35 protein-coding genes and 1 rRNA gene (1 of these 36 only partly in view) are annotated in these 50700 nt (G+C 42.8%); 15 read left to right on the top strand and 21 right to left on the bottom strand.

Translation table 11 applies throughout. The features are described 5' to 3' along the window. Positions 1–172 precede the first annotated feature (172 nt). Positions 173–284: ribosomal RNA gene (gene rrf, locus NXR94_RS14250) — 5S ribosomal RNA — on the top strand. A gap of 609 nt (positions 285–893) precedes the next feature. On the opposite strand, the gene argJ is transcribed toward rrf, so the two are convergent. From argJ to NXR94_RS14205, 9 genes are all read right to left on the bottom strand, one after another. Further along, a complete protein-coding gene (gene argJ, locus NXR94_RS14245; RefSeq protein WP_258105330.1) occupies positions 894–2111 on the bottom strand; it encodes a bifunctional glutamate N-acetyltransferase/amino-acid acetyltransferase ArgJ in 1218 nt (405 codons plus the stop codon). Positions 2112–2198: 87 nt separating this feature from the next. Continuing rightward, a complete protein-coding gene (gene argC, locus NXR94_RS14240) occupies positions 2199–3236 on the bottom strand; it encodes an N-acetyl-gamma-glutamyl-phosphate reductase (protein WP_258105329.1) in 1038 nt (345 codons plus the stop codon). 65 nt (positions 3237–3301) lie between these two features. After that, positions 3302–4492: an acetylornithine transaminase gene (locus tag NXR94_RS14235; protein ID WP_258105328.1), complete on the bottom strand. Its 1191-nt coding sequence runs from the start codon at positions 4490–4492 to the stop codon at positions 3302–3304. A gap of 64 nt (positions 4493–4556) precedes the next feature. After that, the gene (gene argB / locus NXR94_RS14230; RefSeq protein WP_258105327.1) at positions 4557–5348 is read right to left on the bottom strand and encodes an acetylglutamate kinase; all 792 of its coding nucleotides are present in this window, start codon (positions 5346–5348) and stop codon (positions 4557–4559) included. Positions 5349–5382: 34 nt separating this feature from the next. Beyond that, a complete protein-coding gene (locus NXR94_RS14225) occupies positions 5383–6474 on the bottom strand; it encodes an alanine/ornithine racemase family PLP-dependent enzyme (protein ID WP_258105326.1) in 1092 nt (363 codons plus the stop codon). A 6-nt stretch (positions 6475–6480) separates the two neighbouring features. Continuing rightward, positions 6481–7626: an alanine racemase gene (gene alr / locus NXR94_RS14220; protein WP_308706272.1), complete on the bottom strand. Its 1146-nt coding sequence runs from the start codon at positions 7624–7626 to the stop codon at positions 6481–6483. Then, entirely contained in the window at positions 7623–8759 is a 1137-nt protein-coding gene (locus tag NXR94_RS14215; RefSeq protein WP_258105325.1) for an amidohydrolase, read from the bottom strand. The genes alr and NXR94_RS14215 overlap by 4 nt, the downstream gene beginning before the upstream one ends. Beyond that, positions 8741–9190: a GNAT family N-acetyltransferase gene (locus NXR94_RS14210; protein WP_258105324.1), complete on the bottom strand. Its 450-nt coding sequence runs from the start codon at positions 9188–9190 to the stop codon at positions 8741–8743. The genes NXR94_RS14215 and NXR94_RS14210 overlap by 19 nt, the downstream gene beginning before the upstream one ends. Beyond that, positions 9187–10623: a sodium:solute symporter gene (locus tag NXR94_RS14205; protein WP_258105323.1), complete on the bottom strand. Its 1437-nt coding sequence runs from the start codon at positions 10621–10623 to the stop codon at positions 9187–9189. The genes NXR94_RS14210 and NXR94_RS14205 overlap by 4 nt, the downstream gene beginning before the upstream one ends. A 134-nt stretch (positions 10624–10757) precedes the next feature. Between NXR94_RS14205 and NXR94_RS14200 the strand changes: the two genes are divergently transcribed. Next, on the top strand, positions 10758–11276 hold the full coding sequence (locus NXR94_RS14200; RefSeq protein WP_258105322.1) for a helix-turn-helix transcriptional regulator: 519 nt from the start codon (positions 10758–10760) through the stop codon (positions 11274–11276). A 9-nt stretch (positions 11277–11285) separates the two neighbouring features. Here the strand turns inward: NXR94_RS14200 and NXR94_RS14195 are convergent, their stop codons facing one another. The 3 genes from NXR94_RS14195 to NXR94_RS14185 all read right to left on the bottom strand — a co-directional run bounded on the left by NXR94_RS14195 (position 11286) and on the right by NXR94_RS14185 (position 15390). Then, the gene (locus NXR94_RS14195; protein ID WP_258105321.1) at positions 11286–13934 is read right to left on the bottom strand and encodes a hypothetical protein; all 2649 of its coding nucleotides are present in this window, start codon (positions 13932–13934) and stop codon (positions 11286–11288) included. 154 nt (positions 13935–14088) lie between these two features. Then, entirely contained in the window at positions 14089–14955 is an 867-nt protein-coding gene (gene ttcA / locus NXR94_RS14190; protein WP_258105320.1) for a tRNA 2-thiocytidine(32) synthetase TtcA, read from the bottom strand. Between the two features lie 96 nt (positions 14956–15051). After that, complete coding sequence (locus NXR94_RS14185) at positions 15052–15390, bottom strand: single-stranded DNA-binding protein (RefSeq protein WP_258105319.1); 339 nt, start codon at positions 15388–15390, stop codon at positions 15052–15054. Positions 15391–15865: 475 nt separating this feature from the next. Between NXR94_RS14185 and NXR94_RS14180 the strand changes: the two genes are divergently transcribed. Both NXR94_RS14180 and NXR94_RS14175 read left to right on the top strand, forming a co-directional pair. Continuing rightward, positions 15866–16225, top strand: a complete 360-nt coding sequence (locus NXR94_RS14180; RefSeq protein WP_258105318.1) for a hypothetical protein — start codon at positions 15866–15868, stop codon at positions 16223–16225. A 202-nt stretch (positions 16226–16427) separates the two neighbouring features. Then, positions 16428–18188 (top strand): tetratricopeptide repeat-containing sensor histidine kinase, encoded by a 1761-nt coding sequence (locus NXR94_RS14175; protein ID WP_258105317.1) that lies wholly within the window; start codon positions 16428–16430, stop codon positions 18186–18188. Here the strand turns inward: NXR94_RS14175 and NXR94_RS14170 are convergent. Next, positions 18185–19315: a class I SAM-dependent RNA methyltransferase gene (locus NXR94_RS14170; protein ID WP_258105316.1), complete on the bottom strand. Its 1131-nt coding sequence runs from the start codon at positions 19313–19315 to the stop codon at positions 18185–18187. The genes NXR94_RS14175 and NXR94_RS14170 overlap by 4 nt on opposite strands. Before the next feature lie 171 nt (positions 19316–19486). Between NXR94_RS14170 and NXR94_RS14165 the strand changes: the two genes are divergently transcribed. The 4 genes from NXR94_RS14165 (at position 19487) to NXR94_RS14150 (ending at position 30479) form a co-directional block, all read left to right on the top strand. Further along, positions 19487–19999, top strand: a complete 513-nt coding sequence (locus NXR94_RS14165) for a porin family protein (protein ID WP_258105315.1) — start codon at positions 19487–19489, stop codon at positions 19997–19999. Between the two features lie 139 nt (positions 20000–20138). Beyond that, a complete protein-coding gene (locus NXR94_RS14160) occupies positions 20139–21314 on the top strand; it encodes a thioredoxin family protein (protein ID WP_258105314.1) in 1176 nt (391 codons plus the stop codon). Between the two features lie 287 nt (positions 21315–21601). Beyond that, on the top strand, positions 21602–24571 hold the full coding sequence (locus NXR94_RS14155) for a two-component regulator propeller domain-containing protein (protein WP_258105313.1): 2970 nt from the start codon (positions 21602–21604) through the stop codon (positions 24569–24571). 331 nt (positions 24572–24902) lie between these two features. Next, positions 24903–30479, top strand: a complete 5577-nt coding sequence (locus NXR94_RS14150) for a PA14 domain-containing protein (protein ID WP_258105312.1) — start codon at positions 24903–24905, stop codon at positions 30477–30479. Between the two features lie 156 nt (positions 30480–30635). Here NXR94_RS14150 and NXR94_RS14145 read toward each other — a convergent pair whose 3' ends face one another. Further along, complete coding sequence (locus NXR94_RS14145; RefSeq protein ID WP_258105311.1) at positions 30636–31742, bottom strand: damage-control phosphatase ARMT1 family protein; 1107 nt, start codon at positions 31740–31742, stop codon at positions 30636–30638. A gap of 79 nt (positions 31743–31821) precedes the next feature. Beyond that, the gene (locus NXR94_RS14140) at positions 31822–32577 is read right to left on the bottom strand and encodes an NYN domain-containing protein (protein WP_258105310.1); all 756 of its coding nucleotides are present in this window, start codon (positions 32575–32577) and stop codon (positions 31822–31824) included. A gap of 442 nt (positions 32578–33019) precedes the next feature. Between NXR94_RS14140 and NXR94_RS14135 the strand changes: the two genes are divergently transcribed. Next, positions 33020–33514 carry a Panacea domain-containing protein gene (locus tag NXR94_RS14135; protein ID WP_258105309.1) on the top strand — a complete coding sequence of 165 codons (495 nt, stop codon included), beginning with the start codon at positions 33020–33022 and terminating at the stop codon, positions 33512–33514. An 11-nt stretch (positions 33515–33525) separates the two neighbouring features. Here NXR94_RS14135 and NXR94_RS14130 read toward each other — a convergent pair whose 3' ends face one another. Next, positions 33526–34083, bottom strand: coding sequence for a DUF1572 domain-containing protein (locus tag NXR94_RS14130; RefSeq protein ID WP_258105308.1), 558 nt, complete (start codon positions 34081–34083; stop codon positions 33526–33528). Between the two features lie 103 nt (positions 34084–34186). Between NXR94_RS14130 and NXR94_RS14125 the strand changes: the two genes are divergently transcribed. After that, on the top strand, positions 34187–34705 hold the full coding sequence (locus NXR94_RS14125) for a hypothetical protein (protein ID WP_258105307.1): 519 nt from the start codon (positions 34187–34189) through the stop codon (positions 34703–34705). Positions 34706–35186: 481 nt separating this feature from the next. On the opposite strand, the gene NXR94_RS14120 is transcribed toward NXR94_RS14125, so the two are convergent. After that, on the bottom strand, positions 35187–36467 hold the full coding sequence (locus NXR94_RS14120) for a hypothetical protein (protein ID WP_258105306.1): 1281 nt from the start codon (positions 36465–36467) through the stop codon (positions 35187–35189). 37 nt (positions 36468–36504) lie between these two features. Beyond that, on the bottom strand, positions 36505–37059 hold the full coding sequence (locus tag NXR94_RS14115) for a YceI family protein (RefSeq protein WP_258105305.1): 555 nt from the start codon (positions 37057–37059) through the stop codon (positions 36505–36507). A 266-nt stretch (positions 37060–37325) separates the two neighbouring features. Between NXR94_RS14115 and fabF the strand changes: the two genes are divergently transcribed. After that, positions 37326–38573, top strand: coding sequence for a beta-ketoacyl-ACP synthase II (fabF, locus tag NXR94_RS14110; RefSeq protein WP_258105304.1), 1248 nt, complete (start codon positions 37326–37328; stop codon positions 38571–38573). On the opposite strand, the gene NXR94_RS14105 is transcribed toward fabF, so the two are convergent. From NXR94_RS14105 to NXR94_RS14095, 3 genes are read right to left on the bottom strand one after another with little or no spacing between them, the layout of a single operon-like run. Continuing rightward, positions 38570–40840, bottom strand: coding sequence for a TonB-dependent receptor (locus NXR94_RS14105; protein ID WP_258105303.1), 2271 nt, complete (start codon positions 40838–40840; stop codon positions 38570–38572). The two genes, fabF and NXR94_RS14105, sit on opposite strands and share 4 nt — an antisense overlap. Before the next feature lie 51 nt (positions 40841–40891). Continuing rightward, positions 40892–41284 (bottom strand): DUF1987 domain-containing protein, encoded by a 393-nt coding sequence (locus NXR94_RS14100; protein ID WP_258105302.1) that lies wholly within the window; start codon positions 41282–41284, stop codon positions 40892–40894. Positions 41285–41307: 23 nt separating this feature from the next. Further along, a complete protein-coding gene (locus NXR94_RS14095) occupies positions 41308–43284 on the bottom strand; it encodes a T9SS type A sorting domain-containing protein (RefSeq protein WP_258105301.1) in 1977 nt (658 codons plus the stop codon). 449 nt (positions 43285–43733) lie between these two features. On the opposite strand from NXR94_RS14095, the gene NXR94_RS14090 reads away from it, so the two are divergent. From NXR94_RS14090 to NXR94_RS14075, 4 genes are all read left to right on the top strand, one after another. Next, the gene (locus tag NXR94_RS14090) at positions 43734–44369 is read left to right on the top strand and encodes an RNA polymerase sigma factor (RefSeq protein ID WP_258105300.1); all 636 of its coding nucleotides are present in this window, start codon (positions 43734–43736) and stop codon (positions 44367–44369) included. A gap of 202 nt (positions 44370–44571) precedes the next feature. Beyond that, positions 44572–45564, top strand: coding sequence for a FecR family protein (locus NXR94_RS14085; RefSeq protein ID WP_258105299.1), 993 nt, complete (start codon positions 44572–44574; stop codon positions 45562–45564). A 100-nt stretch (positions 45565–45664) separates the two neighbouring features. Then, positions 45665–49207, top strand: a complete 3543-nt coding sequence (locus tag NXR94_RS14080) for a TonB-dependent receptor (RefSeq protein ID WP_258105298.1) — start codon at positions 45665–45667, stop codon at positions 49205–49207. 18 nt (positions 49208–49225) lie between these two features. Beyond that, on the top strand, positions 49226–50700 hold the 5' portion of the coding sequence (locus tag NXR94_RS14075) for a RagB/SusD family nutrient uptake outer membrane protein (RefSeq protein ID WP_258105297.1). It continues 313 nt past the right edge of the window; 1475 of the gene's 1788 nt are visible here — the first part of the coding sequence; its start codon is at positions 49226–49228; its stop codon lies beyond the right edge, outside the window.

The raw sequence follows: 50700 nt of genomic DNA, 5'->3' as shown, positions 1-50700 counted from the left end.
GGTGGTGGGGTTCCCCGCCGCAAGACAAAGCAGGCAGATACACCAGGTGGTTAAACGAAACCATCAAAGAGTTTATGGTGATTATTGCCGGGCCGCGTAGGTGGTGGGGTTCCCCGCCGCAAGACAAAGCAGGCAGATACACCAGGTGGTTAAACGAAACCATCAAAGAGTTTATGGTGATTATTGCGGCGGGGTCCACCTCTTCCCATTCCGAACAGAGAAGTTAAGCCCGCCAGCGCTGATGGTACTGCCGTAACAGGTGGGAGAGTAAGTCGTTGCCAGTTTATTATTAAGGGATGTTGTTAGTTCAACATCCCTTTTTTTATGTCCATTCCAGATAAGGAAGCCCAATATGCCACGACAGTGAATCGCTCAGTCCATTAGTATGCTTATTGATTCAGATAAAAGATAGCCCTCCGACGGTGAAAATAATGATATGCGTAGTCCGGGACGCGTAGTCCGGGACGCGTAGTCCGGGACGCGTAGTCTGCCGGCTATGCGCCCCGGTTTATTATTAGCCTTCGTGGCTCGGCCTCTTAGAGCAATCTAAGAGGCTTTTTTATGCCCAATTTAGCCGTAAAAGAAAATCTTCATGGCAGGATTAAGAGACAGGCCATTACAAACAGAGAAGTTGACCTGATAGTAATTGTGGGGCCAGCGCATATGGTTCCGCGCTGAGGTCTTGGTGTCTCCATCGCCTGCCTATCGGTCCGGTATATTTTAACTCTTTTTTTTCGAGCAAAACCGTTTAAAAATGAACTCAGGGCTAGATTTTTGGCCTACCTTTTCATCGATGGAAAAGGTAGGATTGAAGATTCTCCTTCGATTATTATGTTCAGCCTTCAGCAGAATGATTAAGCCTTCAAACTGAAATGGATTTCAAGAGTTGGTTATCAGGTTGTATAAACGGAATTGAACATCACATAGTCAGTGGTAAGATCTGTACCCCAACCCACGGCTTCTTCTTTGCCATTGTTCAGTTTAATATGCACATTGATATCCGCAGACTTGAGAATGCGCTTCATTACATAGACTTCTTGTTCTACGGGTGTCCCCTGATCCAGTAGCTTTACCATATTTTTTCCGGTGCCAAGGTAAAGATCTACTTTGTCTGGATTGAATTTCACACCTGCCCGCCCCATAGCGGCCAGGATCCGTCCCCAGTTAGGGTCTCGCCCAAACATGGCGGTTTTCACTAGCGAAGAATCAGATACTACCCGGATCAGCTGACGTGCTTCTTTTTCACTTTTAGCATCAGTGACCTTATACTCGATGAATTTGCTGGCCCCTTCACCGTCTGATACAATTAGCTTTGCGAGATGGATCATGAGTTCTTTGAGCTTATCACGAAAGAGTGCGTAGTTCTTATCTTTTTCGTCCTCGATCAATTTATTTTCAGCCAGTCCATTGGCCATCACCGAGGCCATATCATTCGTAGAAGTGTCACCATCTACAGTAATCATATTAAATGAATCATCCACTGCTTCTTTAAATGCCTTGTCGAGTAGCTTCTGGCTGATGTTCACATCAGTAAATGCAAATGACAGCATCGTCGCCATATTCGGGTGAATCATACCTGACCCCTTGGCAATACCTCCAATATGGATCGTCTTTCCATCAATTTCAAACTCCACAAACCCTTCCTTAGGGAAAGTATCAGTAGTGAGAATCGCATTTGCCGCAAAGCTTCCCGCACGACTATTGTCAGTCACCTTCTTCATGTTCTCTTTGATTCCATCCACAATTGCTTCAGTGGGAAATTCCTGACCAATAATGCCCGTAGAGGCAACCAGTATCTGATTCTCTGGCACATCCAGTTCCTCTGCGGCAGCCCGGACCATTGCCTCAGCACCTTCTCTGCCTTGCTGACCGGTGACTGCATTGGCATTTCCGGCATTGACTACGAGTGCTTTAGCCAGATGCTTACCCTCCTTCAGATTCTTTTTGGATACCTTGATTGGCTCGGCGACCACAAGATTTTGGGTAAACGTAGCCGATACCTTGGCCGGTACTTCTGAAACAAAGATGGCGAGGTCACGTCGCATGGATTTTACTCCGGTGTGTGCTCCCCAGCACTTGATCCCTCGTACGTTTGTTATATTTTGTATCATGACTTTTCAATGTTTGGTATTTGGTAGTGTGATATAGAACACTAGAATTCTAATGTCTAAAATCCATTAGCTAATAGTCTGTATCGTTTATGGCTGTAAAGGTACTTGTCTCAGTCCTGTCGTTTCGTTAAGTCCCATGATAATGTTCATGTTTTGTATGGCCTGTCCGGCAGCTCCCTTCACCAGGTTGTCAATCACACCCATAGTAATAATCGTGTTTGTTCTTTCATCATATTGAGCAAAGACATCACAAAAATTAGTGCCACGTACTTGCTTTAGATGGGGTACGACTTTGCGATAACGCACAAATGGCTCCGCTCCGTAGTGATCCGCAAATACCTTGTCGATTAACTCCTGATCAACTTTCTTCCTGGGCTTAAGGTACGCAGACGAAATGATACCCCGATCTACCGGTAGCAGGTGAGGAGTAAAGAGCACAGTCACTGCTGCCGAGGTGCATTCGCCCACTTTTTCCTGGATCTCAATCGTATGACGGTGGTTGCTCACGCCATAAGCTTTGAAATTGTCGTTGGTATTTGGGAAATGCGTTACTTCCTTGGCTTTCACTCCGGCACCGGTCACACCTGTTTTGGCATCAATCACAATATGATCTGTTTCCACAAGTCCTTCCATCACAAGCGGGGCGATGGGTAGGATAGAGGCGGTAGGGAAACATCCCGGATTGGCTACCAGTTCACTGTCCTTTATTCGGTCCCTGAAAAGTTCAGGTAGGCCATAAACAGCATCTTCTATTCCTTTCGGGAAATGATGATCCATTTTATACCAATGCTCATAATCTGATTTGGATTTCAAACGGAAGTCACCGGAAAGATCGATGATCTTGAATTTTTGATGGTGATTTTTGGCTACAAAATCCATAGACACACCATGCGGTAAAGCAAGGAAGACAATATCCAGATCATAATTGCTGATCTCATTAATGCTTTTCAATTCGTCATCACAGATATTCAAAAACTGCGGATGGACATCACTGAACTTTTCTCCTGCCCGACTTTCAGAAGTTATGATTTTTATTTCTGCATTGGGGTGGTCGGTCAGCAGTCTTACCAACTCCGAACCAGTGTACCCTGTGGCTCCTATTATTCCTATTTTGATGTTCTTCATGTGATTTATGATTTGCTCTGAATTTCAGCAGAGTCACTGTCCCGGACTCCAACTGGTAGCAGGTTTTATTTTCTGTTTTCTTTGATCGACTCGATAAATATTTCCAGCGCTTCTTCCAGGCTTTCCCGGTCAATATTTAGCGGAGGTACCAGGCGGACGATATTCCCTGCGGTGGCGTTAGCAAGTACTCCTTTTTTGAGCATAGTTCCCACAATCGCTTTTGGGTCCATAGATACCTGGATGCCCAGCATGAGCCCGGCACCGCGGATCAATTCAATTTCAGGCAGCTCACTTCGTAGTGCATTGATTTTGCCTTTCAGCCAGGCACCTGACTCGGTCGCTTTCTGAAGTAGGTTTTCTGACTCGATCACTTCCAATACAGCCAGTGCAGCGGCGCAAGCCAGTGGATTTCCGCCGAATGTAGTACCATGATCGCCCCAGTCAATGGCCTGAGCGACTTTCTCCCTTGCCAGAACCGCTCCCACCGGGACACCTCCTCCGAGGCCCTTAGCCAATGTCATGATATCTGGTTTGATGCCGTAGTGTTCGAAAGCAAACATGGTTCCGGTGCGCCCGATACCACACTGGATCTCATCGAATATGAGAGCAATGTTCTTTTTGTCGCATATTGCCCGAACCTGTCTTAGATAATCTGAGTCAGCAGGGTTGATACCTCCTTCGCCCTGGATCGGTTCCAGCATAATTCCACCTACATCATCGGTGATGGCTTCTTTCAGTGCCTCAATGTCATTAAAAGGGACATGTTTAAATCCGCTGGGTATTGGATCAAAACCATTCATCATAGCCTCCTTTCCAGTGGCAGCTACAGTGGCAAGTGTCCGACCATGAAAGGCATTCTTCATCGCGATGATGGTGCCTCCACGCCCGGCCTTGTGACCATATTTTCGTGCGATCTTGATGGCGCCTTCAGCTGCTTCGGCTCCACTGTTGGCCATAAAGGCACGCTCCAGGCCGGAAAGTTGTGCCAGCTTTTCTACAAGCTTCATTTGCGGCTCACTCACATAAAAGTTGGATATGTGGATCAATTTGGCAGCTTGCTCTTCAATAGCATTCACCAGGGTAGGATGCGCATGCCCGATGTTGCTCACCGCTATGCCAGCAAGAAGGTCAATGTATTCTTTGCCTTCTACGTCCCATACCCTACTGCCTTTACCATGATCCAGAGCAATAGGATATCGCTTGAAAGTAGGTAAGTAGTGCTTTTGATCTATTTCGTGTAGTGCTTGATTTGTCATTTTGTACTAAGGTTCCTTTTGTAATAGTGCTTTTGTTCGCTGGTTTTCTTCCCAACCCTTCTGGTCAGGCAGTTATGCTTGTCCCGATGTTTTCTCCATCGAGCACCACTCTTTTAAGCGTGCCCGGTTTCGTTCCATTGATGATCCGGACCTCTTTGGTACCACTTTCTATGGCGACTTCACAGGACTCAATTTTAGGGATCATACCCCCGGCAATCACCGTTCCTTTTAGTTCAGGGATGGTGTCCAGTTTCAGGTGCGAAATCAAGGTTTCCGGAGCGTCCTTATCCATGCAGAGACCATCCACATCGGTCATGACGATATACTGATCGGCCTTAACCGCACCCGCGATGTTGCCTGCGAACATGTCGCCATTGATGTTATAGGCCTGACCGTCTTCGCCACTAGCCATACACGTGAGCACAGTGAAAAAGCCCGCGTCCATCAACTTATTCAATACCTCAGGATTGACATGGTTGACCTTTCCAACCCATCCGATATCTTGCTTTTGACCTTTATCCTCGTGATACATTTTTTCAGCGATGACCAAACCGCCATCTTTTCCGGATAGTCCCACAGCATTTACGCCGCGCTGCTGAAGGGAGCGTACAAGATCTGGATTGACTTCGCCAGTCAAGGCCATTTCAATGTACTTGATGGCCTCATCGGTGGTTTTGCGGTGTCCGCCTACAAATTCTGATTCAATTTTCAATTGGTGAAGGAGGTTATTGATAAACGGACCCCCTCCGTGTACCAACACAGCCCGGTGACCAGCCTGATGGATAGCTGCGATTTCATCCAGTATGGCCTTTTTGATATTGCCGTCTTTCATAGCGTTTCCGCCATACTTGATCACGATTGTTTTTTTGTTTTCGATAATTGAAAGGTTTTTAATGAACGTTTCCTTTTTCGTCTATAATGTGTTTGGTGATGTAGTTTGAGTTGAGCAAGCCCAGAGCCCCCATATACTTAAGCTTGAAGCCAACAAGATCGCCAACCTTATACTTTTTACTGTTTTCGCCCAGGTCAATGACCAGCATATCGGAGCTGGCACCGGACATATCCAGGGTTTCATCTTCAGGGATCAGAAACTCCTCTGACACGTCCAGTCTTCCTATGTCGAGGATAGCTCGGTAGGCTGTTTTGCCGTAATCCTCTTCATCCAATTCATAACTCTCTCCTGAGGGGTTCGAATCTATTTCACCAATGGGCATGACTGGCTTTTTGGTAATTTCTATGATCTGAGCGTAGAGCTTGAAAATGTCTTCTTTCATATCCGGAATTCTTTCCCCGGTGAACAGATTATTTCCGAAGTAAAGAGATTCACCCACACGAAAGTGATTGATTCCTTTTGGGATTTGCTTTTTTGGGATTAATGGGATCACCACACTTGTTCCACCTGTCACCCACGGGATCTTCCGACCAAATTTGGCTTCGATCAACTGCTTATAAAGAGAAAGCTGGATGAGCTTGTCCGTTGATGGCATCACACCGTACAGGCAATTTAGGTTCGCTCCAATGCCTGTTACCTTGATATTAGGCAGACGAAAGACAGATTCGTAAAAATCCATCAGGTGATCTCCCATGATTCCTTCACGAAGGTCTCCCAGCTCGATCATGATGATTACCTTGTGGGTTTTGCCTTGTTTCTTTGCTTCATCTGAGATCCACTTGATGGTTCGATACTCTGTATTGAAGCTGGCATCGGCGTATTTGACCAGGTCTTCGATGATCTCCTGAGCTGGTGGCTTGATATAAACTGTGTCGATCTTGGGATCCAGTTCTTTGAGTTTGGCGAGGTTGCTGATACGGGAGTCGCAAACTTCGTTGGTCCCAAGGTTAATGACTTCTTGCAGATATTTTTCTGTTCCACATAGCAGTTTGGTCACCACTGCCCATTCTATTTCATTCTCCTTGAAGAGTGAATTGAGGTACTCGTAGTTATGTTTAAGTTTATCTCTATATAGATTTAAATATGCCATGGGGTATTATTTTACTTTTCTCGGGATGCTTGAAGGCAATCGAGTCAATAGTTCGTAATTAAGCTGATCACTAAGTTCACTGAAGGAGGAGACGGTGATCTCATGTTCTCCATCCTTCCCAATCAAGGTGACCGTGTCATTGATGGCCACGTCTTCTATATCTGTCACATCTATGGTGATACAATTCATGTTTACAATACCAAGAACAGCGGTTCTATGCCCTCGAACAAGCACACGACCCTGATTACTTAGCGATCGACTGAAGCCATGAGAGTATCCAATAGGGACTACAGCGATCTTCATATCTTTCTGAGCGAGGAAGGTGGTACCATAGCCTATGAATTCACCCATTTCTATGTGTTTGATGCTCATAATTTTGCTCTCCCAGCTTATTAGTCTTTTGAGCGGGTCTATTTTGACTTTTCGGCCTTTCAGGTATTCAATGAAAATCTCTCTGCTTGGCCAGAATCCGTACTGGAGTATACCAATACGTACCATGTCTAGCCGCATTTCCGGAAGTCGGATAGATGCAGCGGAGCAGCAGGTATGTTTCATTTTAGGCTTAAGCCCCATTTCCTCTAAAACCTTGCTCATGTGCAGGTATTGCTTCTTTTGGTGCTGTACCCGCAAGTAGTTACTGATACTTTCCGCACCAGCGAAATGGGTACACAGGCCGGTAAATTCTACCCATTCTTCATTTCTTTTGAGTGTCTCTACAAGTTGCGTGAGGTCTTTTTCATCAAAGCCTGTACGGTTCATGCCAGTCTCCAACTCTATATGCACCAATGCTTTTTTTCCAAGGTGCTGTGCCGCTTCGATAGCTAGCTCTAACCGCATGAAGTCGAAGACAAAAAATGAGATGTTATTATCGATCACCCAGGCGAGGTCACTATAGTCCACATGTCCCATGATCATGATCTCCGTCTCCGGTTTTTGAACCACCTTGATCAGCTCCTTGGCTTCATCGGCACAATAGACAGAAAAATGGTCAAAACCGACACTCTCAGCGATCGGAATGTAGGAACTTAATCCATGTCCATAGGCATTCCCTTTCACCACTGAGGAGATCCGTATATCTTCATGATACAGGTGTTTCAAGAACTTGACGTTCTCAATAAGTGCTGCTCTATTCAGTGTGATCACACTGCTCATTTCAATAGGTTTTTGATAATGCTATGAAACATATTGACGCCCGTTGGGATGATTTTGTCAGGAAAATCATAATCAGGATTGTGAAGCGCCGGGCAATTTTCTCCTGATCCTACTCCAAACATGGCACCCTTAAATTTTTCCGTAAACAGCCCGAAATCTTCTCCCCACTTAAAGGGAGCTTCGCGCTCTTCATATTTATATCTGTTTTGTCGGGCGGCATGACGTATTTCATCAACAGCTTCCGAGTCATTTTCATTCGCGCTAAATTCCTGGGTCCATCGGATAGTCAATCCCAGATCTGCGGCAGCAGCTATATTGCTAACCTTGTTTTCGACCACCTCGATAAATTCCTTCATAACCTCATTATCCCATGTTCGCAGGGTATAGTGTACCTCGCCGTAACCTGCCGAAACGCCGTAGGCCAGATCTCCCATGTTGATATAAATGGGGGTGGCCAATGCAAAATCCGATAGCATCGGATTTGGTTGTGACACTTCCTCAAACATGTCGATGAGCTGACTAATGGCGTGGCCCGGATTAATACCTTTTTCTGGTTCTGCAGCATGGGATGTTTTACCATCCAGGGTTATAATGATGCTTTTTGCAGCCGCTGTAAAGGATTGCTCACGGCAAACAATGTGATGAAGCGGATAACCCGGAAGGTTGTGAAGCGCAAAAACAAAGTTGGGTTTGTAGTTGAACTTTGGGTTCTCCAAAATGGCTTTGGCTCCCTCTCCATTTTCTTCGGCGGGTTGAAAGAGAAGCAGTACTGTACCTTTTGAGATGGGATCGTCCAGTAATGCCTTAGCCAGTCCACAAACGATTGTGGAATGACCGTCATGACCACATTTATGGGATACCCCTTTTGAAATGGACTTATAGGGAACGCTATTGATTTCCTGGATGGGCAACGCATCTATGTCTCCACGGATCATCACCGTGGGGCCGGGTTCATCGCCTTGAAATTCGCATACGAATGCCGTATCACTCAGGTCCTTGATGTTTCGGACGCCGAGTGTCTCCAGAAACTCTTTAATCCTTTTTTTAGTCTGGAGTTCATTACCGGAAAGTTCAGGGTTTTGATGCAGTTCGTGTCGCAACCCTACCAATTGTTTTAAGAGGTTCGTTTCCATCTCATTTCAAGATATTTATTGGTAAATCCTATTTTTTCGTAAAGGATCTTGGCCGGATTGTCTGGCTCTACATGCAGGGCGATATCGCCTTCTGTTGACTCAATTGCCAACTGCATTAATTTTTTCCCAATACCCTTGCCGCGGTAGTCAGCATGAGTAGCTACATATACCAGGATATTCTCGGGTATGTATCCGCCCATACCGGTACGGTTGATTACCACGGCCCCCACAATTTTGTTTCCATCCCATGCAGACAATATGAGACCTCCGGGGTGGTTTCCATAATTGAGGGCATAGTCGACACATCTAGAGATGTCCGCCTTGGCATCTCCATATTCATCGAGGTGTTGGAATAAAAAAGAGATAACGCTTTCTTTTTCGTTGAAGCCCACGGTCTGGGCTGGTAGATATTTTTTGTAGGTAAGATTCATTTTTTAGTTGTTTCAGTGTAAGCAATTTTATTTACCGACAAAAAGCAGATCAACGCGATCAAAAGGCCATAAAAATTCGGGTCAAGACCAAATGGTTTAACGTTGAAGATACTTAATGTAGTTGTAAAAACCCCGCCCGCGATCATCGCGGTAAGTGCACCTGCTTTGGTTGTTTGTTTCCAGTAAAATGCTCCCAGGATTGGGATCAGCAAACCAGAAACCATAAAAGCATATGAAAACAGCATTGCGCTGAGTACGTTCTGTAAAAACAGGGCGATAATTAAGGAGGCAGATCCTAGTCCAAGCGTAGCCCATTGGGAGTATCGAAGTTCACTTTTCTCCATGTTTTCCCCTTTAGGTTTCACACGCAATACATCGGAAAGAAATGCACCGGAGCAGGCCATGAGGCAGCTATCAGCCGTAGACATTACTGCAGAAAAGTAGGAAGCCAGGACCAGGCCCATAAAACCATGGGGTAGGACGGTCCTCAATAGGACAGGTAGTCCAATCTCAGGGTCTATTTCAGACCCGACGGCATATCCAAAATCAGCGAATAGGTTTTGTTCAAAGGCAGCCCTTGCAAATAATCCTAGTCCCACGCCCAAAAAGGCCATAATTGGCCATTCGAAAACACCGGCAATGGTCCAAGCCGTGCGTGCTTCTTTTTCACTCCTGCTTGCGAAAATCCGTTGGTAAAGGGTCATACCCACAAACCAAATAGGAATTATGGTGATCGCCCAGTTTATCAGTTCCGTTATGCTCACATTGGTCAATGTCATCAGCTCAGGTTGAATGGTGGCCTTTAAGCCTGCCCATCCTCCTATAGCCATAAATGCGAAAGGAACTCCAATGAACAACAATCCGCTTATTAAGATGATCCACTGGGCGGTATCTGTGTAGATCACTGCTTTCAATCCACCCAGAATGGTATACCCCACAGCAACCAAACCCATGATGAGTACTGCAGCAGTGAATGAGATCTCCGGGAAAGTCCCCGAAGCCAGTTTTGCTCCAGCCACAATTTGCGAACTGGTAAATCCAAGGTAGCTCACAGCTGTGATGATCCCGGCTGAGACTGCCACCTGCTTACCATAGAATGATTCGAATACCTGGGGTAGGGTGGTGATGTTTTTGAAATTACCCATGGCGTACACCTTTGGGATGAGCCATGCTGAGGCCATCCAGGCCCCAATTAAACCGGTAAATAGTAACCATGAACCGGATAATCCCATGGTAAAGCCAAGGCCACCGAGGCCGATAGAAAAGCCTCCACCAACGTCCGTAGCGACGACTGAAAGACCATTATGCCAGCTGCTAATATCACGTCCTGCTACATAGTAATCATCATGAGATTTATTTCTGTTGAAGAAATAAACACCCACCATGAGTACCAGTACCATGTATACTATAAATATGAGAATGTCGATAATCATCGATCAGTTCTGAACGTTAAAATTGTAAAGATTTTTTACAGATCAAGAAAATAATAGCTATTGCTAATCTGTTTTAGGTTTAATTTTGTGCAAAATTAACGATTCTGATTAGAATTGTAAAATTTTTTTACAAAATGGATAAGCTTTTCGGTAAGAATCTAAAGTTTTTAAGATCCCAGAAAAAACTAAGCCAGGAGCAGTTTGCCTTGGAAATTGGTTTAAACAGAGGGAATATCGCATCGTATGAGAAAGGAACAGCGGAGCCGAGTGTTAATAATCTTTTAAAAATTGTAAAGTTTTTTAACATTGATTTAAGCGATATTGTTGAAAAGGATCTCACGTTATCCAATGAGTTCGCCTCTGAACTGATCGAAGGGGGTAATTCCCTGACCGATAAAGTAGACATGCCTGAAGAGCAAATGATTGAGGAGTTGGAGGTGCATTCCAAGAAAATGGAGAAGTTCCTGACCCAATCTAATGATATGCAGAAAATCGTTGAAGGCTTCAAAAGCTTCTACCTTTTTAAAAAAGCTAAAGGCTCCGTAGATATGGATCGTATGGTTCAGGAGTACGAAAACCTACTTGAAGTAATGGAGTCACTTCTTGAGAGTCATAATGAACTCATTTCTTTTCTGGAAGATAAAGAGTCCTAGTTCGACATCTTATTCTTTTTCTTCCAGGTCACTATCACTTTTGAACAAATCCATTGACAAGCCTCCGCTTTTGATCAATTTTTTCAGGAATAATTCAGCAGGGAAAATCAGCAATGCGACCGAGAGGTTTACTATGAAGTCTAGGATCGGTGAACTTGCAATGGCAAAGAACGAGCCTACTACTGACTGCATTGATTCGATAATCAGTACGATGGTGAGAATAGTCAAACCTTCTGTCAGGAACCTGTTTTGCGCTTTTTTCTGATTAAGCCGGGTTGATATGGCTACGAGAAAGGCGAATATTGCTACCTCTAAGAAGTAAAACCATGGGGTCTGCCAGTAAGGAGGTTCAATGTAAATGGCAATAGGGTCCATTGTTTGAGTTCTTCCGAAAATATCCCTCGATCTGACGTGGAGTTGATATTTCCCATCAGGGAGGTGGTCCAAATCGATGTGATTGTCAGTTGTCCAGGCGGACCAACCCTTATCCATGCCCTCTACATGATATTGGAATTCTACTTTTAGCAGACCAAGGTAATCGGGCTGTGAAATCTCAGCACTTAAATAGTTCTCATCATAACTCAGATCAAAGCTCCCCCTGTAAGAGTTGTATTGAGATTCGGCATAAACGTGTTTATAGAAAATGTTGCTCTGATAGATGTCATTTCTGTCATCCCCGGCCAGGTACCGATAAAATTGATTGTTCTCATCGATAAAGTCTACCTCCCCTTTCTGTTCGCCTTTACTTAAGTACCTCATTTCCGGATACAAGCTGAGATAGGGGTAGATGACCATACTTCCATCTTCTTCTATGAGCTTCCATACTTTTCCATCAAACATCCAAAATCCTCCAGATGGGTCATGTTGATGTTCGACGGGCTGGCCATATTTAGCCAATATGATTGAATCCTGGGTAAGGGTATCATTCGCGTAGCTATAGTGGAAGTAGGCTTCCTTGGTGACAAAGTAGAGGTCTCCGTTAATTTTTGCTATTGTCGGCCTGTCCAGGTATCTATCAGGAAAATCAAATTCTTTAGTGGAGGAAATTCCCTGGGAGGTAATCCCCGTCAGGACCAGGTGATCTGGGGTGACTATCCAGATGGAATCTCCGTGGTCATGGTAGATGGACATTACGAAGGCATCATCGTAATCAAATTCCAGTTCTATGTACTGATGTCTATGTTTCAGGTATCTTTTGGCCTGATGATCGTTACTTACTGTAAAGAATTCGCCATTTTCTTCGAATGGGATGATTTGCTTTACGGATTGATCGGAAATTCTACTGATATAACGGCCATTATATTCGAAGAGCCCCAGGTTTGTTCCTATAAGTAAAACTCCGTCAAGTTCTATCAAAGAGTTGCATTTGCTGATGATTTCCGGTATTTTCTTATACTCCCACCTTGCATACTTAAAGGTCTTTGTTTTTACTGTTTCGTATTTATAAGAATAGTCCGATCGCGATGCTGGTGGCGTAGGTTCAGGCTCAGGTTCCGGTAGCAATTTTCTAAAAATACCGAATAGACCTTTACCCTTCTCGTCCTTGTCATTACTTTCAATAGCAGTGTGTTGCTCGGCTAAATCCTCTTCAAGTGTCTTTTCCTTATTTCGTACTTTGACCCTGTTTTCTGAAACGTTTATGGTGAAGACGCTGTCATAAACGAGCTTGAAAAGGCCGGAACTGGTGCCGACAAACATGTCCCCTCTATAATTGATCTCAGCAAGGAGATTACCTTCAATTCCCTCGTAATTGCTGAGACATTTGACCGGAGCACCCGGATCGATTCGGCTGAAACCAAATTGGTGCGCGATCCATATCCCCATAGACCAGTCAACTTCAATATCCATCACCTCATTGTCAGGGAGACCACTCTCGTAATCAATTTTATCGACGATCTTACCGGTATAGCCGTCCACCATTAAGCACCCCAGATCTTGAGTGCCTACTACAAAAAGGCTGTCATTAACCAGATCAAATTCTATAGCCTCACCAGCTGTAGACGGAACAGGTATCAATCTTCCACTTACGTGATTAATGAATACTTTTCCGGAAATGTCGAGAATAATGTAATTGCCGTTCCTGGCTTTGGTCACCTCTTTTGGAGGGTATCTGTCTGCTACCCAATCATTCGATTTTTGCATGCCAAGCTCAGTCCATTTGTATGATTCTTTGGCTGTTGACACGTACACCTGACCATCAACGATGAATACTGCCTTGAACTCCGAGTCATCCGGGCTGGAATAGTGAACAATTCTATTTTTACGCTCGTTGTAAATGATCAGCTTGGATTTGCTTAAAAAGCAAACACTGTCCCCAAAAATTTTCGTGGAGAAAAAGGATTCATCTACAGCGCTCTTCTTGATCTCGAAGTAATTCAGGCCATCCTTTGTTAGCTTGAGATAACCATAACTCGCATGACAGCCGATATAGATTTTGTTAGTCATCGAATCAATCGCAATCGATTCTGCAGCAGAGGGTGTTTTAATAAATTCCCATTTATCACCGTCATATCTTAAGATACCCGACCTGTTGGCAATGTACATTAGCCCATTCTGGTCGAAGGCCATGTCGAAGGTCGTGTTGTCAACCCCCGGAATGGATGCATTATGGTTCTTAATCGGGAAGTCTCCTTTCTGACCCAGACACAGATATGCCATGAATAAGAAGGAGCATATCAGCAAATAACGGCACATATTTCCAACTTTCAACAATAGTATTTTGGAGGCGGAAAATAGTATTATTTCACGAAAAACATGGGGTTTTTAAGGACTTTTCATAGAAAAGCCTAATTCCTTATGGTAAAGATAATATTTAAGTGCCAGTTAAACTGCTTGAAGGAATGGGACCGCTCCAAAGTTCGGGTTTAAGCAGGAAATCAGGATCAGGGTTTTTCAGAGCATTGAGCATGCTGGATTTAATTTGCTTGTTGTCCTTTTCAAGATTATTCAAAAGCTCTTTTACATATTGCCTTTTCAGGCCATCCTGCGATCCACAGAGATTACAAGGTACAATAGGCCAGTCCTGGGCAGCTACAAACGAAGCAATAGCTTGCTCCTCCAGTGAGTAAAGTGGCCTGATAACACTGATCCCTTCTTTATTGGTTTGGTAATGCGGAGCCATGGAAGCCAGTTGACCACTGTAAAAGGCATTCATCAAAAATGTTTCAAGTAAATCATCTAAATGATGCCCCAGGGCTAGCTTATTGCAGCCCATATTTATTGCTAAGTCATACAGTACTCCACGTCTCAAGCGACTACAGAGGGAACAATAGGTTTTACCTCCCTTGATCTTGTCCACAACCACAGAATAAGTGTCCCGGTACTCTATATGATGTGGGACCTCCCAATTTTTGAATAGCTCGGGTAGTATATGATCCGGAAATCCCGGTTGGCCCTGGTCGAGGTTGACCGCAATGAACTCAAAGTTGATCGGAGCCTTTTTTTGAAACTCCTTAATGAAATGGAGCAGGCAAAGGCTGTCCTTTCCGCCACTGACGGCCACCATAATTTTATCACCTTCTTCTATCATGTTGAAGTCCTGGATGGCACGCCCGATTTCTGAATTGATTTTGTTAAAAAGCTTCTTATCTGTGGAGGTCATTGTAATCGAATCTGCAGCAAATATCCGATAAATGTTTTCAAAGTGGAAAACGGGCAGGGTGATTACGGCCAAAGGCATATTTCTCGCTCGGCATAGCCAAGCGATCTCCGCCTCAGTTGGTTAAAACACCAGTCAGGGCTAAAAATGGGCCGGAGTACTCCGGCCCAAAGGATATTAATTGGATCTCTTATCCAGCATCAACAATTCGTTGAGGTTGATTTCAGTGATATATCGGGTGCTTCCGTCTTTTTCGTAGCTACGGTTAATGAGCTTTCCTTCAACGGCAATTTCACTTCCTTTGGCCAGGTACTTCTCAACTACCTCTACCTTTTTACCCCATACAACAATATTATGCCATTGCGTATCCGTCACTTTTTCGCCTTTGTTGTTGTAATAGCTTTCGTTAGTAGCCAGGCTAAAGGTGGCCATTTTAGTGCCTGATTCGAAGTTTTTGATGGAAGGTTCATTTCCTAATCTGCCGATTAATTGTACGCTGTTCTTTAATGATGTCATAATAATAAATTTTTAATGTTTAACTGAAGTCACTGAATGGCAGATGACTTGTGTCGATCGACATGACAAAGGGAGGAGTTTTAAAAGCGGTATACGGCATATAAACGAAAATACCCGATTATAAACGTTTATAATCGGGTATCTATCTGGAAATTAACTATTTGTATTATTTTCAGAAAAATAGGTTTAATTCATTTAATGAGAGAAATGTCTAAATCTCCCAGCTCTTTTGCTCAGAAATCGCCAAATACTTACCGCAATATCATGAAATGCGAAATGAATGATATTGATCAAATTTTTTGTGTGATTAGGACCTGCCATGATTCGCTTGGTTTGGTTGTTTCAATGCTAACTCAAGTTAAAAACGAATTGGTACTTTTCCAATTATCTTTTGTATACAAGAATAATATTGAAATTAACGTACTAATTTCACCGCACCTAAATAACAATAGAAATTCCCAAAATAGTTCATTCAATGGATAATAAGGAATGCAAGGAATGCCGTCGTCCATTCTTTGGGAGGGCGGATAAAAAGTTCTGTTCAGATGCATGCCGTAGCAGTTTTAATAATCGAGCAAGACCGGCAATTAGTCCGGCTGTTCAGCAGATCAATCGGGTTTTGAAGAAAAACTGGGAGATCCTTAACGAACTCAATCCTCATGAGACCCAAAAAGTCCCTTTGTCTCATCTATCTAAAAGAGGATTTGATTTTGAATTTTTTACACAAACATTGACCACACGAGAAGGAAAGGAATATCGCTTTTGTTATGATATGGGTTACCTGACGCTGGGGGATCAATGGATTTTGCTGGTCAGAAAGAAGGAGACTGGCTAAATGGTGGGTGTAAGTATGTCACCTTGACATCAGGAGAGGTTTTCCTTCGTTTTTAATGATCAGAGCGAATTCTTCTTTGTCGAAATGACAACCTCCAAAAGCTCACCTTAATGATCTAACGATAAAGGTTGGTTGGGTGCTGGTATACAATCTATTAGCCATTTATATTGTCTAGCGTGTATCTTTGATTACTACTACTATCATGATTCAGGTTACGGACGAAAATATCAGGAAGCACATTGGAGGTATCCTGGACGATGCCTATCAGATCCGGGTAAAGGATTTGGTAAAGGCCATTGAGCTGGCCGAAGAGGCGCTGCATGCCAGTGACGGTATTTATGAACTGTCCGACCTTCATGCCAAAGCACTTTCTCATCTATCTCTCTTTTATATGATTCGAGGAGAGTATTCGAAAGCAATTGAAATTGCTGAGAAGGCGATCGAAGAATTTGATACCATCGGTGATGATCATGGAGTGGCAAGTGCGATGTATAATATCGCCGGTGTTTATTATAAGACGGATAACTTCCATTCTGGACTTATCTATCTCATAGACTGCCTTGGCATTTATAAAAAGTATAAGGACTATCATAATCAGGCCAGGGTTTTGAAATCCATGGGCACCATTTATGAGTATTTTGGAGACACGGCTCGGGCCATTGAGTCCTACGAAAAGTCAGTGGAATGCGCATTGAAGATCGGGGACAAAAACCTTCAATCCAACGCTTACAATCCTTTATCCGGAATATACCTCAATCGTGGAGATATTGATAATGCCATGAAGTTGATCACAAGGGCCATCGATATGAAAGAGGAAACAGGCGATGTTAGAGGATTAGCCTTTTCTATTTATGGTCGAGGTAAAGTGTTTACCAGGATGGGACGATTTAAGGAAGCCGAAGCGGACTTTCTTGAGGCGTTACGGATTCATGACGAAATGGGAGAAAAGCTGGGCTGGGGCATGGCCATGATCAAGTTGGGGACACTCTATTTTCAAATGGGGCTCAACGATAAATGCAAAACGGCCTTAAATGAAGGGTTGAGTTTTACAAAGAAGAATAAGATTTCATTTCTCAACTTTAAGGCGTATCACAAGCTTTATGAACTATATAAGTCAGAAGGTAAAAGTGAGGAGGCCCTTCAGTATCTGGAGGCTTACCTTAAGGAGCGCGACTATGTGATCAACGCGCAAACCCTTCATGTAGTCGAAGCCTACCAGACCTTATCTGAAAAACAGTCTTTGGAGATGGAAGCGAACCTTCAAAAAGAGAGGGTTCAGATCAGCGAACAAAAGAACCGTGAATTAGATGCCTTCTTTCTGAAGGTGTCTCATGATCTGAAAGGGCCAATCAGCTCAATCATTGGACTGGGAGATATTGTGAAAGAAAAAATATCAGACCCCGAAGCACTGAAATACTTCGATATCTATAAGAAGAAAGTCCTTCACATTAACAATATGCTTGATGAGTTGGTAAGGATCACCCGAGTGGATCATGCTGACGAATGCCTGGAACCGATCCATTTTGAAGAGGTGGTTAAAGACAATATTGAATCACTGGCATATTTGGAAAATTTCAGTCAGGTAAATGTGGAAAGTCATGTGACCGGGGAAATTAAGTATACCGCCGAGTGGGCATTGGTGAATACGATACTCCAGAACCTGATCGAAAACGGCATTAAATATGCTGACCCGGAAAAGGAAAACCCAATCTTGAAAATTGACATTCACCAGAAGGGTGAAAATATTATCATTGAGGTGGAAGATAATGGGATTGGTATGAATGAGGAGGTGCGTGACCGCGCTTTCGAAATGTTTTATAAGGCCAATAAACTGGCCATTGGGTCTGGTTTAGGGCTTTATCTGCTACATCGGGCGGTTCAAAAATTAAATGGACAGATCAATCTGGAAAGTGCGGTTGGTAAAGGTACCAGTGCCATTGTAATCCTTCCTGTGGAACGTTAATCTTCTTTACTCCCCCTGTACATCTCGTATTTTTGAAATTTACATTCTAGCGGACCATTGAAAAGCACCAACTTTTTTGATGGGCGCAATCTTAGGTGTTTGAATGCCTCCATATTAGAGCTGATTAACCATGCGTCAAAGCCTGAATAGTTGTTTTTTAGGGTGTCTCCGATCAACCCATACAGTTCATTTACATTTTCACCGATACGTTCGCCATAAGGTGGATTGGAGATAATGACGCCATCAGCTGTGCCCGGAAAGCTCTTTTCGAAGGCGATTCGTCTGACGGTAATGCTATCTGATAATTTGAAATTACGAATTGATTTTTCAGCAATAGAAACAGCCTTGAAGTTGATATCACCCCCGCGTATGTTCAATGTGGTTTTTCTTACTGCTGCTTTTGCTTCGGAAAGTACTTTGTTCCAAATGGCCGGCTGAAAGCTTTTCCAGTTCTTAAATCCAAAATCCTTTCTATGGAGCTGGGGAGCCATATTTTGCCCAATCATGGCTGCTTCTATCAGGATGGTGCCTGATCCACACATTGGATCAATCAATGGACTTTCTTTTTTCCAACCAGAAAGTAGAATTAAACCTGCTGCCAGCACTTCGTTTAGCGGAGCTTCGTGACCGGGTTCTCTGTAGCCACGCTTGTTTAAAGGCTCTCCTGAACTATCCAAAGAGATGGTGAATTGGTCTTTGACGGCATGAAGGTCCAGCTGAATGTCCGGAGACTTCACGTCGATGGATGGGCGGGAGCCCATTTTATTGCGAAACTGATCAACAATGGCATCTTTGGTTTTTAGAGCAGCATATTTCGAGTGTCGGAAATACTCTGAAAAAACCGTGTTGTCAATGGCGAATGTCTTGTGTGAGTTCAGGTGTTTCGACCAGTCAAACGCATAAACAGCTTTATAGAGCTCATCTTCGGTGCGGGCCGTAAACCGATGAACGGGTACCAGCACTTTAAGCGCAGTGCGTAGATGCAGGTTAGCCCTGTACATGACTTCCAGATCTCCCTCGCAGGCCACCGATCTTTTAAGTATCTTGACATTCGTAGCACCAATGGCCTTAACTTCTTCAGCTAATACCTCTTCCAGGCCATGTAATGTTTTGATGAGTAGTTTCAATGAATTTCAATTTTAACGTGAAATTAATCGATTAGGAGTCAAATGAAATTCGTAATAAACGCTATGTTTAAAATATTATCCTGAGAGCAATAAAGAATAGTCCTCACATTTTTATTTCAAATCATGAAAGGACTACATTAGCTCTGAATTTTTAACTAAATATTCAAATAAATGAAAAAAGCATTATTATCAGCCGTAGCACTAGTTTTGTTTGTTTTTGCTGTTGACGCACAAGATCTGGACCTTAAAGGTGGATTGGCCTTTGGGACAGAAATTGATAAACTTGGAATAAACCTGGGCGCTAAATATGGCGTCACCCCGGAGATAGATGTGGAAGCAGGACTTACCTTCTTTTTTCCAGAGTCAACTTCTTTTACGGATCCTTTCTCGGGAACCACTACGACCATAAAAACTGGTTTTTGGATGTTTGACATTAATGGACTTTATAATTTTCAATTGGATAGCAAGTTCAGAGCTTATCCATTAGCTGGCTTGAACTTTTCTACAGGAACTGTTAAGATCGATAACAACAGGAACAGTAATACTGAAGTTGGCTTAAACATCGGAGGGGGAGCGGCTTATGCTGTTTCTGATAAATTGGATGCTTTCCTGGAGCTACGTTATATTCTCGGAAAAGCTGATCAGGGGATCATTGGTTTTGGTGTATACTACGCCTTGAACTAAATCCTGATATAAAAAATACAAGAGGGAGCCCGTGCTCCCTTTTTTTATGCCTTGGACTCATCTCATTTTTTGTTGATTCATATTGTTCACATGTGGTGAAATGAAAAGATTGATTAATTTCCATTCAAAATAAACCACCATGAGACACCAGTTGACTTTAGTCTGTTTGTTGGCCTGTTTAGGAGCAACAGCTCAGATGATAGATTTTCAGGATCCCGATTGGCAATCCGCAATGGATAAGGCAAAGGCAGACGATAAACTATTGATGGTTTATTTAAATACTGAATGGTGTGAGCCTTGTCTGGAAATGGAGGAAGGGACTTTTCTTGACCCAAAAGACAGTGCGTTCTACTCTGAAAACTTTGTCAATGTTCCCTTTGATGCGGAGGCATTTCCTGGTGCAGAAATAGCCGATCGCTATGATGTGTTTGTTTACCCGGCTTATTTATTTATTAACAGTTATGGTGAGTTGATTCATAAAGGTTGCGGTTGGATGAGGCCTGAGGAATTTATTTCGTTGGGAGAGACTGCTTTGGATGAGGAAAAGAACCTGATGAGTTATCAAAAGCGTTTTACCGATGGTCTACGGGCACCTCAGTTTTTAGCTGAACTATCTTCATTAATGGATTACTCATGCAGTGATGTCAGTCGAATAATGAAGACTTTCTATAAGGATCTACCACAGGAAGAATGGCTAGAAGAACCGTCCTGGACAATGATCAACTTTAATATTGACGACCCATTCAGTCCTCAATTTCAATACCTTATCACCTATGATGATCTGTTTGCTATTCGATATGGCAGGGATACCATCGATGCGAAGATCTATGAAGTACTTCTGGGACAGTTCATAGATATTTATGAAGGCGCTGATCTGACTCTTTTTGCGAATCAGGCACTTCAAAAAATGTTGGAGGACCTGGATTTCGCCAAAAAGGAAGAACTGGTTCATATGATTGAAATGCAATATGCCGAGATCACCGAGGACTGGGAGCTTTATGGAGAGAGTGTGGTGAATGTTGTGGATGAACAAAACGTCACTGATCCGGATCGACTAAATGAATTCGCCTGGAAATTTTATCTCTATATCCCAAAGAAGGAGCAATTGGACGCTGCGATAACCTGGATGGAAAAGTCTCTGAGGGAAGAAAAGACGGCAACGAGCCTGGACACCTATGCCTCGCTCTTATTTAAGACTGGCAGAAGCAAAGAAGCAATCAAATGGGAGAAGAAGGCCATCCAAATGGCTGATGATAACCTGGAAGACCTGACCCACTATCAACTACAAATGGAGAAGTTTAAGATGGGGAGGTGAATTAGGTTAATCCCTTGATAAAGGGTATTTGCCTATTTAAATCAAAATTAACATGATTTTTTTAGGGATTAATTTGTCTTATTTATTGTTTTAGGATGAAGAATCTAATGGAAATAGCCACTCTTGCAGTAAGGTGGAGGTTTTGAAAGTAATTTATCAAAGCATGATTTGATGAATCTGTGATCAAACTTTAGCCTGGTTTATACCGATCACTTAATTTTTGTCATTGTGATTCCGATTAAAGGAATGCTTAGGTTATTTAATAATCTTATTCATTTGGTTATTCCATGAATAAAAACTTAACCCCAGTCACGGCTTTGCGCATTTGTTTTATGCTCTTATTGTTATTGTCAACCCAATTGTTTGGTCAGGGGGTAAATTGGCAATATTATGAAATCAAAAACCTGTTGTCTGAAGACTTGATAAAGGGTGTTTATCGAGATGAGTCCGGATATCTCTGGTTGGCCACCGATGCCGGTGTCTTGAGGTATGATGGAGAGGAAACAAGAAACTTTTATGAGGGATTGCCCAGTCTCTACACAAAGGATATAATTAAGTCCAGCTCTGGCAAATATTATGTGGCTCATGACAATGGAGTCAAAACAATTAGCCAAAAATCCGATAGCGTCTTTTTAAAGCCGATTATTCTGAATGGAAAGGAATTACCTGATACGCTGGATGTCGTTCGATCCATTTATGAAGATGCCAAGGGTTCATTGTGGATAGGAGAGCCTAATTCCATATTCAGGATAAATGAAGAAGGGGTAAAACGCTTTTACCTTGATTCTGCTTTACATTCGACCAGCTATTTTAGGTCATATCAATTCGCTGAAGATGCGTTTGGGACATTATGGGCAACTTGCCACACCGGGGATCTTATTGTATTTGATTCAAGAAAAGAGAAATGGCAACAGGTTGTGTTGGATATTCCTGTTGATGGATTTTGTGATTTAGCTTCCATACACGGAGACTGGCTGGTTATTGGTGGATATGAAGGGGCTGCAGCAATTAAAGTAGATAGCGATCATAGAGTTCTAGACAAAGTTTACGACCTCACAATACCCAATATTTCTGCCCTGGAAGTCATCAATGATCACACATTGTTTGCAGGAACCTGGAATGACGGTCTCTTCATCATGGATTTTGATGGACATCAAGTTAAAAGCGAACCCATCAAGGGTGTAAGGATTAAGGATATTGTGAACCTTCATTATGATCAAAAGAGGGAGGAGATCTGGATTAATGGGAACGAACAGCTTGGATTAATTAAGCATTCTCCCATTGTCGATGTCATAAAACCTGGTTGGAGAATTGAGGATGTCTCTGTAGATGGGGGTGCCATTTATTATTCTGTAGGTTCGCGAATTTATAAACGAGATAAAGCTTATCAAGGTGTGTCTGAATTGGTTCTGGAGAATAGTAATGCATATTTCGACAGAATCAGTGCTGATGATGAATTACTGTGGATAGGAGATTATCGCAATGGTATATATGGGTATAATATGGAGGAGGATAGAATTTCTCAAATTTTGTCAAGCGATAAAGAGGAACATACGCAATTTATCTTTTGCGATCATAATGGAACGCGGTGGTTTACGGGAAATAGAAATGGTTTAGGGCGATTAGATTCTACTGGTGGCTTTAGTTTTAACACCAATGTTCATGCAACAACGGTGTTAAGGGAGTCGTCGGCAGGCGATTTGTATTGTGTCAATGACTGGTATTTTAGTGAAGGTGAAAAGCGAACCTTTCTGGGGAGGCTCAATCGCAGTACAAAAGAATTTGACCCCGTTTTTGTGGAAATGGAATCGGGGATACCCGCTAATGTTGTAATCTTCGATATGCAAATTGATGGAGATGGCAACTTATGGTTTGGGACCAAGTCGGGACTGCTTTTATTAAAGAAAAATGATCAGGGTTTTGATCCTCTGATAACGGTTCCCGTGCCTGGTATGAAGACAGCAGGGAGCGTCTGGGCTTTGGAGATAGTTGGGGATCGATTGATAATTGCAAGTGCTACCGGCTTAATTATTATGAAGGATGGGCAATCACTTGTTCTTGATTCAGATTTCAAAATTCCTTCTTCTCGATTCAAAGATAGAGGGTTGAAACGTTACGGGGTGAATATGGTTCTTGCCGCAACTGTGAAGGGGCTCGTGGTAGTAGACATTGATCAGATTCAATTTGATAAAAGTTATCCGCCGATTATTTATTGGGTAGCGGTCAATGATAAGAAGATAAATCATGACGACAATCTCTCTTTTGAATTTGAATACAACTCTAGTCTGGAGGTGGAATTCATGTCTCCTTCCTTCCCGGAGTCAGGGACCAAATATCAAACCAGGATTGAGGGATTAAGTGATGGATGGAGTGTGCCTTCCAAGGCCAGAAAGCTATCACTTTATGGTTTTGATGAGGGTAACTATGAAATCCAGGTTAGGGCCAAAGAAAAGGGCAGAACATGGAGCGAACCAGTGACCTTTTCGTTTTCAATAGCGAAGCCGTGGTATCAGGGATGGTGGTTTTTGATTGCTGTTGTTGTGGTTGCTTTGGGGTTGGTATGGGCAGTGCTTAAAGTCTATGCATTTCGCATGATTCGTCAAAAACAGTATCTGGAATCAATAATTAAGCGCAGAACGAATGAAATTCAAGCCCAAAAGCAACAAATCATTGATCAGCAACAACACCTGATAGATCAAAAGAATGAAATCATAGAACAAAAAGAGGAGCTGATCGCTAAAAATGAGGCCATTTATAAATCCAAGGAAAGCCTTAAAGAGGCAGACCTAAACTATTTAAGGCTTAAGGAAAAACAGCTACAGGAGCAGATTGACTATAAGAATAAACAAATTACCACGCACGCGCTCAATATTATTCAAAAGAACGAGACACTCAGCGCACTCAAGAATAAGCTGGACAATATGGCTAAATCAAATGCTGCCTTTAAGCCAGAGGCGAAGAAAATAAGCAGGTTGATCAATGAGAGTTTTAAAATGGATAAAGACTGGGAGCAGTTTAAAATGTACTTCGAACAGGTCTATACCGGCTTCTATTCAAAGCTTAAATTTAATTACCCAGACCTCACCAGTCAGGAGCTGAGACTTTGTGCATTGATCAGGTTGAACCTTAGTAACTCTGAGTGTGCTTCTGTAATGGGGATTTCCTCTGACAGCATCAAGGTTTCACGTTCCAGACTCAGAAAAAAGATGAAATTGGAATCCAATACAAGTCTTACCGATTTTATCATCAGCCTCTGATTTCCCTGAATTTTATTTTTTATTCCACGCCTGTGTTAACCTTTTGCTAACCTTCTTGAGTTAGAGAAAAGTGCCTTTATGCTCCATAAAGGCACATTTTATCCTGTATGCCATTCCGTTAACCCCTTGAAAGGCGGACAATGATTGTTTACTTTAAACAACTCCTGATATTTCACAATGCTGAATAATTTTTAATAGAATCACTTCAAAATGAGAAAATGATAATTCTTAATTGAAAAGAAATTCAAATATTATCAATATCGCATTTAACTCATTATTGGAGGGCTTTCAGATTATTCGAAAAGCAAACATCAACTTAACCAACTTATCTATGAAACAACACATACCAACCAAGCTAGTGATCATCCTTGCTCTTATAATGGGCGGGATGTTTCATCTTTACGCACAGCCATCGGCGGTGACGGTCAAGTACCTCAATGGAAGTACCTGGTCAGATATCAATGGGGTGGACCTTACCATTGATGACTCATTGACTATTGAGTTTGATGTTAGTAAAGGCACACAGGACCTTGAAGGAGTAAGTAAGATTTATCTTCATTCTGCTTTAGTGCTTGATGGCCCGGAGGGAACGAGTTGGTCTTTTAGGCAGGGTGATTGGAATATCGATTCTACCAGATGGGAATTGGAACAGATAGGAAGTTCGTCCATTTGGCGTAAGAGAATTAAACCAAGTAATTATTACTCACAGGTAGCAGGTGATCTGGATTATGAGGAGGTTCATCGTATTTCAATGACCTTTAGAAGTGAGCAATTGTCTGGGGGACCGATTAAAGGGGCAGATGACTGTAGTTACAGTAATTATTTCATAGACTTCGTTACACCGGTTGATATTGAGTTTGATGACCTCAAGTATGGGGCTTATCATGTTGCCGGGGATACGAACCTTACCATTGCGGGAAGCTCCACCAAAGCAGCTAATATTGATCTTTATGTGAAGGAGAATGGAACCTACGTAAAAAAGCATGATATAAGTAAGTCGTGTCAAATTGTTTATACCACAATGTTTGATGCCCCCGGAACCTACGATGTTATGCTCGTGGCTACTGATCTGAATACCAGTTCTGTGAAAGACACCGCTACTGCCCAAATATTTGTTCATGATGTTAGTGAAATGGATAGTAAACCGGCTAATATCATCTCAGGTGTAAACTATTTCCCTTCTGATCCTACGAAGGCAACACTTTGCCTTTATGCCCCTAAAAAGGATTTTGTACTGTTGGATGGCGAGTTCTATAATTGGCAGCCCCGGCCAATGAAAAAAGACGCCAATGGCTATTTTTGGTTGCAGGTAGATAACCTGGTACCAGGTAGGCAATATGCTTATCAATACCTTGTTGACGGTCATTTAAGGCTATCTGACCCTTACTCAGAGCTGATACTTGATCCCAAGTATGATCCCGAGTTGATTGATGACGGGGTGTATCCGTTAAATAAACAGTGGACCGATGAAACAATAGGGGTTGTCAGTATACTACAGACGGACCAGCCCGATTATGAGTGGCAAACAACATCGTTTAGCCCGCCCGTAAATTCTAACTTATTGATTTATGAGCTATGGGTAAGAAACTTTGGTGAAAAAGGCATCTTTCAGGAGGTTATTGATAGTCTGGACTATATCAAATCACTGGGTATAAATGCCATTGAACTGATGCCTGTTAATGAGTTTGGATACAACGATAGCTGGGGATATAACCCTACCCACTACTTTGCTGTGGACAAGCGATATGGGTTGAAAAATGATTTGAAAAAATTGATTGATTCTGCGCATGCAAAGGGAATGGCCGTCATTATTGACATGGTATTGAATCACTCGGGAACACAGAGTCCAATGATCCAGATGTATTATGATCAGGCTGCCAAGCGTCCAACGATCGACAACCCATGGTTTAACCAATACATTCCGGCTTGCGGACAGTCAGTCTGGGGTCCCGATTTTGATCATACAACTACGGCTACCCAGGATTTTGTGGATAGCGTCAATACCTTCTGGTTGTCAGAATTTAAGGTGGACGGGATGCGCTTTGATTTTACCAAGGGATTTACCAACAGATTTGATGGGGATTGTGGTTATTATGACCCGGAGAGGATAGCGGTTATAGAAAGAATGGCAGATGAAATGTGGGAAGTAAACGACAAAGCCTATGTCATCTTGGAGCATTGGGCCGAGTCTGAAGAAAATGACCTTTGTAGTCACGCCAGCCCTACAGTCAGTTATAATAAAATATTAACGTGGAATGACCACCTTGAGGAAAGGTTTTATGATCAAATATCAGCTAATAAGCCTGCTGCACTTGATGATGCCAAAGAAAAGAAAAGTGTGAGTTTTCTGGAAAACCATGACGAAGAGCGAATGATCATTAATATCATGAAGGGTGGCCTTGAAAGTGGTGACTACAATTTAAGTGACACAAGTACAGCCCTTCAGCGGATGGCGATGGGGTCAGCATTTTTCTACCTTATGCCTGGTCCGAAGATGCTTTGGATGTTTTCTGAGTTAGGCTTTGACTATAGTATTAACTACAATGGTCGTACAGGAACTAAGCCTACGATACAGGAGTTGGGCTATATGAATGACCCACGTCGCCAGGAGTTGAAGAAAATCACCTCCGCACTTTTGAAGCTAAGGGATACGGAACCTTTCAAAGATGCCAGCGATGATATAGATGTCTGGTTTGAATACCCGGGGCTTGTTAAAGGAGCTTTCTACAACGATCCAAATGGCAGTAATGCATATGTGCTCGGGAACTTTGATGTGGTGCCACAGACCTTTGTGCCTCAACGTTATGGTACCTGGTACAATTATTTTACCGGTGAGCAGATCACACTAGTGGAAAACGAGCAGATTACGATGGGGCCTGGGGAATGGATGGTGCTAACAGAAGATGATAGATCCATCCCGGAGGGTTTTGAAGATAAACCCACGGTCACCCTGGCCGGAACGAACAGCAGCTTGTCTTTTACCCTGGGTGTCAATGGACAAGTGAACCTTGCGGATAGCATAAGTCCTTTCGTTGGGCAGTCCTATAAATGGACTTCGTCAAATAGCACAGATGTGTCGGTCTCATCTAATGGAGTAGTCACTGCTTTGAACACGACCAGCTCGCCGGTTACCATAACCGCTGAAGTTTTTGGGAATTCAAATAAAACCGCAACCTGTCAGGTGACTGTAGATGGTTCCACTACGTCCTTGGATAGTCTGGTCATATCAAGGAAAAGCCTCAATAACTTTAGGGTAGGCAACGATTATGAGCTCTATGCCACACGGTGGCCTGCAACCAGCACCAATGGTAATACAATAGCGTGGGGGACAACAGATGCTAATGTTGTATCTGTAAGCAATGGGGACATTCATGCGGAAGGGGCCGGATCGGCCAGGGTTTATTGTAAAGTAAGTATAGGTGGAGGAAATTATAAAACCGATACCTGCTTCATCAATGTGATCCAATCGGTAAGCAGTATTTCCCTGGCGCATGGCAGTATGGGGGCGGCAGCTTTGGAAGTTGGTGAAACAGATACCCTGGTAGTCACCTTTAACCCTACAGGAACAAGTAATCAGGGGATTTCCTGGTCTAGTTCGAACTCATCTGCCGTACTCATCTGTGATGGTGTAGCCATTGCAAAAGCGGGAGGAAAATCGTCAATACAGGCTCAAAGTGCGGATAACGGGGATGTCAAGGCCTGGTTGGATGTGATGGTTGAAAAAGCACCTGACCAACCTGCCGGTCTGCTTGCCGGAGGGTTGGATTATAAGTACTACGATTTGTCATCGGGTGATCTGCAAGGCATGCCACTATTCGGTAATTATGTGCCGGACATGACCGACAGTGTGGATATAGTGAAACTTGAAGATGAGCATGTAAGTGGGGATAACTTTGCTTGCTTGCTAACCGGATATTTCAAGGCTCCAACCGATGGGGAGTATATCTTTTATGTAAAAGCTGATGATAAAGCTGTGCTATACATTGGAAATTCCAAGGTAGTGGAGGATTCCTATGATCCTGGCGAAAACTCCAGCCAGGATACCATGTACCTCAAAGCGGGGTACCATGCCATGGAGATTCGGTACTTAGAAAACACCGGTAATACCGATCTGGAGCTTAAGGTGAAGAAAGATGATTATAACGGTGGTAACGTTACCATTGTACCGGATACCTTACTATTTAGGGAACTACCGTTAAGAGAGCCAGATAACCCTGATAACCTGTTAAGTGGGCTGGATTGTTATTATTATGAGGTAGTGACTGAGTCAGTTCCTGATTTTTCCACTCTGACGGCAGAGGATACCGTAATTAGGACTCAATATCGTTCATACGCTCCTCCAGGTGAAAATGATGACTTTTATGCCCTGAAGTACACAGGTTTTGTGGAAATCCCTGAAGATGGTATCTATAAGTTCTATCTCAATTCTGATGATGGCAGCAACTTGTATATTGGAAGCGAATGGGTGGTGGATAATGATGGGAAACATGGGGAAAAAGAGGAATCCGGAGAAATTGGTCTGAAAGCGGGAATGCATGCTATAAGGGTGGAGTATTTTGAATATGATGGAGGTCGTCTGTTGACTGTGAGTTATGAGTCAGAAGCAAATAACATTGACAAGAAAGAAATACCTGCGTCTATGTTGTTCAGAGAGGATACGACCACTAGTATCAGCATTACGAATGGTTCTTCAATTTCCATGAAAAATGGACAAATAGAGCAGTTGAGCATCTCGTTTAATCCGACTACTGCCTCTGATAGAAATATCATTTGGGAAAGCGATGATGATGATGTTGTGACAGTGGATTGGAGTGGAAAAATTACTGGAACAGGAGAGGGATCGGCAACAGTAACAGCAAAATTGAAGTCAGACCCTTCTATTCAGGCATCAATCACTGTTAACACCACTGTAATACATATTGGGGGGTCATTTAACGGTTGGGTACTTGATCCAATGACTAGTGTGGGACAGGACGGAGACCTATACGTCTCTGTATTGACCCTTGATGCGGACAGTTACACAATGAAGTTTTCTGATAAGACAATATGGTGGGGAGATTCAGGTACTCCTGGTGAACTATCTTCTGATCCAGGTGCTGATAATCTTAGCTTTACTACTGACTATTCGGGGGCGTACACCTTCACCTTTGATATGACAACCAGCCCCTACACTTATTCCATTGACTGTCAGGATTGCCCCGAGAGCGGTTCCACATACTACATCAGGGCAAAAACCAACAATGCGGCTGTTGAAGCTGATAGCGTAAATGGAAATGGAAGTGTTGTCTTTGCCGGTGCGTACGATGGATACAATCCTTATCAGCAGTGGATCCTTACTGAAGTGACCACCGATACGTTTAGCATCGTTTCAGCTACTAATACTAATAAAGCTTTAGATGTAGAGGGCGTTTCGACACAGGCCGGGGCGAAGATCCATCAATGGAATTATGGTGGATATGATAACCAGCTATGGAAGCTTGTTGATCGAGATCAGGGCTATTTTCAGATTAAATCAGTCAATGGGGGTAATATGATTGATATTGATGCGCTGGATAGTATCATTCAAAACACAGACGATGTAAATAGCCAAACCCAGTTGTGGTTCTTCGAGCTATATGAAACGAATCCAGGTTCACGTCAGGCAGGTGAAGAAGCAGCACCTGAAATCGAACCAGTGCCCTCTGAAATCAGTCTCTACCCTAATCCGGCCTATGATTTTATCAATGTGAAGAATGGGGTGATAGGATCGAAGGTCTTTATTTATGACCTGATGGGAAGACAGGTGATGAATTTTGAATTAACCGAAAGTGAAGCCCAGATAGAAGTAAGGCATCTGGAACCAGGGCTCTATAATGTGTTGATCATTCATGACAACCAGTTTACATATAAGAAACAGCTAATTAGGTGACAAGGTCCAAACCTGCTATAGACTAAAATAATCAACCAGCGGACCCATCAACCAGCGGACCAACCAACCACTATGTAGATTAAGCCGGTTTCCATTTGGAGATCGGTTTTCTTAATTTATAAAAGAGAAAAGCTGCCAGGAAAAGAGCTGTTTGAATTACCTCAATTCCTGAATGACCGCATAGGCTCCATTGATCATCCAATTGGGATCATTTTTGGTCAAATCCTGAGCTGTCTGCGAATCCAGTTCCGTAATAATTTGACTCTTGAGTGTGCGCAAGGCAAATTGGTGATTTGTGATCTTTGCGGCTCCACTAAAGTCTGATGGAATCTCGCGATCCTCATAAAAACGTCGGTAGTTGGCATCACCTTTACTGATGAGGAGGTCGTTACTTCCGAACATGTTGTTAATCTCCTGAGGCACGGAAGTGAAATGATTGGGGCTGTTCCAGAAAGGATGTGGAACAATCTTTATCATTTTCTTATCCAGCAAGTCCCTGATTTCTTTAGCGAATTGAATCAGAGGAGTTTTTCCAGAGTTATAAAGGTACCTAAGAAGCATGTCGATATCCTCCGGAATGGTATCGGAAACGAAGATTGGGGCCGCTTTGGCATGCAAGATGACTTTAGAGCACTTTTTATTTTTCATCAATGTCCATGACAACAATAAATCGGTAAAGAGTTCGGTTCCTGCATTGTCCAGAAGGATGTGAACCTGCCGGTTGGCGTGCAAAGAGTCAAGTAACTGTTCCCTATGATCTGTTAGAAGCTTTAGTTCGTTTTGCTGTCTTTTCAGTTGGCTGAGGTCAGCTTTATTTCCACCTAAGCAAAGCAATAGCACGTCACTTAGATCTTCCGAATCTAGCAAAGACAGCATTTCAGTATATTGATGAATGGAGTCCTCAAGTTCCTGTTTCTTTTTTCCGGCAAATGGATCAATGCCATTTTCCTCATAGCACGTGATTGTCAGCAAATACTGATACCAGTAAACCTCGGCAAAGAAAAAGGGAATATCATCAAGGGATTTACGTGCGTAATTCTCAAAAAAGTTTTCCCAATAGACAGATTGACTGCTACTGATCACCAGACCTTTGACCTTTAGTTTTTTACCAGCATTTAAGAGATCAATGAGATTAGATTTGACCTTTTTTGGCCACTCCTGATCAATTATTTCCTGAAGTATTAGAGGAACACGTTGCTTAAAGGTGAAGTCCGCAAAGCTGTCTTCTGTAATGTTGAGATATGGATAATCTTGTAGGATCATCTGCCAGTGTTAGGTGAATTGAAATGAACCGGTTAAGATCAATATTATCAATGAAACCAGCTACGGGTATTCCAATTGATTATTTTTTGTTGCCCTGTTTGTCCTTATTCCTGACATAAATGAGCTTGTTTTTACTCTTGGGATTCTCCCGCTGCTCGACCTCAAAACTACCAATGGATTTAATCAGGGGTGTGAGCTTGTCAAAGCCGTAATTACGAGCATCAAAGTTGGGCTGTTTTTTTTGCAGTAAGCCCCCGACATCTCCCAGAAAGGCCCATCCGTCATCATCTGACAGGTCTGATATGGTGGTTGAGATTAGCTTGATTTCTTTGCGTGTGATTTTATCAACAGTTGATTTACCAGACTGTTCGAGATTATTCTCGGTCTTTTCTTCTGATGTATTTTTCAGGATTTCGATATAAATAAATCGGTCGCATGCTACGATAAATGGTTCGGGTGTTTTCCGTTCTCCGATACCGATCACCTGCATGCCGGCTTCCCTGAGCCTGGTAGCCAGTCGAGTAAAATCACTGTCGCTAGACACAAGGCAAAATCCGTTAACCTTCTCAGTGTACAGAATATCCATTGCGTCGATGATCATGGCCGAGTCGGTGGCGTTTTTTCCACTGGTGTAGGCGTATTGCTGGATGGGGGTGATCGCATTTTCGAGAAGTAAGCTTTTCCACTTATTGAGCCCGGGTTTGGTCCAGTCACCATAGATTCTTTTTATCGTGGGGTTGCCATATTTGGCTATTTCCTCCATCATCTCTTTCACGTGCGCGGAGGGTATATTGTCGCCGTCGATAAGGACGGCCAATTTTAGATTATCATTCATGATTGAATTGTTTTGAAATAGGTGGTGCCAACAAAAGCATGAAGCTTTTCTGTTGCTGAATTGTCATGGAAAGGGTTGAACCTCTCAATCTGTACTTGTAACTATTAACGGCGATCCATTAGAGGCGTTGTGTGATAAATGTACGGTGTCCAATTTCGACCGGCGTATTAGCCCCTGATATTTCCCAAAATTAGCTGTATAAACGCTCATAAGTTATATTATTCCCCATAAATGAGCTTTCGCAGCGATTTTTAAAAGTTCAGATACTATTATATGTTCTATTGGTTGTGTAAAACACATTGGTCGAGAGTGAATTTGTCGTATCCGATTGTGCTCAGTTGAGACAATTTTTTCCTATTCATGTGGTTATAATATTGATTCAATCATGAAGCCTATGATCTAGAAAGAGAGTGATTATATTTGAGTAACCAGCAATAGTAATATGTACAAAGCATCAACCCTTGCACATTTTTTTGTGTATAAGTCCCAGCGGACGCAAATTCCTGTAACCCCTCATAAAATCGAATTCATGGTCTATTTTGCTCATGGATGGCATTTGGCCATTGATGGGAGGCCGCTCATACTGGAGGAGGTGAAGGCGTGGCGGCATGGACCGGTTGTAGCTTCTGTTCACAAATTTTATTCTAAGAACAGTAGAAATATCTATGGTACCCTCAAACTGGATGAAATTAAATCGATGAAGACAAAAGACCTTCAATTTTTAGAGGGTATTTGGATGTATTACAGTCATCTGAATGAAGTGGAGATGCTCTCTTTATGTCTTGAGTCGGGCACTCCCTGGAACCAGACCTACGAGAAAAGCTCCAATGAGCTGACCATTGAAAACAGCATAATCGAACAGCATTATAGATTGCTGCACCTATCTAATCCGAACTTTGCAGATATAGATGATCCTATTTCTGTTGTAGGGGAGTGACATGCCAACACTTACACCTGATCGGTAAAGTGCCGATCTTCTTTTTCCTCACTAAACTTTTTCTCATTGTAAGCCTGACTTTGACCCTTCGGAATAGAGAGCGTTTGCCAGTCATCGCCTTTCAGCAGTTTAGCGATGTAGATCATCTGTCCAATGTGCATGGGGTAATGCGCCATTTGTCTTTGGATGGCATCGGCTACTGAGTGACCTTCATTTCTGATATAAATAACGTGGTCCATGTCCTCAGTCCTTAGACTTTTGAGTGCTTTGAGAAAACAGGTCCACCCTTCTTCCCATTTGCTCATTAGCTCATCCATATTTTGAATGTCGTCTTCAAATTCTTCATCTCGTTGACGCCAGGTTTTTTCGCCATCTTCAGTCATAAAATTGGTCCACCTTGAGAGCATGTTGCCCCACAGGTGTTTTACAATGATCGCAATGCTGTTAGATGTAGGGCCAGGTGTCCAGTGGATGTCATCTTCGGTAAGCTGTTCCAGTGTAGAGTTGCCCAATTTCTTATAATATTGGGCTAGCTTAATCGTATTTTCCAGATAGAGTGTACCGTTCATGGGTAAAGTTGTTTTTTCGTTAAGGTATGTTTTTTTTCTTGTATCCCTCTTAGGATCAAAACTGGTTTTTGGGCAGATGCGTTCCGAGCATGTCGTTTCTGTAATGTCCAGTGAAATAATGATCCAGGGAGAGACCAACGTCAACAAGTTTGGATGTACACTTTACAACCCTAAAATTTCCGATCCCTTGTTGGTTCATAGCACCTGGTCCAACTTTAGTATTCAGTTTGACAAGTTGGAATTGACTTATGAAGTCAGGCATTTCGATTGTGGTATGGCGGCAATGACGGATGATCTTCGTGAAATTCTAAAGGCAGATAATTATCCGAATCTGATCTTAAAAATCAATCAGATCAATGTTAGGCGTGATAGCGAAGGTTTTGAAAAATTGAAAGTCTCTGCGGATGTGGATGTGACCATTGGAGGGGTGAAGAGAAATATGCTGATACATCAGGCTTATGTGATAAACCATTCAGCCACGGATCTGACCTTGCATGGTGAACAGCCTTTGAGAATGACCTACTTTGAGATTGAGCCCCCGACTAAATTCTGGGGGACGGTAAGGGTCTATGATCAGATTAAGATTGCTTTTGATATCCGAATGTTCGTGGAGACGAAATAAGGTGGGAAAGGTTGGTAATGTATTTAAAGTTTGAAATGTTTTTTGGATCCAATAGTTTTAAGCATTCATGGTTTTTCAGATCAAACAATATTTCTGTGGAGCGATTGTACTATCTATTAGAGACCTTCTCAGGTAAGAATTTTCTCCCTTTCTCTCACCCCTGAGACCACCGAGAAAACAGAGTCAGCAAAAGCCTTATAGGGCATTAAATAAACTGCGGCACATTATCCAAATAAGGGAAAATTAGAGATCTACCAACAGGATTTATTTCTGTGTGTTTTCGGTGGTAAGAAGAGCTTATTGTGTTTTTGAAGTTACCCCGCCGGTTTTTCGATTGATCCCGTTTTTTTGACTTAGCCTACCTTGGTTTTGAAGCAAGCTCTTGGGAATTTAAATCGTTCATTTCAAGACTTTCAATTGAGGGATAAAAAAAGGAGGGTTTGAAAGCCCTCCTTTACTGTGCCCTGTTTCCAGGTTAAATTTAGAAACCAATGGTTGCCTCGATCACGATACCATCAAACTGAGCACCTTCATTATAGCTGTTCGCATAGCCCGGTCCCTCTAAACTTTGTTTTACATATTCTATTTTAGTTAACACATTTGGTGTTAGGTACCAACCGCCACCAACGTTGATTCTGGTTTGCTCTTTGGTTAGCGCTATATCAGTGTCTTTTCCGGATACAGAGTTATATCTACCGCCAATGTAAAACTGCTCTGAAGTTCCGAATCTGTAAAGTGCTTCAGCGGCAATGTGTGTATACTGTCCTCCTGATTTTGGATCTGCTTCAGCCGCTTTCAGGCCATTGCTGGAAACTTCGAATACCCCAAATACTTCCAGTCCTTGAAATTGTACAAAAGGGTTGATCATGAAAGAGTTTCTATAGGCCCAGCTAGGGTTGAATCTTCCGGCTCTGAAGTTTGCAGGGTTGGAGTCTGTACCCAATACATCGTAGTATCGGCTTCCAGAACGGTCACCAGCGTATAGGTTGTCACGAGTGCTTTTCTCAGTACTTGTGTAAATAGACCCAGTCAATCTCACTCTTAGGTCTTCATCAATTTGTTTGTCGTAGCCTACTTTTCCGTAAAGCACTGCCCCTTTGTCTGAGTTATTGATTACGCTTTGATTAAGTCGTCCGTTAGTTGCTCCAGCTACTACGATGATACCGTCTTTTTGAACAGTCAACTCAGCAAAAGGCTCAGTGGTGAAGGCATCCATAATATAGTTACCCACGAATGGATTGTAGATGGCACGAGCGTTGTCTGATCTTCTGAAGTGTGCGTCACCATAGTTGATTTCGTCCATACCAAATCTCAAGGTCGCATATTGCATCACGCCGCTTAAAAATCCTTCAGAAACAAAGTCCAAATCGTCAACTTGAAGATAACCACCTTTCACCCAGGTTTCATTGTGGTGTTCAGAAGAAAGGTAAGTTCTCATGTGCATTCTTACACCTTTGGCTAACTGTACATCCAAATTCAGGTTGGCAGTAGGAAGGTTAAAGTTTTGACCAATTTTTGCCAAAGAGTCCCCTGAGTTGGTTTGGGAAAGACCTTGAAATTGAAGGGCAAAATCTCCACCCACTCTGACTTTGACACCCTCGAAAGGTACATCCGCATCTGTTTTTGGTGTCTCGAAGACATTGAGCCCTGACTGATCGTTTGCTCTAAAGTATCCGAGTTCAGGCTGTTGTGCCTGTGCCATATACACGCCCAGCATTAGTACTGCAGCGATAAATGATCTGAAAAATATTGAAGTTTTCATGGCTATTTATTAAGGTTTGATTTTTATCTGTATTTAATTAGTTCTTTTTGAGTTTGAATAGGTATTGGACGTTCACCTTATCTCCGGTAACCATAGTCCCAAACATTGCTGTAGGAGGGTCAACACCGTACTCTGACATGATGATATCCAGTGATCCGGAAACCGAAACCAGGTTGTCACCTAAATCAGTTAGTTTACTGTTGATTGAGATGGTCTTGGTTTTTCCGGCAATTTGAAGCTGGGCTTGTCCGCTGATGGTAGTTCCCTTGATTACAAGCGATTCTGCTTTAAGTGTAATGTGAGGGTACTTGTTAGCTTTTAGCGCTTCATGCGTCTTGTCGTCCATGATGGACTTTCCACTTTTGATTGATTTGGTTTGAATCAGGATCTGAAGGTTGGCAACCTTGTCCGCCTGAATGTCTCCTGTTACATCAAATGAAGTGGCTTCTTCCTCCCAGTCATGCAGGGAGCTCGTTCCTGTGATTTTGATTTCTGACCCGTCTTTCACCGGAGAAAGACTTTGCATCCCCAATAATGGAGCGGTAGCCAGGGCTACCAGTAGGATCATGCTGTGTTTTTTAAGAGTTCTCATTTCTCGTGATCGTTGATCTTTAATTGTGAATGCAAGTTGGGGGCGGATTGATGCCTACCACATGACGTTAGTGAGTACGAGAGATGATTTGTGATATGTCCACAACTGACAAATGCTAGCACCTGTCGATAGAAATTGGAAATATGTGTGGTTTTGCGGTCTTCCGATTTTATTATAAAAGCGCTAGGAAGTAGTTTAGCAGATTCAAATGAAGGACACATCTGCGTGGAATCAGTAGATTACTTAGGTGTGGAACGAAAAACACTATGAGAGAAAGAAGAGTAGTAGTAACCGGAATGGGGGCTCTGTCTCCTATTGGAAATAATCTAAACGACTTTTGGACAAACCTCGTGGCAGGTAAGTCTGGAGCTGCACCCATTACCTATTTCGATACTACCCATCATAAAACCAAGTTTGCCTGTGAACTTAAAGGTTTTGAGGTAACCGATCATCTGGACAGAAAAGAGATCAGAACAAATGATCCTTATGTTCAGTATGCACTGGTGGCCGTAGAGGAAGCCTTGCAAGATGCCGGGCTGGATTTGGGAAAAATAGATGCTTTTCGTGCTGGAGTTATCTGGGGATCAGGCAATGGTGGAATTCAAAGTTTCCACAATGAAATCTCCGACTATGCTACCGGCGACGGTGTTCCAAGGTTCAACCCTTACTTCGTTCCAAAAATTCTGGTCAATATGGCATCCGGGATCATATCTATTAAATACGGACTTAAAGGAGTGACTTATACACCCGTTTCTGCATGCGCAACTTCTAATACTGCGCTTATCGAAGCTTTCAACCATATAAGATGGGGTAAAGCAGATATGATTGTGTCGGGAGGGTCAGATGCGGTGATCAATGCTTCAGGTATCGCAGGGTTTAACGCCAGTAAGGCTCTATCTACCAGGAATGATGACCCGGCGACAGCAAGTCGACCTTTCGATAAGGACAGAGATGGATTTGTTATGGGAGAAGGAGCAGGCGCTATTATTCTGGAGGAATTGGAACATGCCCTGGCACGTGGAGCAAAAATCTATGCGGAAATCGGAGGAGGAGCAATGACATCAGATGCCTATCACCTTACTGCCACTCATCCGGACGGGGAGGGTGCTACCAGGGGGATGCAGCTAGCCATGGAAGAAGCAGAAGTATCCACTGGAGATATTGATTATGTAAACATGCATGCGACTTCTACTCCACTGGGAGATGTGAGCGAGCTCAAAGCGATCAAAAAGGTGTTTTCAGAAAAGTCGCCGAAACTAAGTGCGACCAAATCGATGACAGGACATTTGTTGGGAGCCGCTGGTGCCATAGAAGCGGTGGCCTGCATTATGGCCGTAAAGGATGACATCGTCCCACCAACCATCAACACAACTGCGTTAGATGAAAATGTGCCGGAGGGATTAGATATTGTGATCGGCGAAGCTCAGAAAAAGGAGATCAACGTAGCGATGAGCAACACCTTTGGATTTGGTGGTCACAACGCTATTACGGTATTCAAAAAGTTCAGGGATTAATTCACGATAGATCTGAACCTGTACTTTAGGTTGATTCCGGCGTAATAATTCCTTGGTAATCCCGGGTAATAATACCTGCCTGTAAATGAATTAATCAAAAGCATGGAAGCATATTTTTCATCGAGGATATTGTTCAACCCGAAATACACCGAGTAGTCAAGTTTCCCAATGCTATTGGAATATCCAGCCCGTGCGTTTAATAACATGTATTCTTTTACGTAAAGCGAATTATCATCAGTGATAGGCATTTTACCTATATACTGGTAATTGACATTGGCATTGAACCCCTTGTCCCCTTTCAAATCCAATCCACCGGAGCTTTTGTATCTAGGAACGCCGGTCAGACGGTTTCCTGAGAAGTCTTCGCCATCGTCGACAAAATCATCGAATTGATAATGCATCCATGATCCTGCACCCCAAACATTAAGTGCAGTATTTTTGAACTGAGCTAAAAGAAAGTTTGCGGAAGCCTCAATTCCCCTATGAGTATTGTGTCCGGCGTTGACACCGATGTATTGATCTTCCGGCGTGCGACGCGCAACCAGAAGGTTTTTGATACTCATATGAAATAAGGAAAAGTCATAACTGAGTCTGGACTTGTTGCCTCGAAGTCCGGTTTCCAGGTTCCATCCGGTTTCAGGAGCTATCTCCTGGTTCACCGAGCCATCTGGGTATAGGGTTTGCTCAAGGTTTGGTGTGGAAAATCCATGGCTGAGATTTACGTAGGTGTTGAGTGAGGGAAGCGTTTGATGGACCACTCCTAACCTAGGAGATATAATAGGTTTGTAATTATAGGCGCCCGACAAATTGGTTTCGTCAGTTCTGAAAGGGTCTTGCAATTCATATCTTGTGAAATTCACATTCGCTCCCGCTTCAATATTTATTTTCTCCGTAGGGTGAATGTTGATTTGAGAAAACATATTAAGAAATGAACGGTGTTCTTCGATTTCATTGATAAGGCCCCCTTGCACGCTACCGTTACTTGTTGGGCTGTGTAAGTTCTCGTAGGTCGAGAAACTCAGGTGATCCTTAAACCACTCAAAACCTCCATTGAAAGACCAAAACCTACTTCGGTAATGCGCAACCGTTCTGGTGCCATAGGCAAATAGTTCATCATCCATGATGTTCACGGGTCGCGGTGCGGGTTCGTAGGCTTCTCTGGTTTGGATATTTAGAGAGTGTGAAAGTCTCCAGTTTTTACCGATGGTATAGTGATAGGACAAACCAGAGATTAGCTTTTGATAATCTTCATATCCCCGAGCTTCATTCCAGTTACTTGCTGCGGAGCTGGGTGAGCTCTTATAATCATCAAAGGAAAGGGAGCTGGGTATCTCACTTCGAAGGTCTGTATAAATGCTGATGAAATTGAAGTAACTATCATTATTCAGGTAATATCTGCCTGTAATGCCGGTTTGGGCCTTATTGTATTCGTTATTCGCACGGTAACCCTCACTGGTGGTTTCGGTATGGATGAGGTTTAGCGATAGTTTGTCATTATGCTCTGCAACACCAGTAAGCCATCTCACGGTACCGAAAGAACCCATGGTGACGCTACTTTCAAGAGAAGTGTTTCCGTAGGCTGGTCGGTTGCTTCTAATCTGGACCACACCTCCAAGGCCACTACCATAAAGGCTTGAGTTGGGGCCTTTGATGATTTCTAGTCGCTCAATAAAAGCCTGGTCCAGGTCTTCAATCGTAGAGTTGCCACTTCCATCAGTCAAAGGAATCTGATCATAGTAAGCTCTTATTTTGTCCGTGGCAAAGAGGCTTCTTGATCCCATGCCCCGTATCGTAATACGATTGGTGTTCAACGTTCCGGAGTGCATGTACACACCTGGCGTGCGGTTCAGGCTATGGTTTATGCTGTAAGGTGCATCACGTTGCAGGTGGGAAGGGGTGATGATATCTACGGTCATGCTGCTTTCTTTGACTACTTCGTCCACATATCCAGCGGAAATCACCACTTCATCCAATTCGGTGTCGGAGGCACTCAACGCAATGCGTACAGTTTGATTCGGACGCTTAACCGCAACGGATATACTTTCATACCCCAAATGCTTAATTTGAATGGGGTTGTTAAGGTCTTCTAATGCAAGACCGAAATGGCCAGTGGCATCCGTGATAGTATTGGCCGAAGTAGAAGTAACCACCGCTCCGGCAAGTGGTGTTCCATTGCTTGCATCTACTACAATACCTTGTAGGTTTACCTGAGCGTGGAGGGCAACCGAAAACAATAAAAAAAGTGAAATTAAAGCGTACCTTGTCATGACCTAAGTTGTTCATGCGAAGGTAACGCTTTTGCTATTTTCTCCTTAGACTTACCCTTCGTCCTCGCCTGAAATAATTTTAATATTAAACTCCAGGTCTACCATGTCTTGAAAATCAAGGCCAGTTTCTTCCATGTCCTCGTCATCCTCATCTACAATCCAATTGATCGTAATCCCAATGCCTGCTTCATTTAACTTTTTAAGTTCCTTAATGATCAAGAAGATACATCTGGCGGAACTGGTGTTAAAATATTCATATTGGAAGTTGGCTGTGATGTGATCTTTACCCTCACCTGCAAATTTTGCAACCGTATCAATTATAGGCTGATAGAATTCCAGGGTGTTCTCCGGGCTTGAACGACCACTGATGTCTAGGACACCTTCATCGAAGCTGATTCTGACGAAGGGTGTCGAGGTGGTAGGAGTGCATCTAAAATTGTCCATATTATTAATTGTGTTATGATATGTTAATTGACCACTAGTTTTTTTCTCAACACTCCCGAATTAGTCCCGACTTCAATGATGTACAGCCCTTTTGTAAGGTTGAGTTTGATATTTGTCCTCTTTTCATCTTTTAAAATCTCCGAGTATACTTTTTGGCCAGTCTGATTCCAGATATCAACGCAATTGATTTGAGTTGTTTCTCGGGCTTGAAGCCATAAACAGTTACCAGGAAGAGGATTGGGGTGGATGATTATATCATTGGCTTCAACATCACTGTTCAATACCAATTCGATAATGAGTGTTCCTGTAAAGTTAGCATTGGTCTGGCTGCCGATGGTGGTAACTGTGTAAATAAATGTTCCTTCTTCCGATGGGGTTCCACTGATGGTAATTTGATCGTTGGTTTGATCTAAGGTGGCTATTAAACCCTGCGGCAGGCCAGTGACTACTGCACTGTAAGCATTTTCCCATGAGAAAATAATATTGACAATAGGATCACCAAGTTCTACGTACTGACTCGTGTCTCCCGGGTTGTCTGCAATAAGTATGGCGGCTTCAGCAATGGTCTCAATATCCTCATAATTGGACAAGCCATCTGCAAGCTGAGCAGCGGTGATATTAGTCACCAGGCTGTTGATATAGACCTCAATATTGGTGTAAAATCCACTTAGATCATAATCATTATTATCTGATGCACTGTTTTTATCAAGACCATTAGCATCCTCCCAGTCATCAGGCATACCATCATTGTCTGAATCTGTCGGGACCGTAGAGCTGTTGTAGGTAGGCCAGCCGCCTACATCGGATTGTGTATCAATCAATCCCGGTTTGGTTGCTCCCGTGGTGGATCCTAAGTAGGTATATGTGCCATTCAGAACTTCATTTGTAATTCTTGTATCGTGACTGTCACGACTAAGGCTTGCTCCGGCATAATCCAGAACTCTTGAAAATGCATCTGCAGCCGTATGGGTTGAGATTTGACCCTCATCGAATTCGGTATCCGACTTTAACTCCTCCTTGCTTTTAGTGCCGGGATTAGGATCGATACCGGCCCAGTTGTCATTGGTGACGGTAGTGCTGCCATTCATATAATTTCCATCTACGTAAAAGGTTCCCCAGACACCAGCAGGTTGGGTGTTGGTGCCTCCATCTGCATTTGGTGAGAATATGCGGTCTCTGACCCCAGGGCTGGTAGCCGCACCGGGTTTGTAGTAATTATTAACGAAGTTGAAACTTCCACCTTCACCAGCATAACCGCTGTTTCCTCCCCAGTTGTAAATGACGTTGTTTCTAAAATCAACCAATTCCAGGTCTGGTAGGTTGGAATATCTGCTCCCATTCATTCGTGGATTTCTACTGTCGTGATGCGCTAGCAGGTTGTGATGAAAGCTGGCTTTCTTGCCACCCCAAATACCACCATAACCGTGAGTTCCTTTATCATGGACCGACACCCTTAGGCTTTCTGATAAGATACACCACTGCATGGTGAAATTTTCATTATCGTAAAACGAGGCGCATTCATCTGTGCTCCAGCTCATGGTGCAATGGTCCAGAATAATGTTTTTTCTGTTTCTGCCCCACATCGCGTCTCCTTCGTTAGCCGCTTCATCTCCCATGCGGGATCGGAGGTACCGAATAATGACATTGTCTGCGTCGACTTGCAATGAGTAGTTTTTTAGACAGATGCCATCGCCGGGGGCTGTCTGGCCTGCAATGGTGAGGTTGCCATTGGTGATTCTCAGGTTGCTGTTAAGTGAAATGATTCCCGATACCTTAAAGACAATTATTCTGGGGCCTCTGGTACCGATGGCAGCCCGCAAGCTACCTGACCCCGAATCATTAAGGTTGGTTACATAGATAACCTGACCACCTCTACCACCAGTTGTGAATCGTCCGTGTCCTTCCGCTCCGGGGAAAGCAATGGCGGTTGTATTTTGTATTTGTGCAAAAGCTGTTGCAATAAAGCAAACGATTGCATAGCTTAAAATTATTCGTTTCATTTGTATATGTTCAACTTGACAAAATCATCTTTTTAGATGGATTTGATCGACTAAAAAAGTGTGTTAATCAAATAGTGTGTTGATCATTAGGATGCTACACTATTTATTGAATTAGTTGGAAGGATTTGCGAATTCGAACACTAAAGTTAATGAGGTTTGCAATATTTTCAATAATGAATTGAAAAATAGAGAATCTTAAGACTTTGGTAGAGGTATAAAATCTTTGATGATGTGTTGAAATACTTAAAAAATTATTGAAACCCGATCTGTGAGAATATGATCACATTTTACTGTGATTGGACTTGAACTGAAAGGGTCATTAGTTTTTCAAATCTTTGAGGTGGAGTTTTCTTGTATTCAATTCGGTCAGGGGTTTTTCTGGAAAAACACTATAAAAATTGTAAATTGTACTTTTCCTTTGTTGTTGTAATTACACTTATTGTAATATTTTGAGCGCTAACCAACCATATGGCGAAAATCAAGTGATCTCCGAAGAAGTTTGGGTGAGTAAATTTGAGAAAGTCTATCGGCAATATTTCGATAGACTCTATGCATATGCTCGGGTGATTTGCAAATCTCAGCCTCTGGCAAAAGATGTCGTTTCTGATTTCTTTTTTAATCTCTATAAGAACAAGGTTGCCTTTGAATCCATCAAAAACCTGGAAGTTTATCTGTTTGTTTCGATCAAAAATCAGGCAGTTCAGGCATGCTTAAGGGATAATAAGGAGTTGAAGCAAGAAAACGAAGAGGTCTTTCGACAAATGGTGGATCACATCAATCCTGAAGAATTGTTGCTCGAAAAAGAGCTGAAGAAAGAGCTGGATAGACTCATTAACGAATTGCCTGACCAGTGTCAGCTGGTTTTTAGAATGGCAAAGGAGAAAGGTCTTAAATATCAGGAAATTGCTGATGAGCTTGGAATAGGTGTGGAAACTGTTAAAAGTCAGCTTAAGAAAGCTCAAAGCAATTTGCGATCTAAGATTATAGACTTCTATTTGGATCGTACTGATGCCGTATTCCCGGACGTTAGGCTAATTGGACAGTTTCTGATTGCAATAGGGCTCCAGACAGGAGAGCTGATGTAATCCATCCTGACGAGTGATTATTTCCTTTTCTTGTTACGAAAAAAAAATGTGAATATATCAGTGAATTGAGCTCACCATTGGTAATTCAATAAATAATAACCTCATTTTTTTGTAAAAATTATAAATATTTTCTTTTCGTCCCCCCATCACCACCTCAGGTCACTCCTATATATGAATTCGATGCAATCGTTTGCTTATTCTTATGGAAGAAATCATATATAAATACATCAATGGTGAACTGAGCGAAGGCGAGTGGAAGAAGCTACAAGGTTGGCTTGAAGAGCATCCGGAAAATAAAAGGGCTGTTTTTCGCCTGCTTGCTTATTCCCAGAACATAGCTGAGGAAACGGATCACATACGTGAGGTCATATGGAATGAGCTTAACGCGAATTTCAGTCAGGATAAGATAAAAAAGCCTAAATCAAAAGGGATTCAATTATGGCCGCTACTCAGAATAGCCGCGGTATTGCTCGTTGTCACGGGAATAGGCTTTGCGCTCTTCCAGTCTATGAATTCTAAGACAAATAAGGATTTAGTAATGAGCAAGGTGGAAAGTACTTCGCCGGGTCAAAAGAAACGAGCTACGTTGCCGGATGGTTCAAAGGTTGTATTGAATGCCGGAAGTAAGTTGATGGTGCATGAATTTTTTGTGGACGGGAAAAGAGAAGTTACGCTTGAGGGTGAAGCTTTTTTTGATGTGGTTCGGGATGAATCTAAACCCTTTATCATCAAGGCCGGCGCTATTGAGGTAGAGGTACTGGGAACCTCATTTGGGGTCAAATCTTATCAGGATGATGCGGGGGTGGCTGTATCAGTGGCTAGTGGAAAGGTGAAGGTTTCAGGTAACGATCAACACGAGATTATTGAGCCGGGAGAAAGGGTCAACTATGAGAAAGGAACAGGCATGTTGATGAGAGACACTTTTGATCAGGAAAAGGCCTTTGGCTGGATGTCTAATCTTCTGGTGTTTAGCGGAGAGCGGTTGCCTGAAGTTTTCAAGTTATTAGCGCTCTACTATGGGGTTGATATATCCTATGATAAAGCTGAATTCAGCAACAATAAAGGGTTCTCGGGAAAATTTAATAACGCAAATCTTAAAGAGGTATTAGAAGGACTCTCATATATATACGGATTCGATTATCAGATTAAAGATAACGCAGTTAAAATCAAGAAAAACCCAAAAAGAAATGGATAGCAGCTAGTAAAAAAGCCCAGTGGTACTAACCCCATCGCCAAATGTTGATTAGTACTCTGGGCCTCAAGTAGTTTGATATTTACATACCAAAACATCTATTATGAAAACAAACCTACTAAATACATTAGTTAAAATGACTAAGTATATGTTTTATTGCCTCGTTTTGCAGAGCACGCTGTGCTCCTGGGCGGTAACGCATACGTCGGAAGCTCAGGGTAAGAAACTGAGTGAGATTGAAGTGAAGATTGGTTTTTCAGATCTTGAGCTTCAGGAAGCATTTACCCAAATCGAAAGAAATTCAGATTTTGTTTTTGCCTATGTGATTGACGACCTGCCAGATGTAAAGGTCAATGTCACTAAGGATCAGCGTACCCTCATGGATATGTTACTTTCCATTGCTGATCAGGCAGATTTGTCATTCCGACGTGTAAATGAAACCATTTTTGTAAAGCAGGATGTCAGGCACAAGTTGCCAAAGGTGGAGGACGTCGTGAAGGAACAAGATCCTATCAAAATTCAAGGAAAAGTCACTGATGAAAATGGTGAAGGAATGCCTGGTGTGACCATTCAGGTACAGGGAACCACTGATGGAACGATTACAGATTTTGATGGAAATTTTACCATCATGGCCGAGGAAGATGCCATTCTCGTCTTTTCATTTGTTGGTTATTTGAGCAAAGAATTACCAGTTAATAGTCGGACTCAAATCGCGATCAGCCTGGAGCCGGATGTGCAGGCCCTTGAGGAAGTCGTTGTGGTAGGATATGGTACTCAGAAGAAATCAAACCTTACTGGATCGGTTGTTTCTGTGACAGGAGATGCTTTGAAAAAAGTCCCGGTTTCGACGGTGGCGGAGTCATTGACCGGTAGATTGGCGGGGGTTCAGATTACAACCACGGAAGGTTCCCCGGATGCCGAAGTTAAGATTCGGGTAAGAGGAGGGGCTTCCCTTACACAAAGTAGTAATCCATTGTTTATTGTGGATGGTTTTCCGGTAAGTACGATTTCGGACCTTTCTCCATCCGATATTGAGTCGATAGATGTTTTGAAGGATGCTTCTTCTACCGCTATTTATGGTTCAAGGGGGGCAAATGGTGTGGTTATCATAACCACTAAGAGTGGTAGAAAAGGTGAAGTATCTGTAAACTATAACACCTTTTATGCTGTCAAGAAAATCGCTAAAACCCTGGATGTTCTTGATCCAGGAGATTATGCTCGCTGGCATTATGAATTAGGGGTTTTGAGAGCGGAAGATGAAGGTCCGGATGCAGACTTATCTTATTATGAAGATTATTTTGGCCTTTTCGGAGACCTGGGGCTATATGAAGGTCAACCGGCCAATGACTGGCAAAGACAAATTTACGGTCGTACCGGAACCACATTCAGTAATGATTTGAGTATTCGGGGCGGAACCGAGAAGTCTAACTTCTCTCTGAACTTTGCTCGATTTGACGACAAAGCGATCATGATTGGATCGGATTATGTCAGAAACAACATCACTTTTAAACTGAACAACAAGCTAGGTGATAAGGCTGACCTCAGCTTTTCTTTAAGATACTCTGATACAGAGATAAATGGCGGGGGAGCAAATGAGCAGAATGAAGTGTCTTCTGCCGATTCCAGATTGAAACATGCGATACAATTTGCGCCAATTCCGCTGGAAGGAGTTAGTCTATCAGATGATACCAATGAACAAACCGCAAGCGATCTTGTCAATCCAATCAGATCCACATATGATAATTCTCGTCTTCAGGAGCGTGGCAATTACAATATATCAGGTAGGTTTTCTTATCGCATTATTGACCCATTACAGGTATCTACTTCTTTTACGGTAGATAATTACAGTCGATTGGATAATCGATTTTATGGGGTAACAACCTATAAAGCCAGAGACCGGTCTCCTGCATTTCCTAACCTACCTTCAGCGGTATTTACTGATGATAAGGAGCTGCGATTAAGGAGTACAAACCTGATCAATTATGATGCCCTGAAAAGTGAGACGCACAATGTGAAGGTCATGCTTGGTCAGGAAGTGTTGTTTACCCAATCATCAGAGTTGGAGTATGAAATACAAGGATACCCGGCATTGTTTTCAGCAGAGGATGCTTTCAAACTGACCACTCAGGGTACCCCAATTACGGCGGACAACTTCCAGAGTGCCGATGATAAGCTGGTGTCCTTTTTTACCCGTGTCAACTATGATTACATGGACAGGTATCTCCTGACGGCCGTTTACAGAATTGATGGTTCAAGTAGGTTTAGAGGTAATAATGTCTGGGGCTTTTTTCCATCTGTTTCTGGTGGATGGAAGATTTCAGAAGAAAGTTTTATGGCTGGAACCTCTGCATGGATGAACCTGTTGAAGCTGCGTGCAAGCTACGGGGTGGCGGGTAATAATAATATACCTACTGCTCAGACCGAGCAGGTGTTCCTTTCAAGTAATACCAACTATTTGAATGATATATCCAGCATTTGGGCACCCGCTACTACGCTGGCCAATTCAGACTTGAAATGGGAGACAACAGAAACTAAAAATATTGGATTAGACTTTGGTTTACTGACTGGCAGGGTCAATGGTACCGTAGAGCTTTACCAAAATAACACACGTGATTTATTGGTTCGTTTTCCTTTGGCAGGAGCCTACGCCGATCAATATAGAAATATTGGTGAAACAGAGAATAAGGGAGTGGAATTATCTCTTGGGGTGATCGCAATTGATGAGCGCGATTATGGAGTGAGTGCCAATTTCAACATAGCCTTCAATAAAAACTCAATTAAATCGCTTGGTACCCTCGATGAGATATTAGGGCCTCCGGTTACTACTGGCTGGGCTTCCACTCAGATAGCACAGGATTACTTAGCAAGAGTTGGTGGGTCAATTGGTGAAATGTACGGTTATGTGTCTGATGGCCGCTACGAGGTGGATGACTTTGATTACGATGCCGCAAACGATGAATGGATTTTGAAGGAAGGAGTGGCTAACCCTGATGAGCTTTATACAGCCCGTCCGGGAGCTATGAAATTGCTGGATTTGGATGGTAATGACTCTATCACTCTGGCAGATAGGAAAATCATTGGAAATGCAAATCCTAAGCATACGGGAGGTGTTGTTATCAATGCCTATGCCTATGGATTTGACCTGACTGCTGCATTTAACTGGAGTGTTGGTAATGATATTTACAATGCCAATAAGGTCGAGTTTACTTCTGCCAATGAAAATAACAATTACCGAAATCTAATTGATATCCAGGAGCAGGGTAAGCGTTGGACAAATATTGATTGGAACACGGGAGAGTTAATTAGGAATCCGGCTCAACTCGCAGCGGTAAATGCAAATACCACAATGTGGAGTCCGTATATCGATAAGTACATTTTCAGTGATTGGGCGGTAGAGGATGGTTCCTTCTTGAGATTGAACACTCTGACCCTCGGATACACTGTTCCGAAGGCCTTAAGTCAACGCGCGAGAATTGATAATCTCAGGTTTTATGTGACGGGCTACAACCTGTTTATTCTTACCGATTATTCAGGGTTTGATCCTGAAGTTTCCACACGAAGAAAGACTCCGCTTACTCCCGGGGTTGATTATTCTGCCTATCCACGAAGCAGGCAATTTACCGTAGGAATGAACCTTACATTTTAATCCAAAATGAGACTGAAAATGAAAAAGATATTAAACATAGCATTAGCGAGTGTTCTGATGATTGGTGTAAGTACATCTTGTGAGGAATTCCTGGAAGCACCAGCCAAGTCCACTCTTGACGAATCAAAAATATTCTCAGTATATGCTCTCGCAAAAAGTGCCGTAGATGGTATCAAGGAGCCCATGGGACAGACCAATTCCTACAGGGGACGCTTTTTGCCCTGGTATGGAATGAATACTGATATTGAATGGAATAACAGTTCCAGTAACGCAGACGATAACTACGATCTGGTCAAATATTCTGCACAGCCGGATAATGATCAGATGAATACCACCAACAATGCCTGGGCCATGATGTATACGGGTATAGAGCGTGCTAATTTGTGCATTAGAGGTTTGCGTGCTTATGGGGATATTGAAAATGATCCCGAGATGGCTCACTTACTTGGTGAAGCCCTTACTTTAAGAGCGGTTTACTACGCCGACCTTGTGAAAAGCTGGGGCGATGTGCCTGCCAGTTTTGAGCCGATCACTCCTGAGACCATCTATCTCCCGCGTTCTAGCAGGGATGTGATTTACAAACAATTATTAGCTGATTTGGAGGAGGCAGCAACGCTGGTTCCATGGCCAAATGAAACTTCCAATACTGCTACGGTGGAAAGAGTCAATAAGGCCTTTGTGAAGGGGCTTAGAGCTCGATTGGCTTTAGCTGCTGGTGGATATTCACAATATGGTGATGGGGTAAGGCTGAGTAATGATCCCGAGCTTGCCAGAGCTGATATGTATGCTATTGCTTTACAGGAATGCAAAGATGTCATAGAAAGTGGTACCGCTCAATTGGAGTCATCCTTTGAAGATCTTTGGAGGAATTTTAGTAACGATCAGATTGAAGCAGGAAGAGAGTCTCTTTGGGAAATTCCATTCGCCGACGGTCGTGGTCGATGGATGTTCACATTTGCTGTCAGGCATGAAAGTATAGATAAATACACAGGGCAGGCTCGTGGAGGGCAGGGTGGTCCGGTTCCTCACATGTTCTATGATTATGATGCTGCAGATACTCGGAGGGATGTTACCTGTGTGCCCTACAGATGGAAAGATGTGAGCCCGGCAACGGACGTAGCTCAGCAGGAACTTACAGGAATTAATGAATGGATGTTTGGCAAGTATCGCTATGAATGGAAGTCCAGGTATGTCACAGCTTCAAATGATGATGGTACCAACTACATGTACATGCGCTACGCAGAAATTTTGCTTATGGCTGCAGAAGCGGCTTATGAACTCGAAGGTGCGGATGCGGCCAAGCCTTATCTGAAAGAAATCAGAAAAAGGGCCTTCAATTCAACCGATTGGGCCACCAAGGTGGATGCATACATTGATGGTTTGTCCGGAACTGCGGTTTTTGATGCCATTGTGGAAGAGCACAAGCTGGAGTTCTGTGGAGAAATGCTACGTAAGCAAGCCTTGATCAGATGGAACCTGTTGGGTACGAAACT

The organism is Marinoscillum sp. MHG1-6, from assembly GCF_024714475.1.
Lineage (GTDB): Bacteria > Bacteroidota > Bacteroidia > Cytophagales > Cyclobacteriaceae > JAMZMI01.
Note: the sequence above shows the minus strand (reverse complement) of the source record. Positions and strands in the feature narration are given on the sequence as shown.

Excerpts from the sequence above, each read along its gene's own strand:
- NXR94_RS14225 (WP_258105326.1), bottom strand. The coding sequence starts at position 6,474 with ATGGCATATTTAAATCTATATAGAGATAAACTTAAACATAACTACGAG.
- NXR94_RS14215 (WP_258105325.1), bottom strand. The coding sequence starts at position 8,759 with ATGGAAACGAACCTCTTAAAACAATTGGTAGGGTTGCGACACGAACTG.
- NXR94_RS14095 (WP_258105301.1), bottom strand. The coding sequence starts at position 43,284 with ATGAAACGAATAATTTTAAGCTATGCAATCGTTTGCTTTATTGCAACA.
- ttcA (WP_258105320.1), bottom strand. The coding sequence starts at position 14,955 with ATGCCTTTGGCCGTAATCACCCTGCCCGTTTTCCACTTTGAAAACATT.
- fabF (WP_258105304.1), top strand. The coding sequence starts at position 37,326 with ATGAGAGAAAGAAGAGTAGTAGTAACCGGAATGGGGGCTCTGTCTCCT.
- NXR94_RS14150 (WP_258105312.1), top strand. The coding sequence starts at position 24,903 with ATGAAACAACACATACCAACCAAGCTAGTGATCATCCTTGCTCTTATA.
- NXR94_RS14155 (WP_258105313.1), top strand. The coding sequence starts at position 21,602 with ATGAATAAAAACTTAACCCCAGTCACGGCTTTGCGCATTTGTTTTATG.
- NXR94_RS14080 (WP_258105298.1), top strand. The coding sequence starts at position 45,665 with ATGAAAACAAACCTACTAAATACATTAGTTAAAATGACTAAGTATATG.
- NXR94_RS14140 (WP_258105310.1), bottom strand. The coding sequence starts at position 32,577 with ATGAATGATAATCTAAAATTGGCCGTCCTTATCGACGGCGACAATATA.
- NXR94_RS14115 (WP_258105305.1), bottom strand. The coding sequence starts at position 37,059 with ATGAGAACTCTTAAAAAACACAGCATGATCCTACTGGTAGCCCTGGCT.
- NXR94_RS14235 (WP_258105328.1), bottom strand. The coding sequence starts at position 4,492 with ATGACAAATCAAGCACTACACGAAATAGATCAAAAGCACTACTTACCT.
- NXR94_RS14210 (WP_258105324.1), bottom strand. The coding sequence starts at position 9,190 with ATGAATCTTACCTACAAAAAATATCTACCAGCCCAGACCGTGGGCTTC.
- NXR94_RS14130 (WP_258105308.1), bottom strand. The coding sequence starts at position 34,083 with ATGAACGGTACACTCTATCTGGAAAATACGATTAAGCTAGCCCAATAT.
- NXR94_RS14135 (WP_258105309.1), top strand. The coding sequence starts at position 33,020 with ATGTACAAAGCATCAACCCTTGCACATTTTTTTGTGTATAAGTCCCAG.
- NXR94_RS14100 (WP_258105302.1), bottom strand. The coding sequence starts at position 41,284 with ATGGACAATTTTAGATGCACTCCTACCACCTCGACACCCTTCGTCAGA.
- argJ (WP_258105330.1), bottom strand. The coding sequence starts at position 2,111 with ATGATACAAAATATAACAAACGTACGAGGGATCAAGTGCTGGGGAGCA.
- NXR94_RS14180 (WP_258105318.1), top strand. The coding sequence starts at position 15,866 with ATGGATAATAAGGAATGCAAGGAATGCCGTCGTCCATTCTTTGGGAGG.
- NXR94_RS14205 (WP_258105323.1), bottom strand. The coding sequence starts at position 10,623 with ATGATTATCGACATTCTCATATTTATAGTATACATGGTACTGGTACTC.
- NXR94_RS14160 (WP_258105314.1), top strand. The coding sequence starts at position 20,139 with ATGAGACACCAGTTGACTTTAGTCTGTTTGTTGGCCTGTTTAGGAGCA.
- NXR94_RS14105 (WP_258105303.1), bottom strand. The coding sequence starts at position 40,840 with ATGACAAGGTACGCTTTAATTTCACTTTTTTTATTGTTTTCGGTTGCC.
- NXR94_RS14175 (WP_258105317.1), top strand. The coding sequence starts at position 16,428 with ATGATTCAGGTTACGGACGAAAATATCAGGAAGCACATTGGAGGTATC.
- NXR94_RS14165 (WP_258105315.1), top strand. The coding sequence starts at position 19,487 with ATGAAAAAAGCATTATTATCAGCCGTAGCACTAGTTTTGTTTGTTTTT.
- NXR94_RS14085 (WP_258105299.1), top strand. The coding sequence starts at position 44,572 with ATGGAAGAAATCATATATAAATACATCAATGGTGAACTGAGCGAAGGC.
- NXR94_RS14200 (WP_258105322.1), top strand. The coding sequence starts at position 10,758 with ATGGATAAGCTTTTCGGTAAGAATCTAAAGTTTTTAAGATCCCAGAAA.
- NXR94_RS14125 (WP_258105307.1), top strand. The coding sequence starts at position 34,187 with ATGTCCAGTGAAATAATGATCCAGGGAGAGACCAACGTCAACAAGTTT.
- NXR94_RS14185 (WP_258105319.1), bottom strand. The coding sequence starts at position 15,390 with ATGACATCATTAAAGAACAGCGTACAATTAATCGGCAGATTAGGAAAT.
- argC (WP_258105329.1), bottom strand. The coding sequence starts at position 3,236 with ATGAAGAACATCAAAATAGGAATAATAGGAGCCACAGGGTACACTGGT.
- NXR94_RS14195 (WP_258105321.1), bottom strand. The coding sequence starts at position 13,934 with ATGGCATATCTGTGTCTGGGTCAGAAAGGAGACTTCCCGATTAAGAAC.
- NXR94_RS14145 (WP_258105311.1), bottom strand. The coding sequence starts at position 31,742 with ATGATCCTACAAGATTATCCATATCTCAACATTACAGAAGACAGCTTT.
- NXR94_RS14120 (WP_258105306.1), bottom strand. The coding sequence starts at position 36,467 with ATGAAAACTTCAATATTTTTCAGATCATTTATCGCTGCAGTACTAATG.
- alr (WP_308706272.1), bottom strand. The coding sequence starts at position 7,626 with ATGAGCAGTGTGATCACACTGAATAGAGCAGCACTTATTGAGAACGTC.